This is a genomic window from Pseudoduganella sp. jia 12 (assembly GCF_055502675.1).
This window is the reverse complement of sequence record NZ_JBUXKP010000011.1, coordinates 1-57,671: the sequence shown is the minus strand read 5'-3', so window position 1 is coordinate 57,671 and position 57,671 is coordinate 1. Positions and strand designations below refer to the sequence as shown.

Sequence of the window (57,671 nt, the reverse complement as noted above, 5' to 3'; positions counted from 1 at the left end):
ATACTTCGAGTTGCGCCACCAGGGCCGGGCGTTCGATCCTGCCGGATGGGTGAAGTTTTAACAAAAGTTCTGACAAGACTTCGGACAAAACCGGTGAAAAACCGGTGAAAAACCGGTGACAGGCACCCTTTTCCGGGCCGGGTGCCAGGGAAGCGACCCTGGCACCGGGTGCCGCCGCCTTGCTGTAGCACCTCAGTGGAACATCCTCAGTGGACATCAATGGGTAACAAACTCAAGAGTATTGGCCTGATCGGCCTGGGCATGGTGGCCGGCGTTGCCGCCTCCATGAACTTTTCCGCGCTCGCCCAGCGGATCGACGCCCCATTGCCGCTGGAAGAGTTGCGCCAGCTGTCGGACGTGTTCGGCCTGATCAAGACCGATTACGTGGAAAACGTCGACGACAAGAAGCTGCTGCAGGAAGCGATCGCCGGCATGGTGTCGTCGCTCGATCCGCATTCGGTGTACCTGGACGAAAAGGCATTCCGCGAAATGCGCGAGTCGGTGCAGGGCAAGTTCGTCGGCATCGGCATCGAAGTCTCCACCGAGGATGGCTACGTGAAAGTGGTGTCGCCGATCGAGGATACACCGGCGTTCAAGGCCGGCATCCGCTCCGGCGACCTGATCACCCGCATCGACAATGTGCCGCTGAAAGGCCTGTCGCTCGACGAGTCGATCAAGAAGATGCGCGGCGAGCCGCGCACCAAGGTCGTGCTGACGATTTCCCGCAAGGGCCAGGACAAGCCGCTGATCATGCCGATCATGCGCGAGGAGATCCGCGTACAGAGCGTGAAGGCCAAGCTGGTGGAGCCAGGCTACGTGTGGCTGCGCATTTCGCAGTTCCAGGAGCCCACCGTCGATGAAATGGTCAAGAAGCTCTCGGGCCTGTACGAGAAGAATCCGGACATCAAGGGCATCGTGCTGGACCTGCGCAACGACCCGGGCGGCGTGGTGCCGGGCGCGATCGGCGTATCGGCCGCGTTCCTGCCGAAGGATTCGGTGGTCGTTTCCACCAACGGCCAGTTGGCCGATTCGAAGCAGACCTTCTATGCGCGGCCGGAATACTATGCCGGCCGCCACCCGGGCGATCCGCTGGCGAAGCTGCCCGCGGCCGTGAAGACGGTGCCGCTGGTGGTGCTCGTCAATGCCGGTTCCGCGTCGGCTTCCGAGATCGTGGCCGGCGCGCTGCAGGACTACAAGCGCGCCATCGTGATGGGCAGCACCACGTTCGGCAAGGGCTCGGTGCAGACGCTGCGCCAGCTGACCGCCGACACGGCCGTCAAGCTCACGACCGCGCGCTACTACACGCCGAAGGGTCGGGCGATCCAGGCCAAGGGCATCGAACCGGACGTGCACGTGGATGAAACGGCCGAAGGCGATGGCCTGAACAGCCTGCGGCTGCGCGAGGCCGACCTGGAAAAACACCTGTCCGGCGACGACAAGGAAAGCCGCCCGGTGCGCCACGACGAGCTGGAAGAAGAACAGCGCATCCTGGCGCTGGCCAAACGGCAGAAGCCCGTCGAATTCGGCAGCAAGGAAGATTTCCAGCTTGCCCAGGCCCTGAACCACTTCAAGGGCTTGCCGGTAAAGCTGGCCAAGGCCGATACGCCGGCGGAAAAACGCGCCGAGGAAATCCTCGTCAAGCCGGAGACGAAGACGGACGTGATCAAGCCGGAAGATAAAAAGGCACCGCCGTCGCAGGTGAAGTAAGCACATGGGTGAGCAAACAAGCGACGGAATGAACGACCAGCAGCTGCTGCGTTATTCGCGGCATATCCTCCTCGACGAGATCGGCATCGAGGGGCAGCAGAAACTCCTGGCCGCGCGCGTGCTCGTCATCGGCGCCGGCGGCCTCGGCTCGCCGGCGGCGCTGTATCTCGCGTCGGCCGGCGTGGGCCACCTGACGATCGTCGACGACGATGATGTCGATCTCACGAACCTGCAGCGCCAGATCGCCCACACCACGGCGCGCGTTGGCCAGCCCAAGGCGCTGTCGGCGAAGGAGTCGATCGCCGCGATCAACCCGGACGTGCAGGTAACCGCGCTGATCGAGCGCGTCGACGATGCCCGCCTCGCCGAACTGGCCGCCGCGAGCGACGTGGTCCTCGACTGCACCGACAATTTCGCGACCCGCCACGCGGTCAACCGCGCCTGCGTGGCGGCGCGCGTGCCGCTCGTCTCCGGCGCGGTGATCCGTTTCGACGGCCAGGTCAGCGTCTTCGATCCCCGCAGCGACGGCGCGCCATGCTACTCGTGCCTGTTCCCGCAGGACCAGGCGTTCGAGGACGTGGCGTGTTCGACGATGGGCGTGTTCGCGCCATTGGTGGGTGTCGTCGGTGCGATGCAGGCGGCCGAGGCATTGAAGATCGTGATGGGCATCGGCACGTCGCTGGCCGGCCGGCTACTGCTGCTCGACGGCCTGCGCATGGAGTGGAGCAGCATCGGCGTAGGCCGCGCCGGCGGTTGCCCGGTCTGCGGCCAATAAGCAGGTAAAGCCAGAACCGCTGTTTTCAAGTAACTTCTCTTTACCTCCTTTTTCACCGTCGTGTAGCAATTCAGGCTTATACTTCCGCACTCTGCATTTTCATCGAGCTTCATGAAAACTGGTCTCCATCTCACGCGCCGCGCGCGTGGTTTCACCCTCATCGAAATCATGGTGGTCGTCGTCATCATGGGCGTGCTGGCCGCGCTCGTGGTGCCGAAGCTGCTGTCGCGCACCGGCGAATCGAAAATCGCCGCGGCAAAGGTCGACATTGCCACGATCATGCAATCGTTGAAACTGTATAAGCTCGACAACACGCGCTATCCGACCACCGAACAGGGCCTGCAGGCGCTGCTGGTGAAGCCCACGTCCGGCCCGGCGGCCAATGGCTGGAAGGAAGGCGGCTATCTGGAAAAGATGCCCAAGGATCCATGGGGCTTCCAGTACCAGTACCTGTCGCCGGGCATCAAGGGCGAGGTGGACGTGTTCTCGACCGGCGCCGACGGCCAGCCGGGCGGTACCGGCGAGGATGCCGACATCGGCTCCTGGGAAAACTGAGCCTGACCACGTAGCATGCGCCAGCGCGGCTTCACCCTGATCGAGCTGCTGGTGGTGCTGGTCATTATCGGCCTCACGCTGGGACTGGTCACGATGAACGTGGCGCCGAGCGGGCGGCAGGCAATGCAGCAGGAAGCGCAGCGCGTGGCCTTGCTGCTGCAGCTGGCGCGCGACGAAGCGATCGTGCGCAATCGGCCGATCGCATTCGAAGCGGGCGCGCAGGGCTACCGCTTCCTGGTGCGCGAAGGGCGCGAATGGAAGACGCTGCCGCAAGACGACATGCTGCGCGAACGCGCATTCAAGCGCACCCCGATGACCCTGCTGCTCGATCCCCCCACGAATCTTCCCGGCGCGCCCATGCGCATCGTGTTCGGCCGCGAACCGGTCGACAAGCCGTTCGTGCTCACGCTGGCCCATGGCGATGTGCGCACCGCGGTGCGGGCCGACGGCATCGGCCATTTCACGGTCGAATGACATGAAGCGGTCCGCAAACGGCAAGCAGGCGGGGTTCACGCTGCTCGAAGTGCTCGTGGCGCTGTTCATCGTCGGCACCGCGCTGGTCGCCGCATTGCAGGCGATCGGCAGCCTGACCCGCAACAGCGAAGGCCTGCGCACGACGATGATGGCCACCTGGTCGGCCGAGAACCGCCTGGTGCAGATCCGTCTCGGCAAGGTGTTCCCGTCGGTCGGCAAGACATCGTTCGCGTGCCCGCAGGGCGACCTGCAGCTGCAGTGCGAGGAAGAAGTGATCATCTCGCCGAACCCGCTGCTGCGGCGCGTGGAAGTGTCCGTGTACGACGCCGCCAGGCCGCAGCGCCGCATCATTAAGCTGGTACAACTGGTGCTGAAATGATGCGACGCGCGTGCAAGGCCAACGGTTTTACGCTGATTGAACTGCTGGTGGCCATCACCATCCTGGCCATCGTGGCCGTGCTGGGCTGGCGAGGGCTGGACAGCATCCTGCGCTCGCGCGCCTCGCTCACGCAGCAGATGGAACACACGCGCGGTATACAGCTCGCGTTCGCGCAGTTGCAGAACGACCTCGAACAGTTGGCCGGCAAGGAAATAATGGGGCAACGGCAAAACCTGGTGGCGGACAACCTGCGGCTGATCTTCGTGCGCACCCACGCGCCCGACCAGGGCCCTACGCAACTGGTGGTGGTCAGCTATCGTTTGCGCAATGGCGTGCTGGCACGGCGCGAATCGGCCGCCACGCGCGATCTCGTGCAGCTCGATGCGCTGTGGCAGGCCGCGATCTCGGACGCCGACCCGGTGCCGGGCGTGGCCCTGCATGCCGGCGTGTCCGGCATGGGCGTGCGCCTGTGGGTGAACGGTGCCTGGACCGCGCCACAGAACAGTACCGGCGGCGCGTCCGGTACCGGTGGCACCGCGGGCGCCAGCCCCACGGTGAACGAGCCGGATGGCCTGGAAATGTCGCTGCAATTGATGCGCGAGCCGAATCCGATGGTAAAAGTGCTGCTGCTGGGGGATACATGATGCGTGACCTGCAGCGCCAGCGCGGCGTCGCCGTCGTCACCGCCCTGCTGCTGACGACCTTGGCGGTCACGATCGTCGCCAGCCTGTTCTGGCAGCAGCAGGTGCAGGTGCGTTCCGTGGAAAACCAGCGGCTGCACCTGCAGACGCGCTGGATCCTGCGCGGTGCGCTGGACTGGGCGCGGCTGATCCTGCGGCAGGATGGCCTGGACAATCAGTCGATTACACGCGCCGACGGCGTGTGGGCCACGCCGCTGGCCGAGACGCGGCTGGACCAGTACGTGGAGCGCGAACGGGTTGAAGGCGAGGATTACGATGCGACCTTGCAGGGTCAGATTTATGATGCCCAGTCGCGTTACAATCTGACGAATTTGGCCGAGGCGTCCAGCCTGACGAGTGATGAGGTCAACGCATTTGCCAAGCTGTTGACGCTGCTGCAGCTCGATGCCGGCCTGGCGCAGTCCGCAGCGCAGTATGCAATGAAGTCCAGGCCGACGCCGGGGCAAGCCGAAACCGGGAGCGCGCCGATGGCGCTCCAGCGCGTGGAAGACCTGCTTGCGGTCGGTTTCCCGCAAGCCGCGGTCGAGCGGCTGCGCGACTACGTGGTCGTGCTGCCGATGAAAACGCCGGTGAATGTGAACACCGCACCGGCCGAGGTGCTGGCGGCGAGCGTGGACGGCATGCCGCTGTCCGAAGCGCAATCGCTGGTGGCATCGCGCAAGCGGACAGGGTTGACCACCAATGCGGTCACGAACGGCAGGAAGAATCTGACGACGCTCGACGTGCGCAGCGACTGGTTCCTCGTGCTGAGCCAGGTGCGCCTGGACCGGGCGGCACTGGAATCGTGGGCCCTGATCAAGCGCGGAAAACCTGGCGAGCCGATCAGCCTCGTGTGGATCCGGGAAATCTAAGGAAAGCAAACCGTTTTGACGACTCTCTACATAAGCTACCCGGCCCGCGCCGCCGCGGTCGACATCGGCGCTGCCTGCGCCTATGCGCAGGTGGGCGACGGTGGCAACGTAATGCAGCAGGGCGCCGGCGCGCCGGGCAAGCTGGGCGACCTGGTGGCGGCTAGCCGCAAGGTGGTGCTGCTGCTGGCGGCGGCCGACGTGACGCTGTTGCGCGTGGCGGTGCCGCCATTGACCGGCAGCCGCCTGAAGGCGGCGCTGCCGAACCTCGTCGAGGAACAGTTGCTGGGCGACCCGGACGACTGCGTGTTCGCGCTCGGCCCGGCGCAGCCCGGCAGCGGCGAACGCACGGTGGCCGTGGTGCAGCGCGCATGGCTGGAGGTGCTGGTGAAGGCGCTGGTCCAGCAGGGCGCGCGCGCCGTGTCCGCGCTGCCCGCGCAACTGTGCCTGCCGCTGGCACCGGGCGGCGTGTCCGCATTGCTTGCCAACGACGAAGGTGGCATGGAGCTCACATTGCGCACCGGCCCCTACGAAGGCATCGGCCTGGCGCTGCCGGCGCAGCCCGATGCCGCGCTGCAGGTGCTGCGCGCACTGGCTGGCGAAGCGCCCGTCACGCTGTACGTGCCGGCGGCGCAGCGCGCGCAGTACGAATCGCTGCTGCAGTCCACGGCGGCACCGGTGGCCGGCATTACGCTGGAAGAGGAGCACTGGGCGCACCGTATCGCGGCCAGCAAGGCCGTGCAGCTCGACCTGGCGGCAGGCCTCGGCGCGGCGAATGGCGCCCGGGCGCAGGCATGGAAGCAGTGGCGCTGGCCGCTGCGTCTGGCCCTGCTGGCGGTGCTGGTCAATCTTGTGGCGCTGAACGTGGAATGGCTGCGCATGAAGCGCGAGGCCGAGGGCTTGCGCCAGTCGATGGTGCAGATTTTCCGTGCCGCCTACCCGAATGAAAAAGTGGTGCTCGATCCAGCTGCGCAGTTGCGCGGCAACCTCGCGCGTGCGAAAGCGGGCAGCGGTGAAACGGCTGGCGATGACTTCACGGCGCTGGCCGCGGCATTCGGCGAAGCGCTGGGAGCGCTGCCACGGCGCGACGTCGTGGCCGGCCTCGAGTACCGCGAACGGGCGCTGGTCGTGCGCCTGAAACCGAACAGCGTCGACGGCGGCGCCCTGGCGCAAGTGCAGGCGCAACTGGCACCGCGCGGGTTGACGTTGACGGAAACGGGCGCGGGAACATGGGAACTGCGCGCGGGAGGCAAATCGTGAGCGATGTAAAAAATGGACTTGCCGGCCTTCGCGTGTCGGTTGCGGGATTCTGGAGCGCACGCACCGAGCAGGAGCGCCGGTTCCTCACGGCAGGCGGCATCGTCGTCGGCCTGGCGCTGGTCTATGCGGTCCTGGTCGACCCGGCGCTGACGGGCCGCGACCGGTTGCGCAAGGAACTGCCGGAACTGCGCCAGCAGACGGCGGAAATGCAGGCGCTTGCCGCGCAGGCGGCGCAGCTGGGGGCGCAGCCGCCGGCACAGGTGCAGCCGCTGTCGCAGGAAAGGCTGAACGCGGCACTCGCGGCGCGCGGCCTGACCCCGCAGACCCTCGCCGTGACCGGCGACTACGTGAAGGTGGATTTCAAGGGCGTGCAGTTCGCCGGCCTCGCCACGTGGCTCGATGCCGCGCGGCGCGAGGAACGGCTCGCCGTGCAGGAAGCGAAGATCGGCACGCAGGGCGGCAGGGAAGACAGCGCCGGCCTCGTCGACGCCACGCTCACGTTGCGCCAGGAAGCGGGCAGCCGATGAAGCGCACCATCCTGTGGCTGCTGGCGATCGCGATCACCGCGGTCCTCACGCTGCTCGTCTTCTTCCCGGCGACCTGGGTGGCCGCACTGGTGGAGAAGCAGACGGGCGGGCGGCTGACGCTGGGCGACGCGCAAGGCACGCTGTGGCGCGGCTCGGCATTCGTCGGCGGCGCCGCCAGCGGCAGCAGCGCCGTGACGCCGCTGCTGCCGGGGCGCTTCGCCTGGAAGCTGTCGCCGCTCTCGCTGCTGGGCAGCGTGCGCATGGAACTGGACAACCCGGAAGCGCTGACGCAACCGGTGAACTTCACGGGCAGCTGGCGCGCCTGGCAACTGAGCCCTGCGGCCCTCAAGCTGCCGGCCGACGGCCTGGCCGGCCTGGGAGCGCCGCTGAACACGCTCGCGCTGTCCGGCCGGCTGCAGCTGGCGTGGACGTCGCTCGGGCTGGCGCTGGAAAACCGGAACATCCTGGTCAATGGCGTGACAACGCTGCAGATGGACGACGTATCGTCGCGCCTGGCGCCGATCCGGCCACTGGGCAGCTACCAGCTGGCGCTGGACTGGAAAGGCCAGCAGGCCGCCGTCGCGCTGGCGTCCGTGAAAGGGCCGCTGCTGCTGTCCGGCAGCGGCCAGTTGCGCAATGGCCGCCTGCAATTTTCCGGCCAGGCCGAAGCGGCCGCCGGCTATGAAGACACCCTGGGCAACCTGCTCAACCTGCTGGGCCAGCGCCGCACTATCGGCGGCAAAAACATCATCGCACTCGAGTTCAGATAATGAAAACTGCAAGCAAATATCAACTTCCCGCGCTGCGGCGCCTGTCCGCCGGCGCGCTGCTGTGCTGCGTGCTGTCTTCTTCCATGGGGCCGGCCTGGGCGGCGCCGCAGGATGAAGCCGCGCTGAACTTCGTCGGTGCCGATATCGAATCCGTCATCAAGGCGGTAGGCCATTACACCAACATCACGTTCCTGATCGATCCCCGCGTAAAAGGCACGATCACGCTCGTATCGGAGAAATCGATCAGCAAGTCCCAGGCCTTTGCGCTGCTCACGTCCGCACTGCGGCTGCAGGGCTATGCGATCGTCAGTGGCGACGGCTATGCGAAAGTGGTGCCCGAAGCGGAAGCAAAGCTGCAGGCCACGCCGACCATCGTGAAAGGGCAGGCGGCGCCGAAGGGCGACCAGATTGCCACCCAGGTCTTCCAGCTCAATCATGAATCGGCGGCGAATCTCGTCGGCGTGCTGCGGCCGCTGATCTCCACGAACAACACGATCAATGCGAACCCCGGCAACAACACGCTGGTGATCACCGACTACGCGGACAACCTGAAGCGGCTGTCGAAGATCATCGCGGCGATGGACACGCCGGCTTCGGCGGACATGGACGTGATCCCGGTGCGCCACGCGATCGCCAGCGACATCGCGTCGATGATCAACAAGCTGATGGAACCGGGCAAGGGCGGCGACGGCGGCGGGCAGGTTTCGGTGCTGGCCGATCCACGCACCAATTCGCTGGTGCTGCGCGCGCCCTCCGTGGCACGTGCCAACCTCGCCCGTTCCCTGATCGCCAAGCTGGATATGCCGACCTCGCAGTCGGGCAACGTGCACGTGGTGTACCTGAAGAATGCCGATGCCACCCAGCTGGCCGAAACACTGCGCGCCGTGATGTCGGGTGAAACGCCGGCCAACAGCGGCACGTCCGGCAATGCGCTGAACAACCAGGCCACGATGCAGACCGGCGCCAACAACACGATCGGCCAGGCCGGCATGTCGTCGCAGAATTCGGGGCCGACGAATCCGCTGCTGTCGGCGAACCGCACCGGCACGCAGCAGGGCACCACGGGCGGCACCGCCGGTTTCATCCAGGCCGACGCGTCGACCAACACGCTGATCATCACGGCGCCGGAAGCCATCTACCGCAACCTGCGCGCCGTGATCGACCAGCTCGACGTGCGCCGCGCCCAGGTCTACATCGAGGCGCTGATCGTCGAGGTATCGGTCGACAAGGCCTCCGAATTCGGCGTGCAGTGGGTGGGCGCTTCCGGCAACAGCAACAGCGACTACCGCATCGGCGGGCTGCAGTCGTTCTCCAGCGGCGGCAACAACCTGGTCAACGTTTACAACGGCGACGCGGCACCCGGCAATGGCCTGACGATCGGCATCTTCAAGCAGCTCGCGGGCGGCAAGCTTGGCCTGGGCGCCGTGGCCCGCACGCTGGAATCGACCGGCAGCGGCAATATCCTGTCCACGCCGAACATGATCACGCTGGACAATGAAGTGGCCACCATCCGCGTGGGCCAGAACGTGCCGATCCTGACCGGCCAGTTCACCACGAGTTCCGGCACCAATACCAACCCGTTCCAGACCATCGACCGCAAGGACGTGGGCCTGACGCTGAAGGTGAAGCCGCAGATCTCCGAAGGCGGCACGATCAAGCTGGCGATCTACAACGAATCGTCGTCGGTGGACCAGTCGTCGACCTCGTCGACGTCCGGCATCATCCTGAACACGCGTGTCATCGAGAACAATGTGATCGCCGACGATGGCCAGGTCATCGTGCTGGGCGGCCTGATCGAGGATACGGCATCCGACGGCGTGGAAAAGGTGCGCGGCCTGGGCGACATCCCCGTGCTGGGCAACCTGTTCAAGTACAACACGCGGGCGCGCAAGAAAACCAACCTGATGGTGTTCCTGCGCCCGGTGGTCATCCGCAACAAGGAGCAGAGCATGAGCCTGGCCGCGGACCGCTACGACTACATGCGCGCATCCGGCGCCGAGTTCACGCCGAGCGACACGATCCTGCTGCGCCAGCTGGGCGGGCCGCAACTGCCCGCGCTGAACAACGGCGTGCCGGTCGGCTCGCCGACCGTGGCCGCGCCGGTGCCGGCGGCACCCGTGCCGGCTGGGGCGCCGGGAGCGGCCCAGCCGGTGCCGCCAACGATGCCACAAACGACGCCGCAGCAGTGATGCCCACCCATCTGAACAGGCAGCATCATGGATAATCTCCTTCCCTACGCCTTCGCCCGCGACTTCCTCGTGCTGGCGAAAGGCGGCGAGCGCGATGGCACGGTCGAGGTGCTGGTCTCGAATGCCACCGCGCCTTCCGCGATCGCCGAAGTGTCGCGCCGCTTCGGCCGCATCCAGTTGAAACCCGTGCCGCGGGCCCAGCTCGAGGAAGCGATCGCCGCGGCCTACGCGGGCACCGGCGGCGACGTGTCGCAGGTGGCCGACGAATTCGACGCCGACCTCGACCTGACACGCCTGCTGCAGGACGTGCCGGCCATCGAGGACCTGCTGGAATCCTCCGACGATGCGCCGGTCATCCGCATGATCAACGCGCTGCTGACGCAAGCCCTGCGCGATGGCGCGTCGGACATCCACGTGGAGCCGTTCGAGCAGATTTCCGTGGTGCGCTTCCGCGTCGACGGCTCGCTGCGCGACATCGTCAAGCCGAGGAAGGCGATCCACGGCTCGCTGATTTCGCGGATCAAGATCATGGCGCAGCTGGACATCGCCGAAAAGCGCCTGCCGCAGGATGGCCGCATCACCTTGCGCGTGGGCGGCAAGCCCGTGGACGTGCGCGTGTCCACGCTGCCCACCGGCCACGGCGAACGCGCCGTGCTGCGCCTGCTGGACAAGGAAGCAGGGCGCCTGGACTTGCAGCACCTGGGCATGAGCGAGCCGATGCTGGCGCAGTTCAACGGGTTGCTCGCGCAGCCGCACGGTATCGTGCTGGTCACGGGCCCGACCGGTTCCGGCAAGACGACGACGCTGTATGCAGCGCTGTCGCTGCTGAACTCGACCACCACGAACATCCTCACCGTCGAGGATCCGATCGAATACGACCTGGCCGGCGTGGGGCAAACGCAGGTGAACTCGCGCATCGACATGACGTTCGCGAAGGCGCTGCGAGCGATCCTGCGCCAGGATCCTGACGTGATCATGATCGGCGAGATCCGCGACCTGGAAACGGCGCAGATCGCCGTGCAGGCATCGCTGACGGGCCACCTGGTGCTGGCAACCCTGCACACCAACGATTCCGCTTCCGCCGTGACGCGCCTGCTGGACATGGGCATCGAGCCGTTCCTGCTGTCGTCGTCGCTGCTGGGCGTGCTGGCGCAGCGGCTGGTGCGCAAGCTGTGCGGCGAATGCAAATCGTTCGACGGACAAACGTGGCACGCGGTCGGCTGCGACGCCTGCGGCCAGACGGGCTACCAGGGCCGCGTGGGTATCTACGAGCTGCTGCAGACGACGGACCGGATCCGCGCGCAGATCCACGATCGCTCTTCCGAGGCCGTGATCAAGGACACGGCGCTGGCGGACGGCATGACGACGATGCGCGACGACGGCGAGCGCTGGCTCGCGAACGGCACCACGACGCTGGCCGAGCTGCTGCGCGTCGCCAAGGATTAAGCGTGAGGATGAACTGAATGCCGGCATTCCGTTATGAAGCCGTCGATGCGGGCGGCGCCACGAAGAAGGGCGTCGTCAACGCGGACAGCCCGCGCGCCGCGCGCGCCGACCTGCGCGCAAAGGGACTCGTACCGATCAAGGTCGATACCATCGCGGCGCAGGTCGATGCCAGCGGTGCATCGGCGCGGCGCGGACTGGGCGAAAAGCTGTCGACGACGGAGCTGGCCCTGTTCACGCGCCAGATGGCCAGCCTGCTGGAAGCCGGCCTGCCGCTGGAGCAGGCGTTTACCGCATTGCTGGAACAGGCCGAGCGGCCGTATGTGCGCGACCTGATTGCATCGATCCGGTCCGAGGTGATCGGCGGCGCCGCGCTGTCCGACGTGCTCAAGCGCCATCCGCGCGACTTCGCCGAGATTTATCGCGCGCTGGTGGCATCGGGCGAGCAGATCGGCCAGCTGTCGCGCGTGCTGTCGCGGCTGGCCGACTACATCGAGCGCCGCAATGCGCTCGTGCAGAAGGTGCGGCTGGCGTTCACGTATCCGGCGATCGTCACGGTGGTAGCGTTCGCGATCGTGATTTTCCTGCTCACCTACGTGGTGCCGCAGATCGTCTCCGTGTTTTCCAATACCAAGCAGAAGCTGCCGCTGCTCACGGTGATCATGCTGGCCGTATCGGACTTCGTGCGCAACTACGGCTTGGTCGTGCTGGTCTTGCTGATCGGCGGCTGGATCGCATGGCGCCGCGCCCTGCAGAACATCGCGCTGAAAACGCGCTGGCACACGTGGCTGCTGACCGCGCCGCTGTACGGCAAGTTCGAGCGCAGCCTGAACACGTCGCGCTTCGCCAGCACGCTGGCGATCACCACCGGCTCCGGTGTGCCGATCCTGCGCGCGCTGGAAACAAGCCGCGATACGCTGTCGAACGTGGCCATGCGCCAGCTGGTGGAAGAGGCCAGCGACGCGGTGCGCGAAGGCGTCAGCCTGGCACGGGCGCTGTCGGCGCAAAAGCACTTCCCGCCGATGCTGATCCACATGATCCGCGCCGGCGAAATCACCGGCGAGCTGCCGGCCATGCTGGAGCGCGCCGCCGCCGCGCAGGAAGCGGACCTGGAACGCCGCACGCTGACGATCGCCGGGCTGCTGGAGCCGGCACTGATCCTGGCCATGGGTGTCGTGGTGCTGCTGATCGTGCTGGCCGTGCTGATGCCGATCATCGAGATCAACCAGCTGGTGCGCTGATCGACTGAATTATCGGAGCCTCAATGAACCGTTTGCCGCATCACCTTCCAACCATTGCCACGCTGGCCGCCGTGGTGGCGCTGACCGCGTCCACCGCCTACTGGGGCCTGCAATTGTTCAAGCCGCAGCAGCGGCCGATCGCCGTGGTGCCGGTGCAGGAAACGCCGCCGCCACCGGTCGACGCCGCGCTGGGGCTGTTCGGCGGGCAGGCCACCGTGGCCACCGCCAGCACCTATGAATTGCGCGGCGTGGTGGCCGCCCGCGACGGCCGCGGCAGCGTGGCCATCATCGCCACGAGCGGCGATACGCCAAAAGCCTACCCGCTCGGCAAGGAAGTGGCGCCCGGCGTCACCGTGCAGGACGTGCAGCCGCGCTCCGTGACGCTGCTCGATGGCGGCGTGCAGAAGCGGCTCGACCTGCTGTCGGACGCCGGCGTCTCGTCCACCACCGCAGCGCCGCTGCCACCCGTGAACCGCGCCGCCCCGCCGCCACCGATGCCCACGCCATCCCCGACGCCACTGGTCACGCCACCGGCCGGCACCCCGGTTGGCCCGGCCGGCCAACCCGCGCCGGTGCAGACGGGGCCTGTGCAGCGACCCGTCACCTCCCAATAAAACTGGGGACGTACCCTGTTTTTGAGGAAATTTCCTCAAAACAGTGTCCGTCCCTATTTTTTGATAAATAGAACTGGGACGTAGAACTGGCGACGTACCGGTTCGCCGGACCGCCTGGTTTCCAGAAAATTTCCTGGAAACCAGGGTACGTCCCCAGTTTTTTGCGTCATGGACCGGTGCTATTCGTCCGGATCCGGCTTCAGCTTGGACTTGGCAATGGCCACCTTGGCGGCCTGGCGCTCGGCGGACTTGCTGCGCTCGTGCGGGCCCGCCGCGCGTGCCTTGGCCAGCGCGGCGAACGGGTTACGCGGCTTCGTGTAAGCCTGTGACGGCTCGACGCGGAGCCGCATCTTTTGCCGGGTTGCCAGTGCCTTGTTTGCCATTGCTCGGTTGACGTTCGTCACAGTACGTAGCGCGACAGGTCTTCGTTGACGGACAGCGCTTCCAGTCGCCCGTTCACATAGTCTGCATCGATGACGATGTGCTTGTCGCCCGCATCGGAGGCCGAGAACGAAATCTCTTCCAGCAGCTTTTCCATCACCGTGTACAGGCGGCGGGCGCCGATGTTCTCGGTGCGCTCGTTGACCTGGAACGCGATCTCGGCCAGCCGCGTGATGCCGGCAGGTGCGAACTCCAGCGTCACGCCTTCGGTGGCCAGCAGCGCCGCGTATTGCAGCGTCAGGCAAGCGTCGGTGCTGGTCAGGATGCGCTCGAAATCGGCGATCGACAGCGATTCCAGTTCCACGCGGATCGGGAAGCGGCCCTGCAGTTCGGGGATCAGGTCCGATGGCTTGGCCAGGTGGAAGGCGCCCGATGCGATGAACAGGATGTGATCCGTCTTGATCATGCCGTACTTGGTGTTCACCGTGGTGCCTTCGACGAGCGGCAGCAAGTCGCGCTGCACGCCGGCGCGCGACACGTCGGCACTACCCGATTCGGAGCGCGACGCGATCTTGTCGATCTCGTCCAGGAACACGATGCCGTTCTGCTCCACGTTCTGGATCGCCTTCTGCTTCATCTCGTCTTCATTGACGAGCTTGGCAGCTTCCTCGTCCAGCAGCAGCTTCATCGCTTCGCGGATCTTGATCTTGCGGGCTTTCTTGCGGTTGCCGCCCACACCGGCGAACATCGACTTGATCTGTTCCGTCATTTCCTCCATGCCGGGCGGCGCCATGATTTCCATCTGCGGCGCCTGCTCGGCCAGTTCGATCTCGATCTCCTTGTCGTCGAGTTCGCCTTGGCGCAGGCGCTTGCGGAACGTCTGGCGCGTGGTGTCCTTCTCGGCCGGCGCATCGTTGCTCGCCGAGAAGCCGAAATCGCGCGGCGGCGGCAGCAGGATGTCGAGTACGCGGTCTTCCGCCGCATCCTCGGCACGGGCGCGCACCTTGATCATCTCGGCCTGGCGCGTCTGCTTGATGCCGATGTCGATCAGGTCGCGGATGATCGTGTCCACGTCGCGGCCCACGTAGCCCACCTCGGTGAACTTGGTGGCTTCCACCTTGATGAACGGGGCATCGGCCAGCTTGGCCAGCCGGCGCGCGATCTCGGTCTTGCCGACACCGGTGGGGCCGATCATCAGGATGTTCTTCGGCGTGATTTCATGGCGCAGCGGTTCCTCGACCTGCTGCCGCCGCCAGCGGTTGCGCAGCGCGATCGCCACGGCTTTCTTTGCCTTGCCCTGGCCAACGACGTGCTTGTCCAGTTCGCCGACGATTTCCTGCGGAGTCATATTCATGGTTTTGCCTTATTCCAGCGTTTCGATGATGTGCGACAGGTTCGTGTAGATACACAGCTCGCCTGCGATCGTCAGCGATTTTTTCACGATCTCGGCGGGCGCCATTTCGGTATTCTCGAACAGTGCCTTGGCGGCCGACTGCGCATAGACGCCGCCGGAACCGATCGCGCCGATCCCGTCTTCCGGTTCCAGCACGTCGCCATTGCCGGTGATGATCAGCGTGGATTGTGCATCGGCCACGAGCAGCATCGCTTCGAGCCGACGCAGCACGCGGTCGGTGCGCCAATCCTTGGCCATCTCGACCGAGGCGCGCAGCAGGTTGCCCTGGTGCTTTTCCAGCTTGGCTTCGAAGCGGTCCAGCAGCGTGAAGGCATCCGCGGTGCCCCCGGCAAAGCCGCACAGCACCTTGCCCTGGTACAGTTTGCGCACCTTGCGGGCCGAACCCTTCATGACGATATTGCCCAGCGTTACCTGGCCGTCGCCGCCCAGGGCCACCAGGTTGCCGCGCCGGACGGAGAGGATGGTGGTGCCGTGAAATTGTTCCATAATTGCCTCAAATAATACGCCAGCCGCAAAAATGGGGACTGCACCAGAAGATTGCAAGTAGGATAAATTCTCGGCAGTTCTGTCGCGGGGATTATTCAGTAACGGTGGGGAAACAGGCGCGCCACGTCGGCATAACCCAGCAGCCGGAACAGTGCCGCCACCAGGTGGTTCAGCTCACGGAAATCGATCCGCCGGCCGGGAACGGCCAGCTGCTGGAGCAGTGCCAGCAACTGGCTGGCCGCCGCGTAGTCGATCCGCGCCAGCCGCGAGCAGTCGAACACGAGCGCGGCGCCCTGCGCGAACGTGTGTTCGGCATGGGCACGGATGCCGGACCACACTTCGCCGGCATCGCCCTCGATCGCATGGGGCAGCAGGTAGCGGTCCGTCGCAGGGCCCGCCACCTGCCGCGGCGTGCTGGCGACCTTGCCGGGTGGCGTGAAAGATGGCGGCGATACCTCGAACGTCACGCAGTAATCCATGCTCGCTTCTTCGAACCCCTTTTCACGGTTCAGCAGGCGCAGCAGTTCCAGCATGAGCAGCCATGGTGCCTCGCCCTCGTCGCGCCGGCCCACGTCGATGATGGACCGCACTTGTGCCAGCAATTCTTCCGCGCCTGCGAGCATCAGCTCGGGTTGCCGCACCGTGCGCAGGGCATCGTGCAACAACGCGCAGCCCTCGGGTTCGACACCGGCCACCCGCGAAAAATCCAGCCGCAGTACGGCAGCACCTTCGGCGGCTGTCCGGATCCGGTCGATCTGCACGGCGGCGTTCTTGTCCAGCACGCCAGCGAGTGCCACGGTCGGTACGAAGCCGCTGAAAACATTCGTGGTGCTCGGTGGCACCGGATTCCATGGCGGAGGCGATGTTTCAAAAGTGCTGGCGTAGTCGATCGACAGGCTGTCGAACGCCTCCTGCCGGTGCAGTACGCCGTACAGGTCGAACAGCATCCACCAGGCAGTACGGTCCGTTGCGGGCCGCGCGCCCACGGCGCCGGCCAGCAGCAGGCATGCTTCGTCCGGCTGGCCATTGGCATACAGGATCGCCGCTTCCTCGACCACCGGTGCGCTTTCGGCGGCGGCCGCTTCGGCCGGAATGTCGTCGTCTTCCAGCAATTCGGTCGCGGGGCCATTGGACACATCCGTGGCGGCCGGCATTGCGCGGCGCGGCGGCCGGCGAAACGCCGGTTCGTCGAACATGTCGGCGGTCATCGTGGCCTCGATCGCATCGATCTTCAGGAGCGTGGCGCGAGCAATGTCGCGCTGCAGTTCGAGGTTGATGGGCGGCGCCGCTACGCTGTCCTGGCGCTGCAGCGCGCTGCCTGCGGCCAAGCGGGCATCGGCCTCGTCATCGTCGACGATCGGTTTATCTTTACGGAAGAGGGAGAAGAGTCCCATCTTGCTAGTGTAGCCCAGCGGTCAACACAGATCCGATACGACAGAAACAGGGCGAAATAATGTAGAAAACAAGGCAGAAAATAAAAAAGCATGCCTTGGCATGCTTTTTCATGGGAGGAGGGTGGATCAGTCGCCGTACAGTTTCTGTTTCAGCTCGCGCCGCTGCTGCGCTTCCAGCGACAGCGTGGCCGTCGGGCGGGCGATCAGGCGCGGAATGCCGATCGGCTCGCCGGTTTCTTCGCACCAGCCATAGTCGCCACTGTCGATCGCAACGATCGATTGCTGGACTTTCTTCAGCAGCTTGCGTTCGCGATCGCGGGTGCGCAGTTCCAGTGCATGCTCTTCCTCGATCGTGGCGCGGTCCGCCGGATCGGGCACCAGCACGGTTTCACGCAGGTGTTCGGTGGTTTCGCCGGCGTTTTTCAGCAGTTCCTTTTCGAGGGCCTGCAACTTGGCCTTGAAGAACGCCTGCTGCGCCGGATTCATGTAGTCCTTGTCGCTCATCGCGAGGATTTCTTCTTCGGTGAGGATAGGCGCTTCCGCGGGGGTCTTATTTGTTTTGGTCATGACTTCGCTTACCTTCGATACGACAGAGTTTTCAAATTCCAGCCGGGAGGCCGATGGCCTGGACCGGGCACGGCCCCACAAAAACCGGGTTAGTTTATACCAGACATTGTTCCAAACCGCGAATAAAGATGTCTTTCGGTAGATTTTTGCCGATAAACACCATCTTGCTGCCACGCACGTCATTTTCGCCCCATTTGGCGCCCAGGTCGCTGCCCATCAATTGGTGCACGCCCTGGAAAACAACCTTGCGCTCGGCACCCTGCATCCACAATACGCCTTTGTAGCGCAACATGCGAGGGCCATACACATTCACGAGCCCGCCCAGGAATTCGTCGAGCTTCGCCGAATCGAACGGGCGCTCGCTCTTGAATGCAAAGGCGGAAATCTCGTCCGTATGGTGCCCGTGCGCATGCCCGTGGCTCGGGTGGTCGCAATGCGCGCCATGCTCGTGATCATGGTCATGGTCATGGTCATGATCATGCTCTTCGGCCGCCAGGAAATCGGGATCGATTTCCAGTTTCTCGTTCAGGTTGAAACCTTTCAGGTCCAGCACCTCGGTGATCGGTGCATTGCCGAAATCCGAACGGCCGATCGGCGCGCGCGGGTTGATCCGCTTCAGGCGCGCCGTCAATTCCTCGATCGCGGCGGCGTCGACCAGGTCGGTCTTCGACAGCAGGATCTTGTCCGCGAAACCCACCTGGCGCTGTGCTTCCTCGTTGCCGTCCAGCTGCTGCATCGCGTGGCGGGCATCGACCACGGTCACGATCGCATCGAGCAGGTAGTGGCTGCCCACTTCCTCGTCCATGAAAAAGGTTTGCGCAACGGGGCCGGGATTGGCCAGGCCGGTCGTTTCGATGACGACACGGTCGAATGCGATCTCGCCGGCGGCGCGCTTCTTCGCCAGGTCCGACAGCCCGATGATCAGGTCGCCACGCACGGTACAGCAGATGCAGCCGTTGTTCATCTCCACGATCTGCTCGCGGCTTTCCTGCACGAGGATTTCGTTGTCGATGTTTTCCTGGCCAAATTCGTTCTCGATCACGGCGATGCGCATGCCGTGCTGTTCGCGCAGGATACGGTTCAACAGCGTGGTTTTGCCGGCGCCAAGGAAGCCGGTCAGGATGGTAGTCGGAATCAGTGCCATGTCAGTTGCCAATCGTTGCGAAGTCTTGCCGAGTTTTTGCTGAATCGGTGTAGCGGCCGTTGCGAAAACGGGTTGCCAAAATGAGAATCGATCGATTATGCCGGAATTCCAATTGTGCTGTCCAATCGCACAATTGATGTGTATCAGCTTGTTCCCTTGCCGTTTTTTGCGCGGGGATGCGCCTTGTCGTATACCTCCGCCAGGTGCTGAAAATCGAGCGCGGTATATATCTGCGTGGAGGTGATGCTGGCGTGTCCCAGCATTTCCTGCACGGCGCGCAGGTCGCCGGACGATTGCAGCACGTGCGAGGCAAACGAGTGCCGCAGCATGTGCGGGTGCACATGCACGGGCGCGCCGGTGGCAATCGCATGCCGCTTCAGGCGCATCTGCACGACGCGCGGCGACATCCGGCTGCCGCGCTCGCTCACGAACAGCGCGGCACTGCCATCGGCGGGCGCGGGGCGCACTTGCAACCACGCATCGATCGCCGCCAGCGCGGCCTTGCCGACGGGCACGCGGCGCATCTTGTTGCCCTTGCCGGTCACGACCACTTCGGCATTGTCGCGCTCGAGCCATCCCGCCGACGCGGCAGCATGGCCTTCCGCCTTCCTGAACTGCACGTCGAGTCCGCATAATTCCGAGACGCGCAGGCCACTGGAATACAGCAATTCAAACATTGCACTGTTGCACAGTTCGGCAGGAGCAGGCGTTGCGGCGGGGCGCACAGGCGTTGCCACCAGTTGCACCGCATCGTCGACCGACAGGGCTTTCGGCAGCAGTTTCGCGCGTTTCGGTGCGCGCACGCCGTCGACGGGATTGGCGGCCAGTGCGGTCTGTTCGGCCAGCCAGTCATAGAAGCCGCGCCAGGCGGACAGCTTGCGGGCGATCGACCGGGGCTCCTGGCCGCCGGCATGCAGCCTGGCAGTAAAGCGGCGGATATCCGCATGCGAGATGGCGGTCCAGTCCTGCTCGCCGGCGAGTACGGCCAGTTCGGTCACGTCGCGGCCGTAAGCATCGATCGTGCGCGCCGACAATTTGCGCTGCGTGGCCAGGTGCCGCAGCCAGGAAGCAGGCCAGCCGGCCTTGCCGCCCGTGGTCGTCATGGTCAGGCCAGCAGCGGCGCCAGCGCCACGCTGGCGGTCTCGCCGATGTGCACCAGGAAATCGGTGGCCATCAGCGACGTGAACCGTTCCGCATCCGGCGAGCCCATGATCAGCAAGCCGAACGCCGCGCCCTTGGACTCCGGACGGCGCAGTGCCACGATGACAGCGGACTTGATCGAGCCGGCATCGTCGAGCCAGCGCACGGCTTCGAAATCGTTGTTGCTGCCGCAGTAAGGGGTGAGCAGGCCGTTGGCGAACAGGCGCGCATCGTCCGACACGCCTGCGGCAAACCATTCTTCGGCATACGCCGGTGCCACGCCGAACAGGCGCAGCGCGGCGGCCGGCACGTTGAATTCCTTCTTCAGCCCTTCCGTCACGGCACGCGGCAAGGCAGCCACGTCGCGCTCGCGCAGCAGGGCCTGGTTCCAGCCATGGAAACGGTTGGCGATGGCCTGGTTTTCCTGCGCATGCCGGTTCAGTTCCGCCAGGCGCAACTCCAGCGCCTTGTACCGCTCGCGCATCACTTCCATCTGGCGTTCCTGCAGCGACACCGCACGGCCCGTCAGCGGGCTGGACAGCCGGATGTCGCCCAGCAGGCTCGCATGTTCTTCAAAGAAATGGGGATGGTCTGCCAAGTATTGCGCGACAGCCGAGGAATCCAGGGTTGCGGTCATTGTTGTCACTTTAAAAAAAGCAAGCAACATTCTACCTGACGGTGCAATAAAAAAGAGCGCTCCGGAAAACTGACCCCGGAGCGCCTCTCCCTCGCACGTGGTTAAACCTTAGAAATTGTGGTGCACGCCCAGCGCGTAATGCTTGCGCGTGACATCGTTGGTGGCGGTCACGACAAATGGCGTTTTCTTGACGGACAGGTCGACATACAGGTAAGTGCGCGGCGACAGGCTGTATTCATAGCCGACGGAAGCCTGTTTGGTCTTGATGACGCCGTCCGGATCTTTCTGGCCATAGCCAACGATGAACTTGTTCGGACCGACCGTGTAATTCGCGCCCAGCACCCATGCGCTGATATCTTCGTTGAACCACTGCGTGTGACCCTGGTCCTGGCGCTGGTAGGAGGCCATCAGTTTCAGGTCGGGAACCGGCTTGTACGATGCGGCGACCGACCACAACTTCGTTTCGATGGCGTTGCGTTCGGCACCGAGCATCGCGGCGAACGGGCCATTCGTGTAGGTGGCACTGATGGAATACGGGTTGGCCGATGCCTGGGCATTGGCGGCATATTGCGGCGCCGCGGCGGTACCCTTGCCGATGACGGCCGGGCCATTGTTGGCTTCCTTGGTGGCGACCGACACGTTGACCTGGAAACCGTTCATGACCGGGGTGTTATAGAACACGGCGTTCGAGAAGCGGTTCAGCGAATTGCCCGCCACGCTCAGCGGATCGCTCGTGTAGCCGGCCACGTGCAGGTCGGTCTGGTAACCGGCCACGTTGGGCAGGCCGGACCATGGTTCGAATGCCACGGAGGATTCCTGGTAGGCGGTCAGTCCGCGGCCGATGCGCACGGTACCGAACGCACCTTGCAGGCCGACGCGGCTCTGGCCCTGGAACAGGGGACGCACATTGTTTTCGAGGGCGCCGGTGTCGGGGTCGTAGCGAATCTCCAGCTGGAACAGTGCTTTCAGGCCATTGCCGAGATCTTCGACACCACGAAAGCCCAGTTTGTTGTTGTCGCGCCGGGTCACCAGCGTCGCATCGTTGGGGGTATGCGTGGTGCGCTGAATGCCCGCGTCGATGGTGCCGTAGATGGTCACGGAAGACTGGGCGGCCGCGCCGCCGAAGGCCGCGGTCAGGGCCAGGGCAACCAGGATTTTTTTCATTGTCGTTCCCTCTGTTCTGAATTGATCGGTTCGAGAAGCCAGCAGTGGATGCTTGTGAAACTGGACAGGTGCACCTTAGTTCGTGCTGCCGTCGAGGTCGGCATATTGGTCGATTGGCGGTACGAGACTTGGTTAAAAGCGGAAAAACACCGGGTTCTTGTTGTATTTATAAAACGGTAGTTTTACGGTTTCATTTGTTTATCCACGTCATGCAATCCTTTCGTTGGTAAGGTATCAACGCATAGCGTATCTGGAGCACTGGTCGACCACGTTTGCGCAAGATCAAGCGAGGTCAACCTTGTCAGACAGGCGCAACAGTTGAATACTTAAACTGTTCAGTTGCGTCATCACTTCATAACGAAAAAAAGCGCAGGAGAGCGATGGCCGGTATTGCCGGCTTCGCGACAACACAGCTTTCTGGAGACCGCATGGCCAATCGTGAAGAGCTGGCAATGATCAGGGGGGCGCGCGCAGGCGATGCCGCGTGCCAGTTGAAACTGGGAAAACTGTATCTTGGTGGCGGAGCGGGCCTGCCATGCAGCCCGCCGACCGCGCTGCACTGGCTGGCGCGTGCGGCCAACGCCGGCATCGACGAGGCGTGGATGCTGATCGGTCGTCATATCCCCTGGCAATATGCGAGCCACCATCGCGCCACGCTGCTGGACTGGTATGCGCGCGCCAGCGATGCCGGCGTCGCCCAGGCCGCGCTGAGCCTCTCCCATCTTTTATTGCAGGAGCCTGCCATCACGCAGCCGGGTCTGTGCCAGCGTGCCCGGCGCGCACTGGAGGCGGCGGCGCGCGCCGGTGTCGCCGAAGCCGGCTTGCTGCTGGGACGCTTGCGCCTGGCCACACCGGAGCATTCGCCGCTACCCGCGCCGATAGCCATTACGCTGCCGGCGCGCGCCGGCGGCGAACCGGCGCTGCGCGAAGCGGCCATCCCCCTTGCCGAAGCACTGCCGCTGGCGCGTGCGCTGCTTGCGCGGGCACCGGCCGATGGCGCCTGGGCGGGCTCGGCCGCCGATGCCCATCTGCTGGCACGCTGCGCCGGGGCGCTGGCCGGCATGCCCGGCACCAACGGCGAAGAAGTGCAGCGGATGCGCGAACTGGCCGCCGGAGCGGGCGATCGCCATGCGCAGCTGGCGCTGGGCCTGCATCTCGCACGCATGGATGCGGAAGGGGAGCGGCTGCCGCACGGCTGTCCGGCAAGTTTCAAGCGGGCAGTGCGCTGGCTCACGCTGGCCGGCGAGCAGGGCCTGGCCGATGCCTGGTTCGTGCTGTCGCGCATCTATGTGAAACCGGAGTTCTCGCAACGCTGCGTGGGCGAAGCGCAAGCGTGCCTGGAGCGGGCGGCGGCGCTGGGCCATGGCGGAGCGCAGCTCGAATGCGGCTTGCAGGCGTGGCGGATGCGCCGCAGCTGCGAGCACAACGATGTCAAGGCGGCTTACTGGTTGCAGAAAGCGGCGGCGCAATGCTGCGACCACGCGATCGAGGTGCTGGGGCGCATTGCCCCGGCACCGGATGGCACCGGCTGGGCAGTGTCCCTGTTGCCGTTGCTGACGCGGGAGCTGGCCAGCAACCAGCCGTTGCTGGCGGCCCGGATCGAACTGGCCGCGCTGTTCGGGCTGACGCGCGCGGAGGCGTTGTTGCTGAACGTGAATGCGGCCGACCAGGGGCATTGTCTCGTCGTCGATATCCGCGCCAGTTATGGCCGCGGCCGGCGTCGCCTGGTGCTGGTGGAAAATGCCCGCCAGCGCCAGGCGCTGGACCGTATCGTGCGGCAGTTCGAGCACGTCGACGGCAATCTGGAAGGCAATTACCGGCAACGGCTGTACCGCTTCAAGACATGGCTGCAGTCGGTCGAGGCCGGGATCGAAGGCGGCCGCGTGCGGCTGGCCGCCTGACCCGTTCCGATCAGACGGTGATTTCGCCTTCGAACACCGTAACGGCGGGGCCCGTCAGGTAAACGGGTTCGCCTTCGCCGGCCCAGGCAATCGACAGCTCGCCACCCCGCGCATCCACGCGCACGGGGGAGTCGAGCAAGCCGAGGCGGATGCCGGCCACGACGGCCGCGCAGGCGCCGGTACCGCAGGCCAGCGTTTCGCCGGCGCCCCGTTCGAACACGCGCAGCCGGATATGGTTACGGCTCATGGCTTGCATGAAGCCGGCATTGACGCGGTTCGGGAAGTGGGCGTGATGTTCGATCAGCGGGCCGGTCAGTTCGACGGGCGCCGTATCGACGTCCGCAACCACCTGCACCGCGTGCGGGTTCCCCATCGACAGCACGGAGACCGGCACGGTTTCCTTTTCACCCGCCAGTTCCAGCACCAGCGGCCACAGCGTGTCGCTGCCTTCCGGCTGGCCCTGCAAACCTTCCGTATCGAATGGCACGAGGGCTGGATCGAACACGGGGGCACCCATGTCCACCGTCACGCTGCCGTCCTCTTCCAGGCGCGGCGCGATAATGCCGGACATCGTTTCCACGGCGATGCTGCGGCGGTCGGTCAACCCTTTTTCGGCCACGAATTTCGCGAAGGCACGTGCGCCATTGCCGCACTGTTCCACTTCGCCACCGTCGCTGTTGAAGATGCGGTAGCGGAAGTCGCAGCTGGGGTTGGCCGATTTCTCGACCACCAGCAGCTGGTCGGCGCCAACGCCGAAGCGGCGGTCCGCCAGCGCCTTCCACTGTGCGGGAGTAAAGTCGATCTGCTGGTTGATGGCATCGATCACGACAAAGTCGTTGCCGGCGCCATGCATCTTGGTGAATTTGAGTTTCATCGCTTGTTTGAATAGAAGGACGGTTCGCCGTTCGGGCGGGTCTTGTAGCGCTTGTGGGTCCAGAAATACTCCGCTGGCGCCTCGCGCACGCGTTCCTCGATGAACTCGTTCATGCGGCGCGTGGCGGCAACCATGTCGGTACCAGGATAATTGTCCCACACCGGGTAGAACTTGACGCGCCAACCTTGGTAATCCGGCAAAAAAGTCGCGATCACCGGCATGACCTGCGCGCCCGTGGTGGCGGCGATGCGCGCCGTGGCCGTCAGCGTGGCGGCCGGCACGCCGAAGAACGGCACGAACTCCGCATCCTTCTCGCCGAAATCCATGTCCGGCAGCATGAAGTAGGGCAGGCGATCGCGCAGCGCGCGCAGGATCGGCTTGATCCCGTCTTGCCGCGTGAACAGCTTGACGGGCTTGAACCTTGCCCGGCCGGCGCGCAGCACCGCATCGAACGTGGCGTTCTTCTGCGTGACATACATCGACGAGGCCGAAGCTTCCATCGCGATCGACGCCCCGCCAACGTCCAGGCACACGAAGTGCGGGCACAACAGGATGGTCGGCTTCTCCGTCATCGCGGCCACAGGGATCTCGCCAGGCGGCATGCCCGCGCCCGTCTCGATCCTGATCAGCCGTTTCAGGCGCGCTTCCGATGCCCACCACAGGATCGCCCGTTCGAACACGCTGCGCGAATAGGCCTGGAAGTGGCGGCGCGCCAGGTCGCGGCGCTGGTCCTCCGTCAGTTCCGGCATCGCCAGGCGCAGGTTGACGAGCGCGATCTCGCGGCGCGGGCCCATGATCACGAACAGCAGGCTGCCCACCGCCGTGCCGAAGCGGCCCAGCACCGGCAGCGGCAGCCAGTGCAGCAGCCACATGAAACCAAGCAGCAGCTTCATGCCGCCTCCACCGCGCTGGGCGCCGCGACGCCTTGCGGCACCTTGTAGCGGTTATAGCTCCAGTAATACTGGGCCGGGCAGCCGGCGATCAGCTGTTCCATCGCGGCATTGATGGCGCGCGCCTGCTGCGCATTGTCGCCTTCCAGCGAGCCGGAGAACGGCACGAAGTGGATGAGGAAGCCGCGTCCGCGCGGCAGGCGCTCGGCATAGGTCAGCAGCACGGGAGCATCGCCGCCCAGTTTTGCCATCTTGGCGGGCAACGTCATCGTGTAGGCTGGCCGGCCGAAGAAATCGGCCCACACGCCTTCGCCTTCCTGGGGCACCTGGTCCGGCAGGATGCCGATCGGCTTGCCGGACTTCAGGAACTTGGCCAGCATCCGCACGCCGGACAGGTTGGCCGGCGCCAGCACCATCTGGCCGCGCGCCCGCGCCACTTCCACCAGCGGCTTCATGGCTGCCTGCTTTGGCGGCCGGTACATGACCATCAGCTCCGTATCGTGCGAGACGCGCTGTGCCGTGATTTCAAAGCAGCCCAAGTGTGGCGTGAGGAACACAATGCCACGCCCGGCGCGCAGGTGTTCTTCGACCAGTTCATAGTTTTTCAGGAAGACACGGCGGGCGATGCGCTCCTCGGAGGCCAGCCACACGAAGGGCAGTTCGGCAATGGCCTTGCCCCCTTCGGCGATGGCCTGGCGCAGGTGCCCGGCATAGCCGGCGCGTGTCATGTTGTCGCGCATGCGGCGGCGGTACGAAGGCGATAACAAATAGACCAGCCACCCCAATGCGCTGCCCAGCGCATGCAGTGCGGGCAAGGAGAATATTGAAAAGAAACGGAAAATTCGTAACAGCATGAACTCGAAAAAAAGAAGTGTGCCAGCGCAAAAATTTTTGAAGAAGCGTAAAATACCACGTCAGCAGTAACCGCCGAGTTAACAGACAACTTGCGAGGCGGGATAAAAATATCGCTAAAGCGTCGCAAGCCGTATGGGTTGTTGCGACAGTCTTATCACCTTGGTCACAAGACCAGTCTCGACAATTTACAGGAGCTTGCGATGTCTTCCATCGATTACCTCTTCACTTCCGAATCCGTTTCCGAAGGCCATCCCGACAAGGTTGCCGACCAGATTTCCGACGCCATCCTCGACGCGATCCTGGAGCAGGACCCGAAAGCGCGCGTGGCCGCCGAAACGCTGTGCAACACCGGCCTCGTCGTGCTGGCGGGTGAGATCACCACCCACGCGAACGTGGATTATATTCAGGTTGCCCGCGAGACCATCAAGCGCATCGGCTACGACAATACCGACTACGGCATCGACTACCGCGGTTGCGCCGTGCTGGTGGCCTATGACAAGCAGTCGCCGGACATCGCCCAGGGCGTGGATGAAGGCGCCGGTATCGACCTGGACCAGGGCGCCGGCGACCAGGGCCTGATGTTCGGCTACGCCTGCGATGAAACGCCGGAACTGATGCCGGCCGCCATCTACTACTCGCACCGCCTGGTCGAGCGCCAGTCGCAGCTGCGCAAGGATGGCCGCCTGCCGTGGCTGCGCCCGGATGCGAAATCCCAGGTCACGCTGCGCTACGTGAATGGCCGTCCGGTGGCCGTCGACACCGTCGTGCTGTCGACCCAGCATGCGCCGGAAATCAGCCACAGCCAGATCGAGGAAGCGGTGATCGAAGAGATCATCCGCCCGGTGCTGCCGAAGGAATGGCTGCAGGATACGAAATTCCTCGTCAACCCGACCGGCCGCTTCGTCATCGGCGGTCCGCAGGGCGATTGCGGCCTGACCGGCCGCAAGATCATCGTCGACACGTACGGCGGCGCCGCCCCGCACGGCGGCGGCGCGTTCTCCGGCAAGGATCCGTCGAAGGTCGACCGTTCGGCCGCCTACGCTGCCCGCTACGTGGCCAAGAACGTGGTGGCCGCCGGCCTGGCGCGCCAGTGCCAGGTGCAGGTGTCGTATGCGATCGGCGTGGCCCGTCCGATCAATATCACCGTGTACACGGAAGGCACCGGCGTGATCCCGGACGAGAAGATCGCCGAGCTGGTGCAGGAACACTTCGACCTGCGCCCGAAAGGCATCGTGCAGATGCTGGACCTGCTGCGCCCGATCTACCGCAAGACGGCCGCCTATGGCCACTTCGGCCGCGAAGAGCCGGAATTCACGTGGGAACGCACCGACAAGGCCGCCATCCTGCGCGCCGCCGCCGGCTTGTCGTAAGCAAAAGTTGCCAAGAAAATGGGGACGTACCCCATTTTCCTGGCAATATTGCTCGAAAAATAGGGGTGAAGCAGGGGTTTTGTGGCGCAGGCTCCACGCCTGCATGCCTTGGCGCTCTGGTCCCCTTCAGGCAACAAAAAACCGGCTCGCGTAGTCGGTTTTTTGTTATAGAATGCCTTTTCTCCGAGGAGCGTTGCGACGGATCAATCGAATCCGCCAGGCTCGGACACTTCTGCAACCGCGCTCACGTCAACTTTTTTCAACATGAAAGGAGGCGTGATGAACGCCGTACTCAAAGACTCCCAGGATTACATCATTGCCGACATCGGCCTGGCCGCCTGGGGCGAAAAAGAAATCAAGATCGCTGAAACGGAAATGCCCGGCCTGATGGCGATCCAGGAAGAATTCGCCGCCGCGCAGCCGCTGAAAGGCGCCCGCATCACCGGTTCGCTGCACATGACGATTCAGACCGCCGTGCTGATCCGCACGCTGGAAGCGCTGGGTGCCCAGGTGCGCTGGGCATCGTGCAACATCTACTCGACGCAAGACCACGCCGCCGCCGCGATCGCCGCCGCCGGCACGCCGGTGTTCGCCATCAAGGGCGAAACGCTGGACGAATACTGGGACTACACCCACCGCATCTTCGAGTGGCCGGGCGAAGGCGTGTATTCGAACATGATCCTCGACGATGGCGGCGACGCCACGCTGCTGCTGCACCTGGGCGCCCGCGCCGAGCAGGATGCATCGGTGCTGGACAACCCGGGTTCGGAAGAAGAAATCTGCCTGTTCAACGCCATCAAGGCCCGCCTGGCCAAGGATGCCACGTGGTACTCGAAGCGCCTGCCGCACATCCTGGGCGTGACCGAGGAAACCACCACCGGCGTGCACCGCCTGTACCAGATGCACAAGGACGGCAAGCTGGCCTTCCCGGCCATCAACGTCAACGATTCCGTCACCAAGTCGAAGTTCGACAACCTGTATGGCTGCCGTGAATCGCTGGTCGACGGCATCAAGCGCGCGACCGACGTGATGATCGCCGGCAAGATCGCCGTCATCGCCGGCTATGGCGACGTGGGCAAGGGCTCGGCGCAAGCCATGCGCGCGCTGTCGGCCCAGGTGTGGGTCACCGAGATCGACCCGATCTGCGCGCTGCAGGCGGCAATGGAAGGTTACCGTGTGGTCACGATGGATTACGCCGCCGAACACGGCGACATCTTCGTCACCTGCACCGGCAACTACCACATCCTCACCGAAGAGCACATGCTCAAGATGAAGGACCAGGCCATCGTCTGCAATATCGGCCACTTCGACAACGAGATCGATGTCGCAGCGCTGAAGAAATACCAGTGGGAAAACATCAAGCCGCAAGTCGACCACGTGATCTTCCCGGACGGCAAGCGCATCATCCTGCTGGCCGAAGGCCGCCTGGTGAACCTGGGTTGCGGCACGGGGCACCCGTCGTATGTGATGAGCTCGTCGTTCGCGAACCAGACGATCGCCCAGATCGAACTGTTCCAGCACAAGGACAAGTACCCGGTCGGCGTCTACACGCTGCCGAAGCACCTGGACGAGAAGGTCGCCCGCCTGCAGCTGAAGAAGCTGAACGCGCAGCTGAGCGAGCTGACGCCGGAGCAGGCCGCCTACATCAACGTGAAGGTCGAAGGCCCTTACAAGCCGGAACACTACCGCTACTAATCAGTGCGAAGGCCGGCGCGAAGCCGGCCTTTTTTTGGCACGCGTCCTGTTCATAAAAAGCTTCAACCAAAGGCTTCCCACATGCGTCTGGTCCTGACCTGGTTCATCAATGCCCTGGCACTGTTCGCAGTGCCCTACCTGATGCATTCCGTCGACGTCACGAGCGTCGGCGCGGCCCTGATCGCGGCGCTCGTCCTCGGCCTGGTGAACACGCTGATCCGTCCAGTGCTGCTCCTGCTGACCCTACCCGTGACCGTGCTGTCGCTGGGCCTGTTCATCTTCATCGTCAACGGTTTCACCTTCTGGCTGGTGGCGCAATTCGTGGACGGTTTCAACGTGACGAGCTTCTGGGCGGCGGTCGGCGGCGCACTGCTGTACAGCGTGATCTCCTGGGCCCTCTCCTCCCTGTTGTTGAAAGACGCCGATGGCTGACCATAATTTCAGTATTGAATTCTTCCCGCCCAAGACGGCGGAAGGCACGGAAAAGCTGCGCGCCACGCGCGCCAAGCTGTCCGAACTGCATCCCAAGTATTTTTCCGTCACGTTCGGTGCCGGCGGCACCACCCAGCGCGGCACGCTGGAAACCGTGCTCGACATCATGGGCGCCGGCGAGGAAGCCGCGCCGCACCTGTCCTGCGTGGGCGGCACGCGCGAATCGATCCGCGCGATCCTGGACGAATACAAGTCGCACGGCATCAAGCGTGTCGTCGCGCTGCGCGGCGACCTGCCGAGCGGCTACGGCGCGGCCGGCGAGTTCCGCTATGCCAACGAGCTGGTGGAATTCATCCGCGCCGAAACGGGCGACTGGTTCCACATCGAAGTTGCCGCCTATCCGGAAGTACATCCCCAGGCGAAATCGCCGCAGTCCGACATGGACGCGTTCGTGCGCAAGGTGAATGCCGGCGCCGATGCGGCGATCACGCAGTATTTCTACAATGCCGACGCATACTTCCAGTTCGTCGACGCGGCGCAAAAAGCCGGCGTCAACGTGCCCATCGTGGCCGGCATCATGCCGATCACGAACTACACGCAACTGATGCGCTTCTCCGACATGTGCGGCGCCGAGATCCCCCGCTGGGTGCGGCTGAAGCTGGCCAGCTTCGGCGACGACACCGCATCCATCAAGGCCTTCGGCCTGGACGTGGTGACGGCGCTGTGCGAACGGCTGCTCGCCGGCGGCGCCCCGGGCCTGCACTTCTACAGCATGAACCAGGTCGCCCCGACGACGGCCCTGTGGCAGCGCCTGGTGAAATAAATTGCTTGAAAAATGGGGACGTACCCCATTTTTGAAGCAACACATCATCCGGCTTCGGTGATGATCCGGTCCAGCGCGATGTCGTGCCCGTCGCTGCCGAATTCGGCGGCGAGGCACGAGTAGGCGATGCCGACGGTTGCCGGCCGCGGCGCCTTTTCCAGCGTGCGGTCGTAGAAGCCGCCGCCGTACCCCAGCCGGTAGCCTGCCGCGTTGAAACCCAGGCAGGGCACCAGCAGGGCGGGGGGATACGATTCGATCCGCAGTTCGGCCGGTACCGCGATGCCCATCGCATCCTTCACCAGCGGCTCGCCGATCTGCCAGGCGGCGAAATCGAGCGGCGTGTCGCGCTGGAGCACCACGGGCAACAGCAGCCGCACCCCCAGCCGCGCCAGTTCGGCGTAGGCCGCATGCAGGTCGGGCTCGTCGCGCAGCGGCCAGTAGACACCCAGCGCGTCGACCTGTGTCGCATGCCACCACTCGACGATGTGCCGGCAGATGCCGGCATCCCATTGCGCGCGGGTTTCCGCGGGCAAGTTGCGCCGCGCGGCCAGCAATTGCTTGCGTAATGACGTCTTGTCGGCCACAAGAGACCCGGCCGGTGCAGTGCTGCCGGCTGCAGAAAATCCGTCCGGTGAAGCTTTGTCGGCCGCAAGGGAGCCGGCCGCGGCAGCGTTTTCGGCCGGGCCCGTCTGTTCGCGTGCGGGTGGTAGCCCTTGAGTCAGGCGTGTTATTCTCTGGTCGCTGGTCATGTCACTACTTGAGAGTCGTATCTTGATTTCCCCGTCGAAATGGATAGCCGGCGCGCTGATTGCCATCTCCTGCGCCACGTCGCCACTGGCGATCCCGCAGGATCTCGGCGAGAGCCGCAAGGAGGATGACGCGTTCCTGCTGTTGCGCGATTCCGTGCGCCGCAACGATGCGCCCAAGGCCGAGTTCTACGCGGCGCGGCTGGCCAATTACGCCATGCCATCCTACGTCGACTATTATCGGCTCAAATCGCATTTCCGTGACGCCACCTCGGCCGAGATCCTGGCCTTCCTGCAGCGCCACGAGGGCACGGCGATCGCCGACCGCCTGCGCAACGACTGGCTGCTGGAGCTAGGTCGCAAGCGCGAGTGGGCCATGTTCGACCAGCAGTTCCCCCTGTTCGTGCTGAAGGACGATACCCAGGTCAAGTGCTATGGCCTGCTGTCGCGCCTGTCGAAAGGCGAGAACGTGGCCGCCGAGGCCAGGGCCCTGCTGATCTATCCGCCGTATTACGGCGACGGCTGCAGCGCGCTGATCGCGTCGCTGGCGCAGACCGGCCAGTTCACGCAGGACGACCTGTGGGCGCAGGTGCGCCTGGCCGGCGAAACGAAAGCCACCACTGCAGCGCGCCGCACGATCATGCTGCTGAACGGGTCGGACAAGAACATCGCGCAGGCCATCGACGTGCCCGCCGTGGTGCTGGCAAAAGGCGTTGGCGAGTCGAAGGCCGACCGCGAAGTATTCCTCGTCGCCCTGGGCCGCGCCGCGCGCACGAGTGTGAAGCTGTCCGTGCTGGCGCTGCGCAAGGCGCTGCCGAAGCTGACGCCCCAGGAGCAGGCGATCGGCTGGGCCAATATCGCGCTGCCGGCATCGTTCGTCGTCGACCCGGAAACCTCCGATTACTGGCGCCGTGCCAATGGCGCCCCGCTGTCGATCGACCAGCACCAGTGGCGCACCCGCTATGCGCTGCGCGACGGTAACTGGCAAGTGGTGCGCGACTACCTTGCCGCCATGCCGCCGCAGTTGCGGCAGGATCCCACCTGGGTGTACTGGCAGGCCCGCACGTCGGTCGCGCTGGCCGGCGGCAAACTGACCCCTGAAGCGCAGTTCCTGTACCAGAGCATTGCCGACCGCGAGGATTACTACGGCTTGCTGGCCGCGGAGGAGCTGGGCCGCACCGTGAGCATTCCCGCCCCTGGCGCGCCGGCGACGCCGGCCGAAATCGCCGCGATCGCCGCCAATCCCGGTATCCAGCGGGCGCTGAAATTCTTCGACCTGCGGCTGCGTTTCGAAGGCCTGCGCGAATGGAACTGGGAAGTGCGGCACCTGTCCGACCGTGAACTGATTGCCGCCGCCGAATATGCGCGCCAGCACCACATCCTCGACCGCATGGTGTACACGGCCGAGCGTACCCGTGCGCTGGCCGACTACACCCACCGCTACCCGGCACCGCACGATGAAATCATGCGGCCCACCACCAATACGCTGGGCCTCGACCGCGCGTGGGTGTATGGCCTGATCCGCCAGGAATCGCGCTTCGTCATGAACGCCACGTCGAGCGCGGGAGCGTCCGGCCTGATGCAGGTGATGCCATCCACCGGCCGCTGGGTCGCCAACAAGATCGGGCTGACCGACTTCGTGCAGGACATGCTGAACGACGTGCGCACCAACATCCTGCTGGGCGCCAACTACATGAACATGGTGCTGGGCAGCATGGACGGCTCGCAGGTGCTGGCCACCGCCGCCTATAACGCGGGGCCCGGCCGGCTGCGCTCGTGGCGTTCGGCGCTGTCCAGGCCGATGGATGCCACGGTATTCATCGAATCGATCCCGTATTCGGAAACGCGCGGCTACGTGAAGAACGTGATGACCAATGCCACCTTCTACGCGGCCCTGTTCGAAGGCAAGCCGCAATCGATCAAGGCCAGGCTGGGCGTCGTCGTGCCCAAAGGCTACAGCGAAAAAGACCTGCCCGAGCAGGAGCCGCGTGGCCAGGATCCGCAGCAGACCAGTCTCTCGAGCCGCTGATCCGGCGCGCTCGCTTACCAACCTTCCCCATGCAAACGATCGAACTCGACCCTACCCTGAGCCAGACCCTGGCCGCCGCGAGCCAGCCCGGCCTCACGCTTGTCATCGGCAACAAGAACCTGTCTTCCTGGTCGATGCGGCCCTGGGTGGCGATGACCGCCTTCGGCATCCCGTTCACCGAGGTGCGCCTGCAGCTGGACCGGCCGGACACTTCCGGCAACATCGCCCGTTACACGCACAGCGGCCGCGTGCCGGTACTGCTGGCCGGCGACATCACGATCTGGGACAGCCTGGCGATCAGCGAATACCTGGCCGAGCAGTTCCCCGACAAGCACCTGTGGCCGCAGGACGTGGCGGCACGCGCGATGGCGCGTTCGATCTGCGCCGAGATGCACTCGAGTTTTGCGAGCCTGCGCGGCACGATGCCGATGAATATCAGCGCCAGCCTGCGCGGCCAGGGCCGCACGCCGGAAACGCAGGCCGACATCGGCCGCGTCAGCGAGATCTGGGAAGAGTGCCTGTGCCGTTTCGGCCATAACGATTTCCTGTTCGGCGATTTTTCGCTGGCCGACGCGTTCTTTGCGCCCGTCGTCACCCGCTTCAATACCTATGGCGTGGCACTGCCGCCGGCACTGTCGGCTTACTGCGAACGGGTCACGCGGCATCCTGCGGTGGCCCGCTGGATCGAACTGGCACACGCCGAAACCGCGCAAGGTGCGGGCGAAAGCGCGGCAGGCGAATGAAGACGTATGTCGTTGGCGGTGCCGTCCGCGATGAGCTGCTGGGACTGCCCGTCAAGGACCATGACCACGTCGTCGTCGGCGCCACGCCGGAGCAGATGGTGCAGCAGGGCTTCCGGGCCGTCGGCAAGGATTTCCCCGTGTTCCTGCACCCGGATACGCACGAGGAATACGCGCTGGCCCGCACCGAACGCAAGACCGCTCCCGGCTACAAGGGCTTCGTGTTCCACACGGCGCCGGATGTGACGCTGGAGCAGGACCTGGTGCGCCGCGACCTGACGATCAACGCCATCGCGCGCGCCGAGGACGGCACGCTGACCGACCCGTTCGACGGTCGGGGCGACATCGCCCGCCGCGTGTTCCGCCACGTGTCCGACGCGTTTGCCGAAGACCCGGTGCGCATCCTGCGCGTGGCCCGTTTCGCCGCCCGCTACGACGGCTTCACCGTGGCGCCCGAAACCAATGCGCTGATGCGCCGCATGGTCGACGATGGCGAAGTCGATGCGCTGGTACCTGAGCGCGTATGGCAGGAACTGTCGCGCGGCCTGCTGGAGAAGCGGCCTTCGCGGATGCTGCAGGTGCTGCGCGGCTGCGGCGCACTGGCGCGCATCGTGCCGGAACTGGACCGCCTGTGGGGCGTGCCCCAGCCGGAACGGTGGCATCCGGAAGTCGATACGGGCATCCACATGGAACAGGTCGTCGACTATGCGGCAGGGCAGGGCTGCGACCTGCCGGTGCGCTTCGCGGCGCTGCTGCACGACCTGGGCAAGGGCGCCACGCCGGCGGACAAGTGGCCGGCCCACCATGGCCATGAAGGCATTGGCGTCGCGCTGGTGAAGGATGTCTGCGCGCGGCTGAAGGTGCCCACCGAGTGCCGCGACCTGGCCGTGCTGGCGGCACGCGAACATGGCAACGTGAGCCGGGCGCTCGAACTGCGTTGCAACACGATCGTCAAGCTGTTCGAACGCAGCGATGCGTTCCGCAAGCCGGCCCGGTTCCTGCAATTGCTGCAGGTAGCCGAATGCGATGCGCGCGGCCGGGAAGGGCCCACGGCCTCGTTCCGCGACGCGCCGTTCCCGCAGCGCGAGTACCTGGAGCGGGCGCTGGCCGCCGCCCGCGGCGTCAACGCCGGGGAAATCGCCCTGGCCTGCACCGAGCAGCCCGACCGCATTCCCGAACGGGTACGCGCAGCCCGCGTGCGCGCGGTGAGCGAGGCGCTGGCGCTGCCCATCGAGGCGGACGAACAAAACGGCACCGGGGAGGGCTGATGGCCCGCCTGAACCTGTTCCGCAATCCCCTGAACAAATGGCTGGGCCGCCCCGAGTCGCGGCCCACCATTCCCGTCAAGGAATTGCGCGAGCGGGACCGCCGCCGGATCCTGCGCCATTTCCTGCAGATCGAAGGACGCGACCGGCTGCTGCGCTTCGGCTCGCCCATCACGGACGAGCAGGTGACGAAGTATGTCGACAGCATCGACTTCGAGCGCGACATGGTGTTCGGCGTCTACAACCGGGTGTTTCGCCTCGTCGCGGTCGGGCACCTCGGGTTCGCGGAAAAGCAGCCGCACAAGGACAGCGCCACCGAAAAGGACCGCGTGGCCGAATTCGGCGTCTCGGTCCTGAAAACCGCGCGCGGCCTGGGCATCGGCTCGAAGCTGTTCGAGCGCGCCGCGATCGTCTGCCGCAACCATGACATCGACACGTTGTACATGCACTGCCTGTCGTCGAACCAGATCATGATCCACATCGCAAAGAAGGCGGGCATGGCAATCCACCGCGAGTATGGCGAAGCGGATGCCTACCTGAAACTGGGGCCGGCGGACCCCTCCAGCGTGCTGCAGGAAGCCATGCAGGAACAGCTGGCCACGATCGACTATGCGCTCAAGGCCAACGTGCGGCGGGCCGCCAAGCTGTGGGACATGCTGCCGGGGCGGAAAAAGTGACTGTCAAACCAGCGGCAGCGCCGTCGTATCCTTGATTCGCTGCAGCGCAAAACTCGACTTCACGTCCAGCACCGCCGGATGCCGCAGCAGCGTGGCCATCATGAAGCGCGAGAAGTGGTCCATGTCTTCCACGTGCACGCGCAGCAGGTAATCCATTTCGCCCGTCATCGCATAGCAGGCCACCACCTCCGGCCACCCTTCGACGGCCACGGCGAAATCCTCGCGCGGTGACACGGTGCCCGGCAGCGCACCCAGCGCACGGGCGGTGCTGTGCGCCACGGCGGCGGCGTCGCTGTGCTTTTCCAGCCGCACGTTCACGTAGGCCAGCAGGCCCAGGCCGATCTTGTCCGGATCGAGCAGCGCCACGTACTGGCGGATCACGCCTTCCTCTTCCAGCCGCTTGATGCGGCGCAGGCAGGGCGACGGCGACAGGCTGACCTGCTCGGCCACGTCCTGGTTGGACAGGCGGCCATCTTCCTGCAGGATCGAAAGGATTTTACGGTCTGTCTTGTCCAGCGCGATCTTGGTCATAATCTTCTCTAGGTGTCCCTGATAACGCAATATTATTGCTCAAAACCCCTTGCCAAGGGAAATCTTTGCAATTTAATTCTTCCTCTCGAAGCCTATACTTTTCGCTATTCGATAAAGGAGACGCACATGCAATTCACGCCCTGGGAAAACCCGATGGGAACCGACGGATTCGAATTCGTCGAGTTCGCCGCACCCGATCCGAAAGCGCTCGGGCAGCTGTTCGAGAACATGGGCTTTACCGCCATCGCGCGCCATCGCACCAAGGATGTCACGCTGTACCGCCAGGGCGAGATCAATTTCATCATCAACGCCGAGGAGCATTCGTTCGCGCAGCGTTTCGCGCGCCAGCACGGCCCTTCGGTGTGCGCGATCGCGATCCGCGTCGACGATGCGGCCCATGTCTACAGCAAGGCGCTGGAAATGGGGGCGTGGGGCTTCGACAACAAGACCGGCCCGATGGAACTGAACATCCCGGCGATCAAGGGCGTGGGCGATTCGCTGCTGTACCTCGTCGACCGCTGGCGCGGCAAGAACGCCGCCAAGGGGCAGGCGCCCGGCAGCATCGGCGACATCAGCATCTACGACGCCGACTTCGTGGCCATTCCCGGCGTCGATCCGAATCCCGTCGGCAAGGGCCTCACGTATATCGACCACCTCACGCACAACGTCTACCGTGGCCGCATGGCCGAGTGGGCCGGCTTCTACGAACGCCTGTTCAATTTCCGCGAGATCCGCTATTTCGACATCGCCGGCAAGCACACGGGCCTGAAGTCGAAGGCGATGACTTCGCCGTGCGGCAAGATCCGCATTCCGATCAACGAATCGTCGGACGACAAGTCGCAGATCGCCGAGTACCTGAACGAATACCATGGCGAAGGCATCCAGCACATCGCGCTGGGCACCGATGACATCTACAACTCCATCCAGGGAATGCGCGACAACGGAATCGCTTTCCAGGATACGATCGAAACGTATTACGAACTGGTCAACCGGCGCCTGCCCAACCATGGCGAAAACCTGGACGAGCTGCGCCGCCTGCGCATCCTGATCGACGGGCAGGCCAACAGCGATGAGCAGGGCAATCCGCAGCGCGAACTGCTGCTGCAGATCTTCACGCAAAACGTGATCGGCCCGATCTTCTTCGAGATCATCCAGCGCAAGGGCGACCAGGGCTTTGGCGAAGGAAACTTCCGCGCGCTGTTCGAGTCGATCGAACTCGACCAGATTCGCCGCGGCGTGCTGGAGGTCAAGCCGACAGCCACCGCGTAAGCAGCAGCGCCACACAGCAGAGCCGGCAGCACCCCGCAAGAGGGCGCGCCGGCTTGAAGCTTTCAGCAGCACATATTGGAGACAACCCATGAACGCACCTCACAAGGGTACGGAGCTAGGCAAAGAGGACATCACCCTCGAAGACAAGTGGACGCTGGAGCGCGGCAGCGCGTTCCTCACCGGCACCCAGGCGCTGATCCGCCTGCCCATGCTGCAGCGCGAACGCGACCTGAAGGCCGGCCTGAACACGGCCGGCTACATCACCGGCTACCGCGGTTCGCCCGTCACGTCGATCGACCAGACGGCGGTGAAGGCGAAAAAATACCTGGACGCGCACCACGTCAAGTTCCACCCGGGCATGAACGAAGACCTGGCCGCCACGGCGGTATGGGGCACGCAGCAAACCAACCTGTTTGCCGACGCGAAATACGACGGCGTGTTTTCCATGTGGTATGGCAAAGGCCCGGGCGTGGACCGCTGCGGCGACGTGTTCAAGCATGCCAACAACGCCGGCAGTTCGAAGCACGGCGGCGTGCTGGTGCTGGCCGGCGACGACCATGCGGCCAAGTCCTCGTCCACGGCGCACCAGTCGGACCACATCCTGGCCGCATGCGGCATTCCCGTGCTGTACCCTTCGTCCGTGCAGGAATACCTCGACTACGGCCTGCATGGCTGGGCGATGAGCCGCTACACGGGGTTGTGGGTGGCCATGAAGTGCGTGACCGACATCATCGAATCGGGTGCCGTCATCGACTTCGACCCGGACCGCGTGCAGATCGCCATGCCGGACGATTTCGAGCTGCCGCCGGGCGGCCTGAACATCCGCTGGCCGGATGCAGTGCTGGACCAGGAAGTGCGGATGAACAGCTACAAGTGGTACGCGGCGCTCGCGTACTGCCGCGCCAACAAGCTCAATAAAATCATCTGGGACAGCCCGCGGCCGAAGATCGGCATCATCACCGCCGGCAAGTCCTATCTCGACACGCGCCAGGCGCTGGCCGACCTCGGCATCGACGAACAGGCCGCGGCCGACATCGGCATCCGCCTGTACAAGGTGGGCATGACATGGCCGCTGGAGGCCGATGGCGTGCATGAATTCGCGCGCGGGCTGGACGAGATCCTGGTAGTGGAGGAAAAGCGCCAGATCCTCGAATACGCATTGAAGGAAGAGCTGTACAACCTGCCCGATGGCCAGCGCCCGCGCGTGGTCGGCAAGTTCGATGACACCGGCGAATGGTCGAACCAGCACCGCAGCGGCCACGGCGACTGGCTGCTGCCTGCCACGTATGAACTGAATCCGGCGCAGATCGCCCGCGCCATCGCCAGCCGCATTTCGCACTACTGCGCGGGCCACCCGGTGGCAAAGCGCGTGCAGGAACGCATCGCCTTCCTGGAAGCAAAGGAACTGGTGCTCAAGAACGTGCCCGCCAAGGCCAATCCGGAAACGGACCGCACGCCGTACTTCTGTTCCGGTTGCCCGCACAATTCGTCGACCAAGGTGCCCGAAGGTTCGCGCGCGCTGGCCGGCATCGGCTGCCACTACATGGTGTTGTGGATGGACCGCGAAACGTCCACGTTCACGCACATGGGCGCGGAAGGCGTCACGTGGGTGGGCCAGGCGCCGTTCACGAACGAGCAGCACGTGTTCACCAACCTCGGCGACGGTACCTATTTCCACTCCGGGATCCTGGCGATCCGGGCGGCGGTGGCCGCCAAGGTCAACATCACCTACAAGATCCTGTTCAACGACGCGGTGGCCATGACGGGCGGCCAGGCCTTCGACGGCCCGCTCGATCCGGGCATGATCTCGCGGCAGATCGCTGCCGAAGGCGTCACGCCGATCATCGTCGTCACCGATGACCCGGACAAGTACCCGGACGATTACGCATGGGCACCCGGCGTCACCGTGCGCCACCGTTCCGAACTGATGGACGTGCAGAAGGAGCTGCGCGACAAGCCCGGCGTGTCGGCGATGATCTACGACCAGACCTGCGCCTCCGAGAAACGGCGCCGCCGCAAGCGCAACGAATACCCCGATCCCGCCAAGCGCGTGGTCATCAACGAGGCCGTGTGCGAAGGTTGCGGCGACTGCTCGGTGCAGTCGAACTGCCTGTCCGTGGAACCGCTGGAAACGGAACTGGGGCGCAAGCGCCAGATCAACCAGTCGAGCTGCAACAAGGATTACTCGTGCGTGTCCGGCTTCTGCCCGTCGTTCGTGACGGTGGAAGGGGGCCAGCTGAAGAAACCGAAGAAGGCGGCCGCCGGCGGCGAAGTGCCGGCATTGCCCGCACCCGTGCTGCCGTCCACTGCGCAGCCCTACGGCATCCTCGTCACGGGCATCGGCGGCACTGGCGTCGTCACTGTCGGCCAGATCCTGGCCGTGGCGGCGCACGTGGAGAACAAGGGCGCCGTGGTGCTCGACATGAGCGGCCTGGCGCAGAAGGGCGGGCCGGTGATGTCGCACGTGCGGCTGGCCGACCGCCAGGCCGACCTGCACTCCACGCGGGTGGGCACCGGCAGCGCCGATCTCGTGATCGGCTGCGACCAGATCGTCACGGCCAGCCGCGATGCCCTGAGCCGGATGGGCGAAGGCCGCACGTGGGCCGCGATCAATTCCACCGGCGCCACCACCGCCGCGTTCGTGAAAAACCCGGACTGGCAATTCCCGGGTACCAGCTCGCAGTCGGAAATCCTGCGTGCCTGCGGCGAAGACCGCGTGGACTTCCTCGATGCGGGCCGCATCGCCAGCGCACTGATGGGCGATGCGATCGCCACGAACATGTTCATGCTGGGCTACTGCTTCCAGAAGGGCCACGTGCCATTGTCGGAAGCATCGCTGATGAAGGCGGTCGAACTGAATGGCGTGTCGGTGGCGTTCAACAAGGCCGCGTTCAACTGGGGCCGCTATGCGGCGCACGATCTCGCCGCCGTGACGAAGATGGCGGCACCCGCCCAGGTCATCGAATTCAAGCGCACGCAGTCGCTGGACGAGCTGGTCACCCGCCGCGTGGAATTGCTGACGGCTTACCAGAACGCCGCGTATGCCAACCAGTATCGTGACTTCGTCGGCCAGGTACGCGCTGCGGAAGAGCGGCTGGGATCGAAAAAACTCACCGAAGCCGTTGCCCGCTACCTGTACAAGCTGATGGCTTACAAGGATGAGTACGAGGTCGCCCGGCTCCACACGGATCCGGCCTTCCGCCGGAAGATCGAAGGCATGTTCGAAGGCGACTACGCGGTGAAATACCACCTGGCGCCGCCGCTGCTGGCGAAGACGGACAAGGATGGCCACCTCGTGAAGCAGCAGTTCGGCCCGTGGATGCGGCAGGCGTTCGGCGTGCTGGCGAAGCTGAAGGGCTTGCGCGGCACGCCGCTCGACGTGTTCGGTTACACGGCCGAGCGCAAGATGGAGCGTGCGCTGATCGGGCAGTACCGCGATACGGTGGCGGCACTGCTGCCGAAGCTCACGCAGGAAAACCTGGCCACGGCCGTGGCGATTGCCCGGATCCCGGAAGACATCCGCGGCTATGGCCACGTGAAGGAGCGCCACCTGAAGGCGGCGAAGCAGAAGGAGGCTGCGCTGCTGGCAACGTATCACGCTACCCCTCACGCTGCCCCTCACGCTGCGCCAGCGGCCGCGCCGCACGCGGCCTGAGGTTCGATGCAGCAGCGACTGCGAGGATGCCACGGCATCTTCGCAGTCGCTGCCCGTGATGCGCTATCGCTACGCCAGTCGCGTTCGCGGGCGGCCCGCAACCGTTGAGCAACGCATAAGCAATCTCGAAAGGCTTCGTTCAAAAAAGGCAATCCTGTTCGTATGATTCGGTTCCCACAAGGACCAATCATGCCGACAATGAAGACCAAGAATCCGATTCTCGCCGCAGCAGTCAGGACCATGTTCTGCATCCCTTTCTGCGGCATGCCCCTGCTGGCGCAGGCGCAGGCTGAACCGCCGCCCGAAGGGGCGGCGCCCACCGTCGTCGTCACGGGCTCGCGCATTCCGCGCGCCACGCTCGAAGGCCCGTCGGCCGTTACCGTGATCACGGCCGAGGACATTACCCGCCAGGGTTACAAGAACGTGTTCGATGCCCTGAACAACCAGGTGCAGAACAGCGGCTTCGTGCAGGGCGCCGATTTCGGCAATACCTTCACGCCGTCGGCCAACACCATCAGCCTGCGCGGGCTGGGCCCGAACCATACGCTGGTGCTGCTGAACGGCCGGCGCCTGGCCGATTTCCCGATCGCGTACGAAGGCACCGTCAACTTCACCAACCTGGCCAATATTCCTTCCACCGTCGTGGAACGGATCGAGATCCTGTCCGGCGGCGCATCCGCGATCTATGGATCGGATGCGATCGCCGGCGTCGTCAACATCATCCTCAAGAAGCAGCACAGCGGCTTCGACGTCAACTTCAAGGCCGGCGGTACCACGCGCGGCGGCGGCGCCGACCGGCGCGTGCAGTTCACGGGCGGCCGGCAGTTCGGCAAGCTCGATACCGTGTTCGCCCTGGAAGTGAGCGAACGCCAGCCGCTGGCCGCCTACCAGCGCGACTTCATGGACACGCGCGACGGCACGCCGACCAATGTGCTGTCGCGGCGCAATGTCACCGCGGGGCGCTACGTGGACCTGGGCGACACGTGCGGGGCGATCGGCGGGCTGTTCGGCGACAGCGTCGCCAGCTACACCTCCCGCACCGGTGCCTACTGCGCCAGCCCCAAGGTGGGGCCCACCTACTGGTCGGTGCAGACGAAGAACCTGAGCAAGAACGCGTATGCCAGCGCCACGTATGATCTGGACGAGGACACCGAATTCTTCGCCGACGTGCTGGCCGGCCACAATGGCACGCAGAACAACACGCGCGGCCTGTCGTGGATGTCGCAGTCGACGTCCAACAGCTATTTCCTGAACCGGAACACCGGCAACTATGAGGCGTGGACCCGCTATTTCGCGCCGGAGGAAATGGGCGGCGTAGAGCAGTTCAATCGCGCGTGGACCGACCGTGCGCTGGCCGCGTCGCTGGGCGCGCGCGGCCGCATTCCGGGCACGGGCTGGAAGTATGAAGCGGGCTACAGCGCGTCGTGGTACAAGAGCGAGAACCACGTGCCGCGCGCGCTGGCGAACATCGACACTTTCTTCCTCGGCCCGCGCCTGGGTACCGACGAGGATGGCGTGGGCATCTACGCGCCCGATCCGAACCGGCTGACCACGCCGCTCACGCCGGCCGAATTCGGCGCCATCAAGGGCCTGTCGCACAGCGAGGACGAATCGTGGACCAACACGCTGTCGGCCTCCGTGAACGGCACGCTGGTCGAATTGCCGGCCGGCCCGCTGCAACTGGCCGCCGTGCTCGAGGCGGGGCGCCAGGGTTTTTCCAACGTGCCCGACCCGCGCATCAACGAAGGCTACTTCAACGTGGCCACGCGCAGCGACGTCACGGCGGGCACGCGCACCCGCTACGCGGCCGGCGCCGAAGTCAACATCCCGGTGGTAAAGACGGTCAATGCCACGCTGGCGGGCCGCTACGATCGCTACAAGTTCGCCGAGCGCACCAGCGGCAAGTTCACGTATGCGGGCGGGCTCGAATGGCGGCCCGCGAAGGAACTGCTGGTGCGCGCCAACCGCGCCACCAGCTTCCGCGCGCCGGACATGAACTACATCTACAAGGCGCGCGGCACCGGCTATTACTCGTCCACCACCGACTACTACCGCTGCGGCCTGGCGGGCCAGCCGCTCGACAGCTGCGATTACGCCAACGTGTCGCCGGGTTCCGACTATGTGCAGAACGGCAGCCGCGACCTGAAGCCGGAGCGTGGCCGTTCGTATGGCGCCGGCATCGTCTGGTCGCCCAGCAGTGCATTCGATGCCTCCGTCGATTACTGGAACATCCGCATCGACGACCTGGTGACGAACCTTTCCGCCGACCAGTTGCTGCGCGACGAAGCCGCATGCCGGCTGGGCACGCAGGACATCGGTTCGCCTACCTGCGTGGATGCGCTGGCGCGCATCACCCGGTATGCAGCCGATTCGCTCGTGCGGCCCGGCGAGATCCGCGAGATCCGCGTCAACCCGATCAACGCGGCGCAGCAGGGCAGCAGCGGCTTCGACGTGAGCGCGAAGTACGCCTTGCGCACGTCCGCCTACGGCGTGTTCACGGTGCGCGGCAATTACTCGAAGACGGTCACGCGCCGCTCGAAGCAGTTCGCGGGCGACGAGGTTTCCGACGACCTGCACTCGTATGAAAGCTCGGACTGGCCGGACAAGCTGACAGCCAGCCTGAACTGGAACGCGGGCCGCTGGTCGAGCACCGTGTTCGCCACCCGCTACGGCAAGATCCCGAATGCCGCATGGACCGGCTACCTGACGCCGACAACGCTCGTCAACGCCAGCGCCGTGTACCAGGTAACGGACCGCCTCACCCTGTCGCTGATCGTCAACAACGTGGCCAACAAGATCAAGCACGACACCACTGGCGGCTGGCCGAACTACCCGGTCGGCAGTTACAGCCCGGCGGGCCGCGCCGGCTGGGTCGAGCTGAACTATCACTTCGGTTCCTGATGTGCTTTGGGTTGGCCGGCATGACAGGCATGTTGTAAGTCTATAATGTTTCGGCCATGGCGGAACCGGCATGCGATCCATGTCGTGTTCCGCTTTTTTTATCGGTCGACCCGACCCCTACCGGAGCCCTTGTAGATGATCCGTACCGCACTGTCGCTTGCCTTGCTTGCCACCGTTCCGCTGGCCCATGCCGCCCCCGATCTCACCACTGTCTCGGAGCGCTCCGGCTTCCAGGCCACCGGGCGCTACGACGAGGTGATCCGGCTGTGCGCGGATTTCCAGAAGGCGTATCCGAAGGCGGTGCGCTGTCTCGAATTCGGCCGCACGCCGGAAGGGCGGCCGATGCTGGCGCTGGCCGTGTCGAAGACCGGGGCGTTGACGGCGGAAGCGGCGAAAAAGAAAAACATCCCCGTGCTGCTGGTGCAGGGCGGCATCCATGCCGGCGAGATCGATGGCAAGGATGCGGGCTTTCTCGCGCTGCGCCACGCGCTCGACGGCAAGGCCGCCAGCGGCTCGCTGGACAGGCAGGTACTGCTGTTCGTCCCCGTGTTCAACGTGGATGGCCACGAGCGTTTCGGCCCGAACAACCGCCCGAACCAGCGCGGCCCCGTGGAGATGGGCTGGCGCGTCACCGCGCAGAACTACAACCTGAACCGCGATTACCTGAAAGCCGACGCGCCGGAGATGCAGTCGATGCTGGCGCTGGTGAATGCATGGGACCCGCTGGCCTACATCGACCTGCACGTGACCGATGGCGCCAAGTTCGAGCCGGACGTGTCGATCCAGGTGGAACCCGTGCATGGCGGCGACGCGGCACTGCGCGAAGCGGGCACCGCGCTGCGCGACAACGTGATCGCCGACCTGCGCAAGCAGGGATCCGATCCGAAGCATTTCTATATCTCGTTTGCCAGGACGGATGAGCCGCAGTCGGGCTTCGTCGACGAGATGTCCGGCGCGCGTTTTTCGACCGGTTACTTCTACCTGCGCAACCGCTTCGGCATGCTGGTGGAGACGCACTCGTGGAAGGATTACCCGACGCGCGTGAAGATCACGTACAACACGATCGTGTCGCTGATGGACCAGGTGGCAAGGAATGGTACCGAGTGGCGCAAGGCGGCGCTGGCCGCCGATGCCCGTGCGTCCGCGCTGGCAGGCGCGGACTTCCCGCTCAGCTACAAGACCACCGACAAGGTGCAGACGATCGACTTCCGCGGCTACGAGTACAAGCGCGTACCGTCCGACGTCTCCGGCGGCACCTGGACGCAATACGACGAAACGAAGCCGCAGCTGTGGAAGGTGCCGCTGCGCGACGAGATCGTGCCCGACTTCACGATCAAGGCGCCAACCGGGGGCTACCTGGTGCCGGCCGCGCAGGCCGCCGCCGTGGGCGCGAAGCTGAAGCAGCACGGCGTGGCATTCAAGGTGCTGGCCGCGGCGCCGGGCAAGGTGGATGTCGAGGCGTTCCGCGCCACGAAGACGAAGCTGACGCCGCAATCGTTCGAAGGCCACCAGATGCTGGCGGTGGAAGGCGCGTGGGAGTCCGAGGCGCGCGACCTGGGCGCCGGCGCGCTGTTCGTGCCGATCGCGCAGCCGAAGGCGCGGCTGGTGATGACGATGCTGGAGCCGCAGGGCGCCGACTCGCTGCTCGCCTGGGGCATGTTCAATACCGCGTTCGAGCGCAAGGAATACATGGAAGAGTACGTGGCCGAGGAAGTGGCGCGCGAACAGCTGAAGGACCCGGCCGTGGCGGCCGCGTTCAAGGAAAGGCTGGACAACGATCCCGCCTTTGCAAAGAGCTCCCGCGCACGGCTGGAATTCTTCGCAAAGCGCCACGCCTCGTGGGACGAGCGGTTCAACCTGTATCCGGTGTACCGCACGGACCGGAAATTCTGAAGCAATACTGCCGAGAAAATGTTTCCTGAAAAATGGGGACGTACCCCATTTTTAGAGCAACTTATTTCGGCTGCAGCGGAATGATTCCCGGCACGGTAGCCGGCGTCGAGCAGGGTTCCTCGTCGAACGCGATATCGCCCAGCGGGTTGGCCACGCCATCCGTCTTGAGATCGGTGAAGCCGAACAGGTTGCGGTCCATCAGGTGCGACGGCACCACGGTGGACAGCGCCGAGAACACGCTTTCCACACGGCCCGGGGTTTTCTTTTCCCAGTCGCGCAGCATGGCCTTGATCTGCTTGCGCTGCAGGTTTTCCTGCGAGCCGCACAGGTCGCACGGGATGATCGGGAAGCTTTTCACTTCCGCATAGCGCTCCGTGTCTTCTTCCTTCACGTAGGCCAGCGGGCGGATCACCATGTGCTTGCCGTCGTCGGACACCAGCTTGGCCGGCATGCCCTTGAGCTTTCCGCCGAAGAACATGTTGAGGAAGAAGGTCTCGAGGATGTCGTCGCGGTGGTGGCCCAGCGCGATCTTGTTGCAGCCCAGTTCATCGGCCACGCGGTACAGGATGCCGCGGCGCAGGCGCGAGCACAGCGAGCAGGTGGTCTTGCCTTCCGGGATCAGGCGCGTGACGATCGAGTACGTGTCCTGGTTTTCGATGTGGAACGGCACACCCAGTTCCGTCAGGTAGCGCGGCAGCACGTCGGCCGGGAAGTTCGGCTGCTTCTGGTCGAGGTTGACGGCCACGATGTCGAAGTGGATCGGCGCGCGCTCGCGCAAGGTCAGCAGGATGTCGAGCAGCGCATAGCTGTCCTTGCCGCCGGACAGGCACACCATCACCTTGTCGCCGTCTTCGATCATGTTGAAGTCGCCAATGGCCTGGCCCACCAGGCGGCACAGGCGCTTGTGCAGCTTGTTGTTCTCGTAGGCGACCTTCTCGGCCGATTTTTCCACGGGTTTATCGACGATCGCGTTCATGCTTCATCCTTGATGCGGAAGACTTCGACACCCACGCCTTCGCAGTCCGGGTACACATCCGGCTTCATCGTCGACAGGCGCACGGCGCGTACGCGCGGGTGGGCCAGCAGTGCCGTCACCAGGTCGTCGCACAGCGTTTCCTGCAGGTGTACGTGGCCCTCGGCCATGCGCGCCGCGATCGTGTCGCGCATGAAGTCGTAGTCGACCACTTCATGCAGTTCGTCCGCCTTGGGCGTGGACACGGCCAGCGGGATATACAGGTCGACGTTGAACAGGACGCGCTGTTCGCCCTTTTTCTCGAATTCGTGCACGCCGATGTTGATCAGCACTTCGTAGTTGCGCAGGAACAGCCGGCGGCAGTCCTGCAGGCGGGGATGGGTGAGGGCGGACAGCATGATGGGATCGGTGAAATTAATAGGAAAAGTTATTTGGCGAGGAACATCACGTCGCGCGGCAGCGGCAGCAGGTGCTGGCCGCCATCGACCAGCAGCGTGGTGCCCGTGACGGCGCGCGCGGTGGCCGCATACAGCACGGCCGCGGCAATGTCTTCGGGAGTACTGGAACGCCCCAGCGGCGTTTGCGCATGGGCCTTGGCAAAGCCTTCCTCGGTCTGGTCGCCGGACACCATCGTGATGCCCGGCGCAACGCCGACCACGCGCACCTTTGGTGCCAGCGCCTGGGCCAGCACCGTGGTCGCCGTGTGCAGCGCCGCTTTCGACAGCGTGTACGACAGGTAATCGGGGTTGAGATTGTACAGCTTCTGGTCCAGCAGGTTGACGACCACGCCCTGGCCGCCCTCGGCCACCTGGGCGTGCAGCGCCTGCGCCAGCAGCACCGGCGCGGCCACGTTGGCGCGCATGTGCGCGTCCAGTTTCGCGCTGGTGAAGTCGGCGGCGCTGTCGTAGTCGAACAGCGAAGCATTGTTGACCACGCAGGTGACGGGGCCCAGCGCGTCGATCGCGGCGGGCAGCAGCCTTTGAACGGCCGCCTCGTCGGCAAGGTCGCCATGCACCAGCACCGCGCGGCGGCCCAGCGCGGCGATGTCCTGCGCCACCTGTTCGGCTTCGGCACGGGAGGCGCGGTAGTGCAGGGCCACGTTCCAGCCAGCGCGTGCCAGCGCCAGTGCGATGGCGCGGCCGATCCGGCGGCCGGCGCCCGTCACGAGTGCCACGGGGGCGCCATGGTGGTCGGTTGTCGATTGGTCTGTCGTCGTCATATCGTCGTTGGTTGCCCGATTCGCTACAATGCGGGGATGTCCCTTCCCGCACCTTCTCCGGACGCGCTGGCCGCGTCACAAGCCCTGCAGCAGCAGATCGCCGCCGACGTGGCGCGGCACGATGGCGAGCTGTCGTTTGCCCGCTTCATGGAAACGGCGCTGTATGCGCCCCGCCTCGGCTATTACACCGGCGGCGCCGCCAAGCTGGGCAAGGATGGCGATTTTACAACCGCACCGGAGATGTCGCCGCTGTTCGGCGCCGCGCTGGCGCGCGTCGCAGCCGACATTATCGCCCAAAGCGCACCCAGCATCCTCGAATTCGGCGCCGGTACCGGCAAGCTGGCGCGCGACGTGCTGACCGAACTGGCCGGCATGGGCGTGGCGGTGCAGCGCTATGCGATCGTTGAATTGTCCGGCGAGCTGCGCGCACGGCAGCAGGAGGCATTGCGCGATTTCCCCCAGGTCGTCTGGCTGGATGGTTTTCCCGAGTCGTTCGAGGGCGTGGTACTCGGCAACGAGGTGCTCGATGCGATGCCCGTGCACCTGGTCGTGAAAACGGCCGATGGCTGGCGCGAGCAGTGCGTGACGGTGGCGGAAGGGCGCTTCGATTACGTGGCCGCCGACCTGCCGCCCGCGCTCCTCGGCCAGGTCGCCCGCCAGATACCGGAACACGACAGCCTGCCGGAAGGCTATGTGACGGAATTGCACGGCACGGCCTGCGGGTTCATGGGCTCGCTGGGCGCGCTGCTGGCCAAGGGTCGGGGCGCCGCGATCCTGCTCGATTACGGCTTTCCCGCGCACGAGTTCTACCACCCCGACCGCTCGGCGGGCACGCTGATGTGCCATTACCGCCATCACGCCCATCCGGACCCATTCTTCCTGCCCGGCCTGCAGGACATCACCGCCCACGTGGATTTCACCGCGATGGCGCTGGCGGCGCAAAATGCGGGCGCCGACGTGCTGGCCTACATGAGCCAGGCGTCGTTCCTGCTCGGCGCCGGCATCGGCGACCTGCTGCTGCGCACCGATCCGGCCGACACGAAAGCCTACCTGCCGCAGTCGAACGCGGTGCACAAGCTGCTGTCGCCGGCGGAAATGGGCGAGCTGTTCAAGGTGCTGGTGGTGGGCAAGGGGGTCGAGCTGCCGCCGGTGCTGATGGCCAGCGACCGCGCATATCGCCTGTAGCGGGCCTTGTAATCGGCCTGCAGCGTGCCGCAAGCGGTTGCCGGGCACCGCCGCCAACTCCGTGTTTCTGTACAAAAATTGTTATAAGTTCGGCTATTATGGTTGACCTGGCGCGAAACCCGTCGTGACGCGCGGCTGACAATACTGAGACGATGGGCAAGATACATACTCACTACGACAACCTGAAAGTGGCCCGCGGCGCACCGCAGGAAGTCGTACGCGCCGCGTACAAGGCGCTGAGCCAGAAATACCATCCCGACAAGAACCCCGGCGACGAACGCGCGGCCCGCATCATGGCCATCGTGAACACGGCGTATGGCACCTTGTCCGACCCGCATCGGCGCAAGGAACACGACGACTGGATCGCCCAGGAAGAATACGAGATCGAACTGGTGGAAAGCACGCGCCAGGACGATCCGCATCGCGTGGCCGACGTGCCGGTAGGGGGCTGGCCCGACGGGGCGCAGCCGGTGCGCCGGCGGCAACGGGGGCCCGCCTGGCGCCTGTGGGTAACGGCCGTGACGTGCCTGGGGGCCGGCTGGATCGGCGGCGTGCTCACCGTGACCGAACCCCGCCAGGTGTCGACCGTGCTGGCCGCGGCCTGGGGCGGCAAGCCGGCAGGCGAAGTGACCGCCACCGCCAATCCTTATCCGCGCACCGTGCCCAGCATGGCCACGAACGATGGCTGGGAAAGCACGCCCCGGCCGTATTCGCCGGACAGCGATATGCAGCCACCGCCGATCAAGGTGGTGGCGGTGTCGCAGGTGATCCTGCCCGGCTATTCGGGCGAGTGCGAGAGCGAAACGCCGGCGCTGGCGGCGCCGAATGGCGAGCCGTGGCCCACGCAGTCGGGCTATGTGGAAGGTTTCCCGCTGATGAACCGGGGCCAGGACATGCAGCTAACGTTGGACAACGGCGACAATGCCTTCCCGGTCTTCATCAAGGTCTACGACCTGGAGCGCCGCTCGAACGTGCGCTACGTCTTCGTGCAGGCGCAGGATAAATTCATCGTCGAGGGGCTGGCCAGCGGCCGGTACGAGATCCGTTACCAGAACATCGACCTGGCCGGCAAGGCCACTGCTTGCACGCAGCGGCAGCGCGGGTAGCATCCCGCTTGCGCCGGTACCGTCGCGCGCGACGCGCCACGGCGGCGACGCTTACCATGGAAACCGGGAGAATGGCTGTGCGGACATCCGTGCACTTGCCACCATCCTTGGCCAGCATCGTTTGATCACCGGAGCATTTACCACATCATGGCGCCACTGAACGGCCTTGCCGCACTGCTCGTCGAGCCGCATTCCGGCATGCGGGCGAACCTGCAGAACATGCTGACCACGCTTGGCCTGGCCCGCGTGGACGTGGCCACCAATGCGCAGGGCGCCCTGCGCATCCTGGCCGCGCGGCAGTTCGACCTGATCCTGTGCGAATACGACCTGGAGGGCGGGCAGGATGGCCAGCAATTGCTGGAAGACCTGCGCGAGCAGGAACTGATCTCTCCCGCCACGCTGTTCTTCATGGTCACGGCGGAGGGGCAAAGCAGCAAGGTCACGAGCGTGGCCGAGCTGATGCCGGACGATTACATCCTGAAGCCGTTCAAGGCGGATACGCTGCTGGCCCGCATCGAGCGCGCGCTGGACCGGCGCGCCGCGCTGCTGCCCGCCCAGCGCCTGCTGGACGAAGGCGAACACCGCGCGGCAATCGTTGCCTGCGCCGAACAGGAAGCGGCGCAGCCGCGCTACAAGACCGACTTCATGCGGCTGCGCGCGGAAACCCATCTGCTGCTGGGCGAGCCGGAGCAGGCCGAGCATGTCTATGCGGCCGTCTGGCAGGAGCGCAACGCACCATGGGCGCGGCTGGGGCAGGCCAAGACGCTGGCGCTGCGCGGCCGCATGGACGAGGCGCGCGACGTGCTCGCCGAGCTGCTTGGCCATAACGAGCGCTACCTGGCCGCCTATGACTGGCTGGCCCGCGTGCACGAAGAGGCCGGCCAGCTGGCCGAGGCGCAGGCCGTGCTGGCGGACGCGGCCACGCTGTCGCCGCACGCCGTGGGCAGGCTGCGCCGGCTCGGCGAGGTGGCGCTGGAAGCGGGCGATGCCGATTCGGCCGAAAGGGCGTTGAAGCAGGTGCTGCAGCGTGCCCGGTTCTCCGAATTCCGCGATCCCGAAGACCATGCCCGGCTGGCGCAGTCGCTGCTGAAGAAGGGCGACGCGGCACAGGCCGAACTGGTCATTCGCGACATGGAGCGCACGCTGGCCAACCGCGAGAACACGCCCGTCTGCGCGGCGATCGCCACGGCCATGCTGTGCGAAGCTACCGGCGACACGGCGCGCCTCGGCGCGGCGCTCGACAGCGCGCTGGCCGGCGCGCGGCAGGCCCCCCACCTGTCGGCCGGCATGAAGCTGGAGCTGGCGCGCACCTGCCTCGCGGCAGGGCGCGAGCAGCAGGCCGCCGAGGTGATGCGCAACGTCATGGCCAGCGCCGGCGGCGGTACGCCGATGGCCAAGGCGATGCGCCTGCTGGAACAGTCGGGCAAGGGCGACATGGCGAACCGGCTGGCCCGGGAAAGCCGCCACGCGGTGGCGGAAATGGTGGCGCAGGGCGCGGCGCAGGCAAAGGCGGGCGACCTGCGCGGCGCGGTGGACACCATGCTCGACGCGGTGCAGAAACTGCCGGACAATCCGCAGGTGGTCTTCAATGCCGCCGTGGCCGTGCTGAAGTACCTGGAGCGCACCGGCTGGGACGAGAAGCTGGGCACCCGCGGCATCGAGCTGGTGGCGCACCTGCGCCGGGTCGATCCTGCCAATGCCCGGCTGGCCGCGCTCGGCGGCCTGCAGGAAGAGCTGCTGAAGCGCTACAACGTACGTCCGGGGCGCCGCACCGTGACCGTGCGGCAGCAGGCCTAGCAGCCTTCGCGGCACGGCCTTCTAGGCCACTGCCTTCACCGGGCCGTCCAGCGCGGCGCCGGCGGCCCGCTCGAAGTCGGCCGCCGGCATCGGCTGCGCAAACAGGTAGCCTTGGGCTTCGTCGCAGCCGTGGGCCTTGAGGAAGTCGGCCTGTGCCGCGGTCTCCACGCCTTCGGCGATCACGTCCAGCCCCAGCGCATGGGCCAGGCCGATCGTCGCGCTGACGATTGCCGCATCGTTCGGATCGGTCTCGATATCCTTGACGAAGCCGCGGTCGATCTTGATCCGGTCCAGTTCGAACAGCTTCAGGTAGGACAGCGACGAATAGCCGGTGCCGAAATCGTCGATCGCCACACGGATGCCGCGTGCGCGCAACCCCTGCAACAGGGCGCGGCTGCGCTCCGGGTCCTGCATGGCCGCCGACTCGGTGATTTCCAGTTCCAGCAGGGCGGGATCGACGCCGGCTTCGGCCAGCATGCGGTCGAGCAGTGCCAGCAGGGCCTGGCCCTGGCACTGCCGGGCGGACAAGTTGACGGCCAGGCGCAAATGGCCCAGCCCGAGCGTTTGCCAGCGGCCGAGCAGTCCGATCGCACGCTGCAGCACCCATTCGCCCAGCGGCAGGATCAGGCCGGATTCCTCGGCGATCGGCACGAAGCGGTCCGGCCCCACCATGCCCAGTTCCGGATGGTGCCAGCGCAGCAGCGCCTCGGCGCCGACCAGGGTGCCGCTCGGCAGGTCGACCTGTGGCTGCAGGTACAAATCGAATTCGCCCTGTTCCAGCGCCTGCCAAAGGCGGCTTTCCAGCAGCAGGCGCTCGTGCGTGGCGGCATTCATGGCATGCGAGAAGAACTGGAAATTGCCGCGGCCCTGGCTCTTCGCCGCATACATCGCCGTGTCGGCATGGCGCAGCAGCGTTCCCGCATTCTCGCCGTCGGCCGGATACATCGCGATGCCGACACTGGTGCCGCTGTGGATGGCTTGTTCCTGCAGCGGATACGGGCGCGCCAGCACGTCGACGATGCTGGCCGCCATGTGGCTGGCGTCGTCCGGCGTCACATGGCCGGTGACGACGATGAATTCGTCGCCGCCCAGCCTGGCGATCGTGTCCGCGTCGCGCAGCAGCTCGCGCAAGCGGCCCGCCACCGCCAGCAGCAGCTGGTCGCCGGTCTGGTGGCCGTGCGTATCGTTGATCTTCTTGAAACGGTCCAGGTCGAGGAACATCACGGCCACCGTCTGCCCAAGCCGCTGTGCCCGCGCCAGCGCCTGTTCCAGGCGCAGGTTCAGCGACAGCCGGTTGTCCAGGCCCGTCAACGGATCGTGGTGGGCCAGGCGATGGATGCGTTCCTGGGCGCGGCGCTGTTCCGTCAGGTCGTGCAGGATCGCCACGAACAGGTGCTCGCCAGGCAGTTCCACTTCGCTGACCGACACGGCCAGCGGAAACGCGGCGCCATCGCTGCGCAAGCCGGTGGCTTCGTGCTCGCGCGTGTTACCCGCCGCGATGCGCCGCAGCAGGGAGGCAGGGCTGTCGCCGGTACCGACCGGCAGCAGGCGAGCCAGCGGCAGCCCGGCCATCAGGTCGGGCGCGTAGCCGAACAGGCGTCCGGCGGCCGCGTTGGCCCCGGTCAGCACGCCATCGGTGGACATCGTCAGGATCGCATCCGCCGCCTTTTCCAGGATCGCCTTCAGCCGCGCCTCGCGTTCCTGCAGGCGGGCAGTACTGGCTTCGACCTGGGCGCGCACGGAAGCCTGTTCGCCGCTCGTCTGCAGCAGCAGGCCGCCCAGCAGGCTTGCCAGGACCAGGCCGGCCGCCAGCACGGCCAGGCTTTGCCAGTTGCGCTGGCTGGCCATGTACTCGGCCGTGGGAGTCAGCGTCAGGCGATACTGGCGACCACCGAAATGCAGGGTACGCTCGGAGGCGGGGACGCCGGCCGCATCCGCCAGGGCCGGCGACAGCGATTCACCCGTCGCATCGTCGTGCAGGCTGGCCAGCAGTTGGGGGAAACCTATTTCGCGCATCACGCTGTCGAGGTAAGCGCCCGGATCGAGCGCAACCAGCAGGAGCGAATCGGATGGTGCGCCGCTTCCCGACGGTACCGCCTGGAGCAACGCCACGACGCGCCGAGGCGCCGATTGCAACGGTGTCAACGGTGCGCTCGCGGTCGGTTCGCCCGATGCCAGCGCCTGCTCGACAGCGGCGGCCTGCGCAGGATCGGACAGCATGTCGAGCCCGAGATGGCGGCGGTTGCCGCGAGGTTCGGCGTAACTTGCCACCACGTAGCGTTCCCTGGCCGGGGAGGGGCGCAGCACGCCATCGGCATCCGGCGTGCGAATCGCGAACATCGGATCGACATTTTTCCGGCCCCAGGCCTCGAACGCGGGCCGGTCGGCGCCGGCCACCGGCTTCAGCCAGCTCATCGTCAGGATCTCCGGGTGACGGGACTGATAGCCGTGCGCGATGTTGCGGAAGATGTCGGGGCGGATATGGCTGCTGTAGCCCGTCATGCCGCCCGCGATCGCGAACACATAGCGCTCATGCTCGGAAAACTTGGCCTGCAGCAGGTCCGACGCCTGCTGCGCCTTCAGCTGCACCTTCTGCATCTGCTGGTGCGATTCCCAGCGGCGCACTTGCAGGAAGATCACCAGGAACAGCGCCACCAGCACGAGGATCGGCCCGCCGAATGTCCAGCGGCGCTGCGCCCACAGCGAACGGGGCTTGCCGAAAATGGCCCATGCCAGCGGTGCACCGAGCAGCATTCCCAGTGCATCGCCCAGCCACCAGGTGAACCAGCTGGCGATGACGTCATCGCCGGGGACGACACCCAGCAGCGCGAGCGCGCACAGCGACAGCGTACTGCTGGTCAGCGCCAGTGCCGGCGGCAGGGCGAGGAAGCGCAGCACGTCGCGCCCCGCACCAATGGCCGGACTGACCCAGCGGGCAAAGGCATGCATGCCGATGTAGGCCTGCAGCACGGCAGCGGCTGTCGCGGCCATGACAGCGGCCATCAGCAGGCCCGGGGGCACGGCAGCCGCGCGAGGCAGCGAGTACAGGTTCACCAGCAGCACGCCAAGCGTGATGCCGGGCAATGCACGGGAGCCGCAACTGACGAGCGCGGCCAGTGCCAGCCCGGCCGGGAGGAACAGCGGCGTAGAGAAGCCCGGCACCAGGGCCAGCTCCAGGCCCATGACGCCGATGGCGGCATAGGCAGCTGCCAGCAGCAAATTGGCCGCCAGGCGGTGCTGAAGGGCATTCAAATCAAGGTGCTCCACGGTGCGCCGACATACGGCTGACTTGCAGATTCTATCCCAATGCATGCAACGTAAAAACAACACTTGCATTTCCTGCGGGGTACCCGCTACAATCTCGCCCCGAAGCAGGCAGTTAGCTGCTCGATACGAAATGCTTGTGTCGGGGTGTTGACAGTTTTGATTTTATGCTTCATACTCTGCGGTTCCTCGCGGAGGGGTGGCCGAGTGGTTAAAGGCAGCAGACTGTAAATCTGCCCTCTTATGAGTACACTGGTTCGAATCCAGTCCCCTCCACCAAGTTTTCGCAAGGAAGCTGAGTGACAATGTAGTGAAACGGAACCTCGCGGGTGTAGCTCAATGGTAGAGCTGAAGCCTTCCAAGCTTAAGACGAGGGTTCGATTCCCTTCACCCGCTCCAGTCTTCGTTGCAATGTAGTAAACAAGCCCTTTTAGCTCAGTGGTAGAGCACTCCCTTGGTAAGGGAGAGGCCACGTGTTCAATCCACGTAAAGGGCACCAGAATTCGCTGCGCAGCCGATGGTCACCATGCGGCTGCGCGGTAGTATCAGACAGCAGTATCAGTACCCAATCTGACAGTCGGGCGCGTGCCCAGCAATATCTTAAAAATTGTTAGGAGTCTAAAATGGCAAAAGGTAAGTTTGAGCGGACTAAACCGCACGTGAACGTTGGCACCATCGGTCACGTCGACCATGGCAAGACCACCCTGACCGCTGCAATCGCAACCGTACTGTCGAAGAAATTCGGCGGCGAAGCCAAGGCCTACGACCAGATCGACGCTGCTCCGGAAGAAAAAGCACGCGGCATCACGATCAACACCGCGCACGTCGAGTACGAAACCGCTGCCCGTCACTACGCGCACGTTGACTGCCCAGGCCACGCCGACTACATCAAGAACATGATCACCGGCGCAGCGCAGATGGACGGCGCGATCCTGGTGTGCTCCGCAGCCGACGGCCCGATGCCGCAGACCCGCGAACACATCCTGCTGGCCCGTCAGGTTGGCGTGCCTTACATCATCGTGTTCCTGAACAAGTGCGACCTGGTCGACGACGCGGAGCTGCTGGAACTGGTGGAAATGGAAGTGCGCGAGCTGCTGTCCAAGTACGAGTTCCCTGGCGACGACCTGCCGATCATCAAAGGTTCGGCACGTATGGCCCTGGAAGGTGCAGCTGGCGAGATGGGCGAAGAGTGCATCATCCGCCTGGCCGACGCACTGGACACCTACATCCCGACGCCTGAGCGCGCTGTGGACGGCGCCTTCCTGATGCCTGTGGAAGACGTGTTCTCGATCTCCGGCCGCGGTACCGTGGTGACCGGCCGTGTCGAACGCGGCATCATCAAGGTCGGCGAAGAAATCGAAATCGTCGGCATCATCGACACCGTGAAGACGACCTGCACCGGCGTGGAAATGTTCCGCAAGCTGCTGGACCAGGGTCAAGCTGGCGACAACGTCGGCCTGCTGCTGCGCGGCACCAAGCGTGAAGACGTGCAGCGTGGCCAGGTTCTGGCCAAGCCGGGCTCGATCAAGCCGCACAACCACTTCACCGGCGAGATCTACGTGCTGTCGAAGGATGAGGGCGGCCGTCACACCCCGTTCTTCAACAACTACCGCCCTCAGTTCTACTTCCGTACGACGGACGTGACCGGCTCGATCGAGCTGCCAGCGGACAAAGAGATGGTCATGCCGGGCGACAACGTGTCGATCACCGTCAAGCTGATCTCCCCGATCGCCATGGAAGAAGGCCTGCGCTTTGCAATCCGTGAAGGCGG

Annotated in this window: 50 protein-coding genes, 3 tRNA genes and 1 riboswitch (1 of these 54 running past the window's edge); of the genes, 35 read left to right on the top strand and 18 right to left on the bottom strand. The window is 65.0% G+C overall.

The features are described from left to right. The 15 genes from ACY65G_RS22855 to ACY65G_RS22785 all read left to right on the top strand — a co-directional run. A protein-coding gene (locus ACY65G_RS22855; protein WP_464999592.1) for a murein hydrolase activator EnvC family protein crosses the window boundary here: on the top strand, positions 1–61 show its final stretch. Its footprint begins 1,451 nt before the window's first position; only the last 61 of its 1,512 coding nucleotides appear in the window; its start codon lies beyond the left edge, outside the window; the stop codon is at positions 59–61. 158 nt (positions 62–219) lie between these two features. Further along, complete coding sequence (locus tag ACY65G_RS22850; RefSeq protein ID WP_464999591.1) at positions 220–1,707, top strand: S41 family peptidase; 1,488 nt, start codon at positions 220–222, stop codon at positions 1,705–1,707. A gap of 28 nt (positions 1,708–1,735) precedes the next feature. Then, the gene (locus ACY65G_RS22845) at positions 1,736–2,482 is read left to right on the top strand and encodes a HesA/MoeB/ThiF family protein (protein WP_464999590.1); all 747 of its coding nucleotides are present in this window, start codon (positions 1,736–1,738) and stop codon (positions 2,480–2,482) included. A gap of 111 nt (positions 2,483–2,593) precedes the next feature. Further along, positions 2,594–3,037: a type II secretion system major pseudopilin GspG gene (gene gspG, locus ACY65G_RS22840; protein ID WP_464999589.1), complete on the top strand. Its 444-nt coding sequence runs from the start codon at positions 2,594–2,596 to the stop codon at positions 3,035–3,037. 15 nt (positions 3,038–3,052) lie between these two features. After that, entirely contained in the window at positions 3,053–3,511 is a 459-nt protein-coding gene (gene gspH, locus ACY65G_RS22835) for a type II secretion system minor pseudopilin GspH (protein ID WP_464999588.1), read from the top strand. 1 nt (position 3,512) lies between these two features. Continuing rightward, positions 3,513–3,890 (top strand): type II secretion system minor pseudopilin GspI, encoded by a 378-nt coding sequence (gene gspI / locus ACY65G_RS22830; RefSeq protein WP_464999587.1) that lies wholly within the window; start codon positions 3,513–3,515, stop codon positions 3,888–3,890. Then, the gene (locus ACY65G_RS22825; protein ID WP_464999586.1) at positions 3,887–4,534 is read left to right on the top strand and encodes a PulJ/GspJ family protein; all 648 of its coding nucleotides are present in this window, start codon (positions 3,887–3,889) and stop codon (positions 4,532–4,534) included. The genes gspI and ACY65G_RS22825 overlap by 4 nt, the downstream gene beginning before the upstream one ends. Continuing rightward, positions 4,531–5,442 (top strand): type II secretion system minor pseudopilin GspK, encoded by a 912-nt coding sequence (gene gspK / locus ACY65G_RS22820; protein ID WP_464999585.1) that lies wholly within the window; start codon positions 4,531–4,533, stop codon positions 5,440–5,442. The genes ACY65G_RS22825 and gspK overlap by 4 nt, the downstream gene beginning before the upstream one ends. Before the next feature lie 15 nt (positions 5,443–5,457). Beyond that, the gene (gene gspL / locus ACY65G_RS22815; RefSeq protein WP_464999584.1) at positions 5,458–6,699 is read left to right on the top strand and encodes a type II secretion system protein GspL; all 1,242 of its coding nucleotides are present in this window, start codon (positions 5,458–5,460) and stop codon (positions 6,697–6,699) included. After that, a complete protein-coding gene (gspM, locus tag ACY65G_RS22810; protein ID WP_464999583.1) occupies positions 6,696–7,226 on the top strand; it encodes a type II secretion system protein GspM in 531 nt (176 codons plus the stop codon). Before gspL ends, gspM begins: the two co-directional genes overlap by 4 nt. Then, entirely contained in the window at positions 7,223–7,996 is a 774-nt protein-coding gene (gspN, locus tag ACY65G_RS22805) for a type II secretion system protein N (RefSeq protein WP_464999582.1), read from the top strand. The genes gspM and gspN overlap by 4 nt, the downstream gene beginning before the upstream one ends. After that, on the top strand, positions 7,996–10,185 hold the full coding sequence (gspD, locus tag ACY65G_RS22800) for a type II secretion system secretin GspD (RefSeq protein ID WP_464999581.1): 2,190 nt from the start codon (positions 7,996–7,998) through the stop codon (positions 10,183–10,185). The genes gspN and gspD overlap by 1 nt, the downstream gene beginning before the upstream one ends. Before the next feature lie 27 nt (positions 10,186–10,212). Then, positions 10,213–11,631 (top strand): type II secretion system ATPase GspE, encoded by a 1,419-nt coding sequence (gene gspE, locus ACY65G_RS22795; RefSeq protein WP_464999580.1) that lies wholly within the window; start codon positions 10,213–10,215, stop codon positions 11,629–11,631. Positions 11,632–11,648: 17 nt separating this feature from the next. Continuing rightward, positions 11,649–12,869: a type II secretion system inner membrane protein GspF gene (gene gspF, locus ACY65G_RS22790; protein ID WP_464999579.1), complete on the top strand. Its 1,221-nt coding sequence runs from the start codon at positions 11,649–11,651 to the stop codon at positions 12,867–12,869. Between the two features lie 23 nt (positions 12,870–12,892). Next, positions 12,893–13,483, top strand: a complete 591-nt coding sequence (locus ACY65G_RS22785) for a type II secretion system protein N (protein WP_464999578.1) — start codon at positions 12,893–12,895, stop codon at positions 13,481–13,483. Between the two features lie 179 nt (positions 13,484–13,662). Here ACY65G_RS22785 and ACY65G_RS22780 read toward each other — a convergent pair whose 3' ends face one another. The 9 genes from ACY65G_RS22780 to ACY65G_RS22740 all read right to left on the bottom strand — a co-directional run bounded on the left by ACY65G_RS22780 (position 13,663) and on the right by ACY65G_RS22740 (position 21,810). Then, positions 13,663–13,866, bottom strand: coding sequence for a hypothetical protein (locus ACY65G_RS22780; protein WP_464999577.1), 204 nt, complete (start codon positions 13,864–13,866; stop codon positions 13,663–13,665). Between the two features lie 17 nt (positions 13,867–13,883). Continuing rightward, entirely contained in the window at positions 13,884–15,218 is a 1,335-nt protein-coding gene (hslU, locus tag ACY65G_RS22775; RefSeq protein WP_464999576.1) for an ATP-dependent protease ATPase subunit HslU, read from the bottom strand. Positions 15,219–15,227: 9 nt separating this feature from the next. Beyond that, complete coding sequence (gene hslV, locus ACY65G_RS22770; RefSeq protein WP_464999575.1) at positions 15,228–15,764, bottom strand: ATP-dependent protease subunit HslV; 537 nt, start codon at positions 15,762–15,764, stop codon at positions 15,228–15,230. 95 nt (positions 15,765–15,859) lie between these two features. Further along, positions 15,860–17,158 (bottom strand): STAS domain-containing protein, encoded by a 1,299-nt coding sequence (locus ACY65G_RS22765; protein ID WP_464999574.1) that lies wholly within the window; start codon positions 17,156–17,158, stop codon positions 15,860–15,862. A 126-nt stretch (positions 17,159–17,284) separates the two neighbouring features. Beyond that, positions 17,285–17,725 carry an RNA polymerase-binding protein DksA gene (gene dksA, locus ACY65G_RS22760; RefSeq protein ID WP_464999573.1) on the bottom strand — a complete coding sequence of 147 codons (441 nt, stop codon included), beginning with the start codon at positions 17,723–17,725 and terminating at the stop codon, positions 17,285–17,287. 94 nt (positions 17,726–17,819) lie between these two features. After that, positions 17,820–18,869 carry a CobW family GTP-binding protein gene (locus ACY65G_RS22755; RefSeq protein WP_464999572.1) on the bottom strand — a complete coding sequence of 350 codons (1,050 nt, stop codon included), beginning with the start codon at positions 18,867–18,869 and terminating at the stop codon, positions 17,820–17,822. A gap of 143 nt (positions 18,870–19,012) precedes the next feature. Next, on the bottom strand, positions 19,013–19,972 hold the full coding sequence (gene xerC, locus ACY65G_RS22750; RefSeq protein ID WP_464999571.1) for a tyrosine recombinase XerC: 960 nt from the start codon (positions 19,970–19,972) through the stop codon (positions 19,013–19,015). 2 nt (positions 19,973–19,974) lie between these two features. Further along, entirely contained in the window at positions 19,975–20,646 is a 672-nt protein-coding gene (locus tag ACY65G_RS22745) for a DUF484 family protein (RefSeq protein ID WP_464999570.1), read from the bottom strand. Between the two features lie 108 nt (positions 20,647–20,754). After that, on the bottom strand, positions 20,755–21,810 hold the full coding sequence (locus ACY65G_RS22740; protein ID WP_464999569.1) for a porin: 1,056 nt from the start codon (positions 21,808–21,810) through the stop codon (positions 20,755–20,757). A 428-nt stretch (positions 21,811–22,238) separates the two neighbouring features. On the opposite strand from ACY65G_RS22740, the gene ACY65G_RS22735 reads away from it, so the two are divergent. Continuing rightward, complete coding sequence (locus ACY65G_RS22735; RefSeq protein WP_464999568.1) at positions 22,239–23,711, top strand: tetratricopeptide repeat protein; 1,473 nt, start codon at positions 22,239–22,241, stop codon at positions 23,709–23,711. 10 nt (positions 23,712–23,721) lie between these two features. Here the strand turns inward: ACY65G_RS22735 and dapF are convergent, their stop codons facing one another. The 3 genes from dapF to ACY65G_RS22720 are packed head-to-tail and all read right to left on the bottom strand — an operon-like array spanning position 23,722 to position 26,329. Then, on the bottom strand, positions 23,722–24,585 hold the full coding sequence (dapF, locus tag ACY65G_RS22730; protein WP_464999567.1) for a diaminopimelate epimerase: 864 nt from the start codon (positions 24,583–24,585) through the stop codon (positions 23,722–23,724). Then, positions 24,582–25,478, bottom strand: a complete 897-nt coding sequence (locus ACY65G_RS22725; RefSeq protein ID WP_464999566.1) for an LpxL/LpxP family acyltransferase — start codon at positions 25,476–25,478, stop codon at positions 24,582–24,584. Before ACY65G_RS22725 ends, dapF begins: the two co-directional genes overlap by 4 nt. Further along, positions 25,475–26,329, bottom strand: coding sequence for a lysophospholipid acyltransferase family protein (locus ACY65G_RS22720; RefSeq protein ID WP_464999565.1), 855 nt, complete (start codon positions 26,327–26,329; stop codon positions 25,475–25,477). Before ACY65G_RS22720 ends, ACY65G_RS22725 begins: the two co-directional genes overlap by 4 nt. 201 nt (positions 26,330–26,530) lie before the next feature. Between ACY65G_RS22720 and metK the strand changes: the two genes are divergently transcribed. The 4 genes from metK to metF all read left to right on the top strand — a co-directional run bounded on the left by metK (position 26,531) and on the right by metF (position 30,650). Then, positions 26,531–27,700 (top strand): methionine adenosyltransferase, encoded by a 1,170-nt coding sequence (gene metK, locus ACY65G_RS22715; RefSeq protein WP_464999564.1) that lies wholly within the window; start codon positions 26,531–26,533, stop codon positions 27,698–27,700. Positions 27,701–27,879: 179 nt separating this feature from the next. Beyond that, a riboswitch (S-adenosyl-L-homocysteine riboswitch) is annotated at positions 27,880–27,953 on the top strand. Positions 27,954–27,979: 26 nt separating this feature from the next. Next, entirely contained in the window at positions 27,980–29,395 is a 1,416-nt protein-coding gene (gene ahcY, locus ACY65G_RS22710) for an adenosylhomocysteinase (RefSeq protein WP_464999563.1), read from the top strand. Between the two features lie 81 nt (positions 29,396–29,476). Continuing rightward, on the top strand, positions 29,477–29,827 hold the full coding sequence (locus ACY65G_RS22705) for a phage holin family protein (RefSeq protein WP_464999562.1): 351 nt from the start codon (positions 29,477–29,479) through the stop codon (positions 29,825–29,827). Continuing rightward, positions 29,820–30,650: a methylenetetrahydrofolate reductase [NAD(P)H] gene (gene metF / locus ACY65G_RS22700; protein WP_464999561.1), complete on the top strand. Its 831-nt coding sequence runs from the start codon at positions 29,820–29,822 to the stop codon at positions 30,648–30,650. Before ACY65G_RS22705 ends, metF begins: the two co-directional genes overlap by 8 nt. A gap of 44 nt (positions 30,651–30,694) precedes the next feature. On the opposite strand, the gene ACY65G_RS22695 is transcribed toward metF, so the two are convergent. Next, positions 30,695–31,234: a 5-formyltetrahydrofolate cyclo-ligase gene (locus ACY65G_RS22695; protein WP_464999560.1), complete on the bottom strand. Its 540-nt coding sequence runs from the start codon at positions 31,232–31,234 to the stop codon at positions 30,695–30,697. 187 nt (positions 31,235–31,421) lie between these two features. Between ACY65G_RS22695 and ACY65G_RS22690 the strand changes: the two genes are divergently transcribed. The 4 genes from ACY65G_RS22690 to ACY65G_RS22675 are packed head-to-tail and all read left to right on the top strand — an operon-like array spanning position 31,422 to position 36,107. Further along, positions 31,422–33,425: a lytic transglycosylase domain-containing protein gene (locus ACY65G_RS22690; protein WP_464999559.1), complete on the top strand. Its 2,004-nt coding sequence runs from the start codon at positions 31,422–31,424 to the stop codon at positions 33,423–33,425. 29 nt (positions 33,426–33,454) lie between these two features. Continuing rightward, positions 33,455–34,168 carry a glutathione S-transferase family protein gene (locus ACY65G_RS22685; RefSeq protein WP_464999558.1) on the top strand — a complete coding sequence of 238 codons (714 nt, stop codon included), beginning with the start codon at positions 33,455–33,457 and terminating at the stop codon, positions 34,166–34,168. Continuing rightward, the gene (locus tag ACY65G_RS22680; RefSeq protein ID WP_464999557.1) at positions 34,165–35,433 is read left to right on the top strand and encodes a multifunctional CCA addition/repair protein; all 1,269 of its coding nucleotides are present in this window, start codon (positions 34,165–34,167) and stop codon (positions 35,431–35,433) included. Before ACY65G_RS22685 ends, ACY65G_RS22680 begins: the two co-directional genes overlap by 4 nt. After that, positions 35,433–36,107 (top strand): N-acetyltransferase family protein, encoded by a 675-nt coding sequence (locus ACY65G_RS22675; RefSeq protein ID WP_464999556.1) that lies wholly within the window; start codon positions 35,433–35,435, stop codon positions 36,105–36,107. The genes ACY65G_RS22680 and ACY65G_RS22675 overlap by 1 nt, the downstream gene beginning before the upstream one ends. A gap of 3 nt (positions 36,108–36,110) precedes the next feature. On the opposite strand, the gene ACY65G_RS22670 is transcribed toward ACY65G_RS22675, so the two are convergent. Continuing rightward, positions 36,111–36,638 carry an Lrp/AsnC family transcriptional regulator gene (locus ACY65G_RS22670; RefSeq protein WP_137315692.1) on the bottom strand — a complete coding sequence of 176 codons (528 nt, stop codon included), beginning with the start codon at positions 36,636–36,638 and terminating at the stop codon, positions 36,111–36,113. A gap of 126 nt (positions 36,639–36,764) precedes the next feature. Between ACY65G_RS22670 and hppD the strand changes: the two genes are divergently transcribed. From hppD to ACY65G_RS22650, 4 genes are all read left to right on the top strand, one after another. Next, entirely contained in the window at positions 36,765–37,907 is a 1,143-nt protein-coding gene (hppD, locus tag ACY65G_RS22665; RefSeq protein WP_464999555.1) for a 4-hydroxyphenylpyruvate dioxygenase, read from the top strand. 88 nt (positions 37,908–37,995) lie between these two features. Beyond that, positions 37,996–41,562, top strand: a complete 3,567-nt coding sequence (locus ACY65G_RS22660) for an indolepyruvate ferredoxin oxidoreductase family protein (RefSeq protein WP_464999554.1) — start codon at positions 37,996–37,998, stop codon at positions 41,560–41,562. 240 nt (positions 41,563–41,802) lie between these two features. Continuing rightward, entirely contained in the window at positions 41,803–44,463 is a 2,661-nt protein-coding gene (locus ACY65G_RS22655) for a TonB-dependent receptor plug domain-containing protein (protein WP_464999553.1), read from the top strand. A gap of 135 nt (positions 44,464–44,598) precedes the next feature. Next, positions 44,599–46,356: a M14 family metallopeptidase gene (locus ACY65G_RS22650; RefSeq protein WP_464999552.1), complete on the top strand. Its 1,758-nt coding sequence runs from the start codon at positions 44,599–44,601 to the stop codon at positions 46,354–46,356. Between the two features lie 61 nt (positions 46,357–46,417). Here the strand turns inward: ACY65G_RS22650 and ttcA are convergent, their stop codons facing one another. The 3 genes from ttcA to ACY65G_RS22635 are packed head-to-tail and all read right to left on the bottom strand — an operon-like array spanning position 46,418 to position 48,548. Next, complete coding sequence (gene ttcA, locus ACY65G_RS22645; RefSeq protein ID WP_464999551.1) at positions 46,418–47,332, bottom strand: tRNA 2-thiocytidine(32) synthetase TtcA; 915 nt, start codon at positions 47,330–47,332, stop codon at positions 46,418–46,420. Then, positions 47,329–47,727: a dihydroneopterin aldolase gene (locus ACY65G_RS22640; protein ID WP_464999550.1), complete on the bottom strand. Its 399-nt coding sequence runs from the start codon at positions 47,725–47,727 to the stop codon at positions 47,329–47,331. Before ACY65G_RS22640 ends, ttcA begins: the two co-directional genes overlap by 4 nt. 29 nt (positions 47,728–47,756) lie before the next feature. After that, the gene (locus tag ACY65G_RS22635) at positions 47,757–48,548 is read right to left on the bottom strand and encodes an SDR family oxidoreductase (protein ID WP_464999549.1); all 792 of its coding nucleotides are present in this window, start codon (positions 48,546–48,548) and stop codon (positions 47,757–47,759) included. A gap of 36 nt (positions 48,549–48,584) precedes the next feature. Between ACY65G_RS22635 and ACY65G_RS22630 the strand changes: the two genes are divergently transcribed. From ACY65G_RS22630 to ACY65G_RS22620, 3 genes are all read left to right on the top strand, one after another. Further along, positions 48,585–49,733, top strand: a complete 1,149-nt coding sequence (locus ACY65G_RS22630; RefSeq protein ID WP_464999548.1) for a class I SAM-dependent methyltransferase — start codon at positions 48,585–48,587, stop codon at positions 49,731–49,733. A 152-nt stretch (positions 49,734–49,885) separates the two neighbouring features. Beyond that, on the top strand, positions 49,886–50,839 hold the full coding sequence (locus tag ACY65G_RS22625; protein ID WP_464999547.1) for a J domain-containing protein: 954 nt from the start codon (positions 49,886–49,888) through the stop codon (positions 50,837–50,839). A gap of 147 nt (positions 50,840–50,986) precedes the next feature. After that, entirely contained in the window at positions 50,987–52,636 is a 1,650-nt protein-coding gene (locus ACY65G_RS22620; RefSeq protein ID WP_464999546.1) for a response regulator, read from the top strand. A gap of 21 nt (positions 52,637–52,657) precedes the next feature. Here the strand turns inward: ACY65G_RS22620 and ACY65G_RS22615 are convergent, their stop codons facing one another. Continuing rightward, entirely contained in the window at positions 52,658–55,888 is a 3,231-nt protein-coding gene (locus tag ACY65G_RS22615) for a bifunctional diguanylate cyclase/phosphodiesterase (RefSeq protein WP_464999545.1), read from the bottom strand. A gap of 205 nt (positions 55,889–56,093) precedes the next feature. Here ACY65G_RS22615 and ACY65G_RS22610 point away from each other — a divergent pair. From ACY65G_RS22610 to tuf, 4 genes are all read left to right on the top strand, one after another. Further along, positions 56,094–56,179: transfer RNA gene (locus ACY65G_RS22610), tRNA-Tyr, on the top strand. A 46-nt stretch (positions 56,180–56,225) separates the two neighbouring features. After that, positions 56,226–56,299: transfer RNA gene (locus tag ACY65G_RS22605), tRNA-Gly, on the top strand. Between the two features lie 25 nt (positions 56,300–56,324). Next, positions 56,325–56,399, top strand: a tRNA-Thr gene (locus ACY65G_RS22600). Positions 56,400–56,523: 124 nt separating this feature from the next. After that, positions 56,524–57,671, top strand: a 1,148-nt coding sequence (tuf, locus tag ACY65G_RS22595) for an elongation factor Tu (RefSeq protein ID WP_464999544.1), incomplete at its 3' end; no start/stop codon positions are given.

Bases quoted from the DNA above. Each gene is read 5' to 3' on its own strand.
- ACY65G_RS22630 (WP_464999548.1), top strand. From the start codon at position 48,585: ATGTCCCTTCCCGCACCTTCTCCGGACGCGCTGGCCGCGTCACAAGCC.
- ttcA (WP_464999551.1), bottom strand. From the start codon at position 47,332: ATGAACGCGATCGTCGATAAACCCGTGGAAAAATCGGCCGAGAAGGTC.
- ACY65G_RS22725 (WP_464999566.1), bottom strand. From the start codon at position 25,478: ATGAAGCTGCTGCTTGGTTTCATGTGGCTGCTGCACTGGCTGCCGCTG.
- xerC (WP_464999571.1), bottom strand. From the start codon at position 19,972: ATGACGACCACGGGCGGCAAGGCCGGCTGGCCTGCTTCCTGGCTGCGG.
- hppD (WP_464999555.1), top strand. From the start codon at position 36,765: ATGCAATTCACGCCCTGGGAAAACCCGATGGGAACCGACGGATTCGAA.
- metF (WP_464999561.1), top strand. From the start codon at position 29,820: ATGGCTGACCATAATTTCAGTATTGAATTCTTCCCGCCCAAGACGGCG.
- ACY65G_RS22620 (WP_464999546.1), top strand. From the start codon at position 50,987: ATGGCGCCACTGAACGGCCTTGCCGCACTGCTCGTCGAGCCGCATTCC.
- ahcY (WP_464999563.1), top strand. From the start codon at position 27,980: ATGAACGCCGTACTCAAAGACTCCCAGGATTACATCATTGCCGACATC.
- gspD (WP_464999581.1), top strand. From the start codon at position 7,996: ATGAAAACTGCAAGCAAATATCAACTTCCCGCGCTGCGGCGCCTGTCC.
- ACY65G_RS22670 (WP_137315692.1), bottom strand. From the start codon at position 36,638: ATGACCAAGATCGCGCTGGACAAGACAGACCGTAAAATCCTTTCGATC.
- metK (WP_464999564.1), top strand. From the start codon at position 26,531: ATGTCTTCCATCGATTACCTCTTCACTTCCGAATCCGTTTCCGAAGGC.
- gspF (WP_464999579.1), top strand. From the start codon at position 11,649: ATGCCGGCATTCCGTTATGAAGCCGTCGATGCGGGCGGCGCCACGAAG.
- hslV (WP_464999575.1), bottom strand. From the start codon at position 15,764: ATGGAACAATTTCACGGCACCACCATCCTCTCCGTCCGGCGCGGCAAC.
- ACY65G_RS22740 (WP_464999569.1), bottom strand. From the start codon at position 21,810: ATGAAAAAAATCCTGGTTGCCCTGGCCCTGACCGCGGCCTTCGGCGGC.
- ACY65G_RS22705 (WP_464999562.1), top strand. From the start codon at position 29,477: ATGCGTCTGGTCCTGACCTGGTTCATCAATGCCCTGGCACTGTTCGCA.
- ACY65G_RS22650 (WP_464999552.1), top strand. From the start codon at position 44,599: ATGATCCGTACCGCACTGTCGCTTGCCTTGCTTGCCACCGTTCCGCTG.
- gspH (WP_464999588.1), top strand. From the start codon at position 3,053: ATGCGCCAGCGCGGCTTCACCCTGATCGAGCTGCTGGTGGTGCTGGTC.
- ACY65G_RS22755 (WP_464999572.1), bottom strand. From the start codon at position 18,869: ATGGCACTGATTCCGACTACCATCCTGACCGGCTTCCTTGGCGCCGGC.
- ACY65G_RS22660 (WP_464999554.1), top strand. From the start codon at position 37,996: ATGAACGCACCTCACAAGGGTACGGAGCTAGGCAAAGAGGACATCACC.
- gspK (WP_464999585.1), top strand. From the start codon at position 4,531: ATGATGCGTGACCTGCAGCGCCAGCGCGGCGTCGCCGTCGTCACCGCC.
- ACY65G_RS22785 (WP_464999578.1), top strand. From the start codon at position 12,893: ATGAACCGTTTGCCGCATCACCTTCCAACCATTGCCACGCTGGCCGCC.
- ACY65G_RS22765 (WP_464999574.1), bottom strand. From the start codon at position 17,158: ATGGGACTCTTCTCCCTCTTCCGTAAAGATAAACCGATCGTCGACGAT.
- dksA (WP_464999573.1), bottom strand. From the start codon at position 17,725: ATGACCAAAACAAATAAGACCCCCGCGGAAGCGCCTATCCTCACCGAA.
- ACY65G_RS22780 (WP_464999577.1), bottom strand. From the start codon at position 13,866: ATGGCAAACAAGGCACTGGCAACCCGGCAAAAGATGCGGCTCCGCGTC.
- ACY65G_RS22850 (WP_464999591.1), top strand. From the start codon at position 220: ATGGGTAACAAACTCAAGAGTATTGGCCTGATCGGCCTGGGCATGGTG.
- ACY65G_RS22675 (WP_464999556.1), top strand. From the start codon at position 35,433: ATGGCCCGCCTGAACCTGTTCCGCAATCCCCTGAACAAATGGCTGGGC.
- ACY65G_RS22720 (WP_464999565.1), bottom strand. From the start codon at position 26,329: ATGCTGTTACGAATTTTCCGTTTCTTTTCAATATTCTCCTTGCCCGCA.
- ACY65G_RS22635 (WP_464999549.1), bottom strand. From the start codon at position 48,548: ATGACGACGACAGACCAATCGACAACCGACCACCATGGCGCCCCCGTG.
- dapF (WP_464999567.1), bottom strand. From the start codon at position 24,585: ATGAAACTCAAATTCACCAAGATGCATGGCGCCGGCAACGACTTTGTC.
- ACY65G_RS22640 (WP_464999550.1), bottom strand. From the start codon at position 47,727: ATGCTGTCCGCCCTCACCCATCCCCGCCTGCAGGACTGCCGCCGGCTG.
- ACY65G_RS22625 (WP_464999547.1), top strand. From the start codon at position 49,886: ATGGGCAAGATACATACTCACTACGACAACCTGAAAGTGGCCCGCGGC.
- ACY65G_RS22845 (WP_464999590.1), top strand. From the start codon at position 1,736: ATGAACGACCAGCAGCTGCTGCGTTATTCGCGGCATATCCTCCTCGAC.
- ACY65G_RS22745 (WP_464999570.1), bottom strand. From the start codon at position 20,646: ATGACCGCAACCCTGGATTCCTCGGCTGTCGCGCAATACTTGGCAGAC.
- ACY65G_RS22825 (WP_464999586.1), top strand. From the start codon at position 3,887: ATGATGCGACGCGCGTGCAAGGCCAACGGTTTTACGCTGATTGAACTG.
- gspG (WP_464999589.1), top strand. From the start codon at position 2,594: ATGAAAACTGGTCTCCATCTCACGCGCCGCGCGCGTGGTTTCACCCTC.
- gspE (WP_464999580.1), top strand. From the start codon at position 10,213: ATGGATAATCTCCTTCCCTACGCCTTCGCCCGCGACTTCCTCGTGCTG.
- gspI (WP_464999587.1), top strand. From the start codon at position 3,513: ATGAAGCGGTCCGCAAACGGCAAGCAGGCGGGGTTCACGCTGCTCGAA.
- ACY65G_RS22685 (WP_464999558.1), top strand. From the start codon at position 33,455: ATGCAAACGATCGAACTCGACCCTACCCTGAGCCAGACCCTGGCCGCC.
- ACY65G_RS22655 (WP_464999553.1), top strand. From the start codon at position 41,803: ATGTTCTGCATCCCTTTCTGCGGCATGCCCCTGCTGGCGCAGGCGCAG.
- hslU (WP_464999576.1), bottom strand. From the start codon at position 15,218: ATGAATATGACTCCGCAGGAAATCGTCGGCGAACTGGACAAGCACGTC.
- gspN (WP_464999582.1), top strand. From the start codon at position 7,223: ATGAAGCGCACCATCCTGTGGCTGCTGGCGATCGCGATCACCGCGGTC.
- ACY65G_RS22735 (WP_464999568.1), top strand. From the start codon at position 22,239: ATGGCCAATCGTGAAGAGCTGGCAATGATCAGGGGGGCGCGCGCAGGC.
- ACY65G_RS22680 (WP_464999557.1), top strand. From the start codon at position 34,165: ATGAAGACGTATGTCGTTGGCGGTGCCGTCCGCGATGAGCTGCTGGGA.